This window comes from Paraburkholderia sp. LEh10 (assembly GCF_017814945.1).
Lineage (GTDB): Bacteria > Pseudomonadota > Gammaproteobacteria > Burkholderiales > Burkholderiaceae > Paraburkholderia.
This window is the reverse complement of sequence record NZ_JAGIPX010000026.1, coordinates 54616-109508: the sequence shown is the minus strand read 5'-3', so window position 1 is coordinate 109508 and position 54893 is coordinate 54616. Positions and strand designations below refer to the sequence as shown.

General features: G+C 64.0%; 57 protein-coding genes (1 of these 57 running past the window's edge). 22 read left to right on the top strand and 35 right to left on the bottom strand.

Annotation, left to right across the window (positions count from 1 at the left end):
• Nucleotides 1–254, bottom strand: partial view of a DUF429 domain-containing protein gene (locus J8I87_RS22220; RefSeq protein WP_209934044.1) — the start only. Its footprint begins 487 nt before the window's first position; 254 of the gene's 741 nt are visible here — the first part of the coding sequence; it begins with the start codon at nt 252–254; its stop codon lies beyond the left edge, outside the window.
• A gap of 194 nt (nt 255–448) precedes the next feature.
• Here J8I87_RS22220 and J8I87_RS22215 point away from each other — a divergent pair, with 194 nt between their 5' ends.
• A complete protein-coding gene (locus J8I87_RS22215) occupies nt 449–1405 on the top strand; it encodes a zinc-binding alcohol dehydrogenase family protein (RefSeq protein WP_209934042.1) in 957 nt (318 codons plus the stop codon).
• Nucleotides 1406–1436: 31 nt separating this feature from the next.
• Nucleotides 1437–1613 (top strand): DUF1427 family protein, encoded by a 177-nt coding sequence (locus J8I87_RS22210; RefSeq protein ID WP_209934041.1) that lies wholly within the window; start codon nt 1437–1439, stop codon nt 1611–1613.
• A gap of 18 nt (nt 1614–1631) precedes the next feature.
• Here the strand turns inward: J8I87_RS22210 and J8I87_RS22205 are convergent, their stop codons facing one another.
• The 4 genes from J8I87_RS22205 to J8I87_RS22190 all read right to left on the bottom strand — a co-directional run bounded on the left by J8I87_RS22205 (nt 1632) and on the right by J8I87_RS22190 (nt 4342).
• Nucleotides 1632–2924, bottom strand: a complete 1293-nt coding sequence (locus J8I87_RS22205; RefSeq protein WP_209934040.1) for an RNA polymerase sigma factor — start codon at nt 2922–2924, stop codon at nt 1632–1634.
• Nucleotides 2925–2932: 8 nt separating this feature from the next.
• A complete protein-coding gene (locus J8I87_RS22200) occupies nt 2933–3352 on the bottom strand; it encodes a VOC family protein (RefSeq protein WP_209934039.1) in 420 nt (139 codons plus the stop codon).
• A gap of 73 nt (nt 3353–3425) precedes the next feature.
• Nucleotides 3426–3839: a YciI family protein gene (locus J8I87_RS22195; protein ID WP_209934038.1), complete on the bottom strand. Its 414-nt coding sequence runs from the start codon at nt 3837–3839 to the stop codon at nt 3426–3428.
• A gap of 146 nt (nt 3840–3985) precedes the next feature.
• Entirely contained in the window at nt 3986–4342 is a 357-nt protein-coding gene (locus J8I87_RS22190; RefSeq protein ID WP_209934037.1) for a YciI family protein, read from the bottom strand.
• Nucleotides 4343–5176: 834 nt separating this feature from the next.
• Between J8I87_RS22190 and J8I87_RS22185 the strand changes: the two genes are divergently transcribed.
• Nucleotides 5177–6289, top strand: a complete 1113-nt coding sequence (locus J8I87_RS22185; protein WP_209934035.1) for a porin — start codon at nt 5177–5179, stop codon at nt 6287–6289.
• 157 nt (nt 6290–6446) lie between these two features.
• Here the strand turns inward: J8I87_RS22185 and J8I87_RS22180 are convergent, their stop codons facing one another.
• The 5 genes from J8I87_RS22180 to J8I87_RS22160 form a co-directional block, all read right to left on the bottom strand.
• A complete protein-coding gene (locus tag J8I87_RS22180) occupies nt 6447–6911 on the bottom strand; it encodes an SRPBCC family protein (RefSeq protein WP_209934034.1) in 465 nt (154 codons plus the stop codon).
• Between the two features lie 212 nt (nt 6912–7123).
• Nucleotides 7124–8248 (bottom strand): aromatic ring-hydroxylating oxygenase subunit alpha, encoded by a 1125-nt coding sequence (locus J8I87_RS22175; protein WP_209934033.1) that lies wholly within the window; start codon nt 8246–8248, stop codon nt 7124–7126.
• A 285-nt stretch (nt 8249–8533) separates the two neighbouring features.
• A complete protein-coding gene (locus J8I87_RS22170) occupies nt 8534–10078 on the bottom strand; it encodes a glycosyltransferase family 2 protein (RefSeq protein WP_409518786.1) in 1545 nt (514 codons plus the stop codon).
• The gene (locus J8I87_RS22165; RefSeq protein ID WP_245254077.1) at nt 10078–10650 is read right to left on the bottom strand and encodes a cytochrome b; all 573 of its coding nucleotides are present in this window, start codon (nt 10648–10650) and stop codon (nt 10078–10080) included. Before J8I87_RS22165 ends, J8I87_RS22170 begins: the two co-directional genes overlap by 1 nt.
• A gap of 276 nt (nt 10651–10926) precedes the next feature.
• Entirely contained in the window at nt 10927–11841 is a 915-nt protein-coding gene (locus tag J8I87_RS22160; RefSeq protein WP_209934031.1) for a LysR family transcriptional regulator, read from the bottom strand.
• 123 nt (nt 11842–11964) lie between these two features.
• Here J8I87_RS22160 and J8I87_RS22155 point away from each other — a divergent pair, with 123 nt between their 5' ends.
• The gene (locus J8I87_RS22155; protein WP_209934030.1) at nt 11965–12945 is read left to right on the top strand and encodes a glutathione S-transferase family protein; all 981 of its coding nucleotides are present in this window, start codon (nt 11965–11967) and stop codon (nt 12943–12945) included.
• A gap of 54 nt (nt 12946–12999) precedes the next feature.
• Complete coding sequence (locus J8I87_RS22150) at nt 13000–13284, top strand: hypothetical protein (RefSeq protein WP_209934029.1); 285 nt, start codon at nt 13000–13002, stop codon at nt 13282–13284.
• A gap of 11 nt (nt 13285–13295) precedes the next feature.
• Here the strand turns inward: J8I87_RS22150 and J8I87_RS22145 are convergent, their stop codons facing one another.
• From J8I87_RS22145 to J8I87_RS22125, 5 genes are all read right to left on the bottom strand, one after another.
• Complete coding sequence (locus J8I87_RS22145) at nt 13296–13619, bottom strand: thioredoxin family protein (RefSeq protein ID WP_209934027.1); 324 nt, start codon at nt 13617–13619, stop codon at nt 13296–13298.
• A gap of 148 nt (nt 13620–13767) precedes the next feature.
• Nucleotides 13768–14892 carry a 3-deoxy-7-phosphoheptulonate synthase gene (locus tag J8I87_RS22140; protein WP_313065424.1) on the bottom strand — a complete coding sequence of 375 codons (1125 nt, stop codon included), beginning with the start codon at nt 14890–14892 and terminating at the stop codon, nt 13768–13770.
• A 78-nt stretch (nt 14893–14970) separates the two neighbouring features.
• A complete protein-coding gene (locus J8I87_RS22135; RefSeq protein WP_209934026.1) occupies nt 14971–15510 on the bottom strand; it encodes an SRPBCC family protein in 540 nt (179 codons plus the stop codon).
• Nucleotides 15511–15545: 35 nt separating this feature from the next.
• Nucleotides 15546–15875: an ArsR/SmtB family transcription factor gene (locus tag J8I87_RS22130; protein WP_209934025.1), complete on the bottom strand. Its 330-nt coding sequence runs from the start codon at nt 15873–15875 to the stop codon at nt 15546–15548.
• Between the two features lie 51 nt (nt 15876–15926).
• Nucleotides 15927–17396 carry a PLP-dependent aminotransferase family protein gene (locus J8I87_RS22125; RefSeq protein WP_209934024.1) on the bottom strand — a complete coding sequence of 490 codons (1470 nt, stop codon included), beginning with the start codon at nt 17394–17396 and terminating at the stop codon, nt 15927–15929.
• A 59-nt stretch (nt 17397–17455) separates the two neighbouring features.
• Between J8I87_RS22125 and J8I87_RS22120 the strand changes: the two genes are divergently transcribed.
• Nucleotides 17456–17950, top strand: a complete 495-nt coding sequence (locus tag J8I87_RS22120; protein ID WP_209934023.1) for a GNAT family N-acetyltransferase — start codon at nt 17456–17458, stop codon at nt 17948–17950.
• Here the strand turns inward: J8I87_RS22120 and J8I87_RS22115 are convergent.
• The 3 genes from J8I87_RS22115 to J8I87_RS22105 all read right to left on the bottom strand — a co-directional run bounded on the left by J8I87_RS22115 (nt 17947) and on the right by J8I87_RS22105 (nt 20492).
• Nucleotides 17947–18528: a DUF3501 family protein gene (locus J8I87_RS22115; RefSeq protein ID WP_209934022.1), complete on the bottom strand. Its 582-nt coding sequence runs from the start codon at nt 18526–18528 to the stop codon at nt 17947–17949. The two genes, J8I87_RS22120 and J8I87_RS22115, sit on opposite strands and share 4 nt — an antisense overlap.
• A gap of 21 nt (nt 18529–18549) precedes the next feature.
• A complete protein-coding gene (locus J8I87_RS22110; protein WP_209934020.1) occupies nt 18550–19887 on the bottom strand; it encodes a heterodisulfide reductase-related iron-sulfur binding cluster in 1338 nt (445 codons plus the stop codon).
• A 182-nt stretch (nt 19888–20069) separates the two neighbouring features.
• Nucleotides 20070–20492 carry a rubrerythrin family protein gene (locus tag J8I87_RS22105; RefSeq protein WP_209934018.1) on the bottom strand — a complete coding sequence of 141 codons (423 nt, stop codon included), beginning with the start codon at nt 20490–20492 and terminating at the stop codon, nt 20070–20072.
• Between the two features lie 217 nt (nt 20493–20709).
• Between J8I87_RS22105 and J8I87_RS22100 the strand changes: the two genes are divergently transcribed.
• The 3 genes from J8I87_RS22100 (at nt 20710) to J8I87_RS22090 (ending at nt 22325) form a co-directional block, all read left to right on the top strand.
• Nucleotides 20710–21069 (top strand): DUF3564 domain-containing protein, encoded by a 360-nt coding sequence (locus J8I87_RS22100; RefSeq protein WP_209934017.1) that lies wholly within the window; start codon nt 20710–20712, stop codon nt 21067–21069.
• Between the two features lie 247 nt (nt 21070–21316).
• Nucleotides 21317–22075, top strand: a complete 759-nt coding sequence (locus tag J8I87_RS22095; RefSeq protein ID WP_209934016.1) for a DNA/RNA non-specific endonuclease — start codon at nt 21317–21319, stop codon at nt 22073–22075.
• A complete protein-coding gene (locus J8I87_RS22090; RefSeq protein ID WP_209934014.1) occupies nt 22068–22325 on the top strand; it encodes a hypothetical protein in 258 nt (85 codons plus the stop codon). The genes J8I87_RS22095 and J8I87_RS22090 overlap by 8 nt, the downstream gene beginning before the upstream one ends.
• A 43-nt stretch (nt 22326–22368) precedes the next feature.
• Here the strand turns inward: J8I87_RS22090 and J8I87_RS22085 are convergent, their stop codons facing one another.
• Nucleotides 22369–24090 carry a tetratricopeptide repeat protein gene (locus tag J8I87_RS22085; protein WP_209934013.1) on the bottom strand — a complete coding sequence of 574 codons (1722 nt, stop codon included), beginning with the start codon at nt 24088–24090 and terminating at the stop codon, nt 22369–22371.
• A gap of 294 nt (nt 24091–24384) precedes the next feature.
• Here J8I87_RS22085 and J8I87_RS22080 point away from each other — a divergent pair, with 294 nt between their 5' ends.
• The gene (locus J8I87_RS22080) at nt 24385–24930 is read left to right on the top strand and encodes a DUF962 domain-containing protein (protein ID WP_209934012.1); all 546 of its coding nucleotides are present in this window, start codon (nt 24385–24387) and stop codon (nt 24928–24930) included.
• Between the two features lie 31 nt (nt 24931–24961).
• On the opposite strand, the gene rarD is transcribed toward J8I87_RS22080, so the two are convergent.
• Nucleotides 24962–25852, bottom strand: coding sequence for an EamA family transporter RarD (rarD, locus tag J8I87_RS22075; protein ID WP_209934011.1), 891 nt, complete (start codon nt 25850–25852; stop codon nt 24962–24964).
• A 486-nt stretch (nt 25853–26338) separates the two neighbouring features.
• On the opposite strand from rarD, the gene egtD reads away from it, so the two are divergent.
• Nucleotides 26339–27319, top strand: a complete 981-nt coding sequence (gene egtD / locus J8I87_RS22070) for an L-histidine N(alpha)-methyltransferase (protein WP_209934010.1) — start codon at nt 26339–26341, stop codon at nt 27317–27319.
• 85 nt (nt 27320–27404) lie between these two features.
• Here egtD and J8I87_RS22065 read toward each other — a convergent pair whose 3' ends face one another.
• Nucleotides 27405–27701: an acylphosphatase gene (locus J8I87_RS22065; RefSeq protein WP_209934009.1), complete on the bottom strand. Its 297-nt coding sequence runs from the start codon at nt 27699–27701 to the stop codon at nt 27405–27407.
• 181 nt (nt 27702–27882) lie between these two features.
• On the opposite strand from J8I87_RS22065, the gene hpnA reads away from it, so the two are divergent.
• Together hpnA and J8I87_RS22055 are read left to right on the top strand one after the other, a co-directional pair.
• The gene (hpnA, locus tag J8I87_RS22060; protein WP_209934007.1) at nt 27883–28893 is read left to right on the top strand and encodes a hopanoid-associated sugar epimerase; all 1011 of its coding nucleotides are present in this window, start codon (nt 27883–27885) and stop codon (nt 28891–28893) included.
• Nucleotides 28894–29041: 148 nt separating this feature from the next.
• Nucleotides 29042–29569: a hypothetical protein gene (locus tag J8I87_RS22055; RefSeq protein WP_209934006.1), complete on the top strand. Its 528-nt coding sequence runs from the start codon at nt 29042–29044 to the stop codon at nt 29567–29569.
• Between the two features lie 54 nt (nt 29570–29623).
• Here J8I87_RS22055 and J8I87_RS22050 read toward each other — a convergent pair whose 3' ends face one another.
• Together J8I87_RS22050 and J8I87_RS22045 are read right to left on the bottom strand one after the other, a co-directional pair.
• Complete coding sequence (locus J8I87_RS22050) at nt 29624–30304, bottom strand: lytic transglycosylase domain-containing protein (protein WP_209934005.1); 681 nt, start codon at nt 30302–30304, stop codon at nt 29624–29626.
• Nucleotides 30301–31479 carry a glycosyltransferase gene (locus tag J8I87_RS22045; protein WP_209934004.1) on the bottom strand — a complete coding sequence of 393 codons (1179 nt, stop codon included), beginning with the start codon at nt 31477–31479 and terminating at the stop codon, nt 30301–30303. Before J8I87_RS22045 ends, J8I87_RS22050 begins: the two co-directional genes overlap by 4 nt.
• Before the next feature lie 461 nt (nt 31480–31940).
• Here J8I87_RS22045 and ispH point away from each other — a divergent pair, with 461 nt between their 5' ends.
• Together ispH and hpnH are read left to right on the top strand one after the other, a co-directional pair.
• Nucleotides 31941–32885, top strand: a complete 945-nt coding sequence (gene ispH / locus J8I87_RS22040) for a 4-hydroxy-3-methylbut-2-enyl diphosphate reductase (RefSeq protein WP_209934003.1) — start codon at nt 31941–31943, stop codon at nt 32883–32885.
• A gap of 10 nt (nt 32886–32895) precedes the next feature.
• Nucleotides 32896–34053, top strand: coding sequence for an adenosyl-hopene transferase HpnH (gene hpnH / locus J8I87_RS22035; RefSeq protein WP_209934002.1), 1158 nt, complete (start codon nt 32896–32898; stop codon nt 34051–34053).
• 121 nt (nt 34054–34174) lie between these two features.
• On the opposite strand, the gene J8I87_RS22030 is transcribed toward hpnH, so the two are convergent.
• A complete protein-coding gene (locus tag J8I87_RS22030) occupies nt 34175–34780 on the bottom strand; it encodes a phospholipid-binding protein MlaC (RefSeq protein ID WP_209934001.1) in 606 nt (201 codons plus the stop codon).
• 185 nt (nt 34781–34965) lie between these two features.
• On the opposite strand from J8I87_RS22030, the gene J8I87_RS22025 reads away from it, so the two are divergent.
• The gene (locus tag J8I87_RS22025) at nt 34966–37578 is read left to right on the top strand and encodes an MMPL family transporter (RefSeq protein ID WP_209934000.1); all 2613 of its coding nucleotides are present in this window, start codon (nt 34966–34968) and stop codon (nt 37576–37578) included.
• A gap of 10 nt (nt 37579–37588) precedes the next feature.
• The gene (locus J8I87_RS22020; protein ID WP_209933998.1) at nt 37589–38563 is read left to right on the top strand and encodes a VacJ family lipoprotein; all 975 of its coding nucleotides are present in this window, start codon (nt 37589–37591) and stop codon (nt 38561–38563) included.
• A gap of 127 nt (nt 38564–38690) precedes the next feature.
• Here the strand turns inward: J8I87_RS22020 and J8I87_RS22015 are convergent, their stop codons facing one another.
• From J8I87_RS22015 to hpnD, 5 genes are all read right to left on the bottom strand, one after another.
• Complete coding sequence (locus J8I87_RS22015; protein WP_209933997.1) at nt 38691–39161, bottom strand: acyl-CoA thioesterase; 471 nt, start codon at nt 39159–39161, stop codon at nt 38691–38693.
• A 146-nt stretch (nt 39162–39307) separates the two neighbouring features.
• Nucleotides 39308–40000 (bottom strand): phosphorylase, encoded by a 693-nt coding sequence (locus J8I87_RS22010; protein WP_245254070.1) that lies wholly within the window; start codon nt 39998–40000, stop codon nt 39308–39310.
• Between the two features lie 17 nt (nt 40001–40017).
• Nucleotides 40018–42051 carry a squalene--hopene cyclase gene (shc, locus tag J8I87_RS22005; protein ID WP_209933994.1) on the bottom strand — a complete coding sequence of 678 codons (2034 nt, stop codon included), beginning with the start codon at nt 42049–42051 and terminating at the stop codon, nt 40018–40020.
• Nucleotides 42048–43319: a hydroxysqualene dehydroxylase HpnE gene (gene hpnE, locus J8I87_RS22000; protein WP_209933993.1), complete on the bottom strand. Its 1272-nt coding sequence runs from the start codon at nt 43317–43319 to the stop codon at nt 42048–42050. Before hpnE ends, shc begins: the two co-directional genes overlap by 4 nt.
• A complete protein-coding gene (gene hpnD, locus J8I87_RS21995) occupies nt 43319–44167 on the bottom strand; it encodes a presqualene diphosphate synthase HpnD (protein ID WP_209933992.1) in 849 nt (282 codons plus the stop codon). The genes hpnE and hpnD overlap by 1 nt, the downstream gene beginning before the upstream one ends.
• A gap of 557 nt (nt 44168–44724) precedes the next feature.
• Here hpnD and J8I87_RS21990 point away from each other — a divergent pair.
• Nucleotides 44725–45150, top strand: coding sequence for a nuclear transport factor 2 family protein (locus J8I87_RS21990; RefSeq protein ID WP_245254069.1), 426 nt, complete (start codon nt 44725–44727; stop codon nt 45148–45150).
• Nucleotides 45151–45197: 47 nt separating this feature from the next.
• Here J8I87_RS21990 and J8I87_RS21985 read toward each other — a convergent pair whose 3' ends face one another.
• Genes J8I87_RS21985 through J8I87_RS21975 form a run of 3 tightly spaced genes read right to left on the bottom strand, consistent with a single transcriptional unit; the run spans nt 45198 to nt 47117 of the window.
• Complete coding sequence (locus J8I87_RS21985) at nt 45198–46136, bottom strand: diguanylate cyclase (protein WP_209933991.1); 939 nt, start codon at nt 46134–46136, stop codon at nt 45198–45200.
• A complete protein-coding gene (locus J8I87_RS21980) occupies nt 46133–46756 on the bottom strand; it encodes a chemotaxis protein CheC (protein ID WP_209933989.1) in 624 nt (207 codons plus the stop codon). Before J8I87_RS21980 ends, J8I87_RS21985 begins: the two co-directional genes overlap by 4 nt.
• Entirely contained in the window at nt 46749–47117 is a 369-nt protein-coding gene (locus J8I87_RS21975) for a response regulator (RefSeq protein ID WP_209933988.1), read from the bottom strand. The genes J8I87_RS21980 and J8I87_RS21975 overlap by 8 nt, the downstream gene beginning before the upstream one ends.
• A gap of 719 nt (nt 47118–47836) precedes the next feature.
• Here J8I87_RS21975 and J8I87_RS21970 point away from each other — a divergent pair.
• Nucleotides 47837–50116: a hybrid sensor histidine kinase/response regulator gene (locus tag J8I87_RS21970; protein ID WP_209933987.1), complete on the top strand. Its 2280-nt coding sequence runs from the start codon at nt 47837–47839 to the stop codon at nt 50114–50116.
• Between the two features lie 222 nt (nt 50117–50338).
• Nucleotides 50339–51463 (top strand): hypothetical protein, encoded by a 1125-nt coding sequence (locus J8I87_RS21965; RefSeq protein WP_209933986.1) that lies wholly within the window; start codon nt 50339–50341, stop codon nt 51461–51463.
• Nucleotides 51464–51528: 65 nt separating this feature from the next.
• Here the strand turns inward: J8I87_RS21965 and J8I87_RS21960 are convergent, their stop codons facing one another.
• On the bottom strand, nt 51529–52080 hold the full coding sequence (locus J8I87_RS21960) for an NADPH-dependent FMN reductase (protein ID WP_209933985.1): 552 nt from the start codon (nt 52078–52080) through the stop codon (nt 51529–51531).
• A gap of 378 nt (nt 52081–52458) precedes the next feature.
• Between J8I87_RS21960 and J8I87_RS21955 the strand changes: the two genes are divergently transcribed.
• On the top strand, nt 52459–52668 hold the full coding sequence (locus tag J8I87_RS21955; RefSeq protein WP_209934071.1) for a hypothetical protein: 210 nt from the start codon (nt 52459–52461) through the stop codon (nt 52666–52668).
• 148 nt (nt 52669–52816) lie between these two features.
• Here the strand turns inward: J8I87_RS21955 and J8I87_RS21950 are convergent, their stop codons facing one another.
• Nucleotides 52817–53107 (bottom strand): DUF1272 domain-containing protein, encoded by a 291-nt coding sequence (locus tag J8I87_RS21950; protein WP_209933984.1) that lies wholly within the window; start codon nt 53105–53107, stop codon nt 52817–52819.
• Nucleotides 53108–53349: 242 nt separating this feature from the next.
• Here J8I87_RS21950 and J8I87_RS21945 point away from each other — a divergent pair, with 242 nt between their 5' ends.
• Nucleotides 53350–54315: a sulfonate ABC transporter substrate-binding protein gene (locus J8I87_RS21945; protein ID WP_209933982.1), complete on the top strand. Its 966-nt coding sequence runs from the start codon at nt 53350–53352 to the stop codon at nt 54313–54315.
• 46 nt (nt 54316–54361) lie between these two features.
• On the opposite strand, the gene arsC is transcribed toward J8I87_RS21945, so the two are convergent.
• Nucleotides 54362–54733 (bottom strand): arsenate reductase (glutaredoxin), encoded by a 372-nt coding sequence (gene arsC / locus J8I87_RS21940; RefSeq protein WP_209933981.1) that lies wholly within the window; start codon nt 54731–54733, stop codon nt 54362–54364.
• Between the last annotated feature and the right edge of the window lie 160 nt (nt 54734–54893).

Genomic DNA, 54893 nt, shown 5'->3' with positions numbered 1-54893 from the left:
GACGCGCTACGCGGCCACCCCAGACGCTTGCGCGCTTGTGCATCACACGCGCGATACCCCGACGACGACAGCCCGATCGGCATATCGACACCCACGATGGCGGGCGCGGGCAGCCATGCGAGAAGATCGGCGAAGGTCGGACAGATGCGTGTCGTCAACGCGCCCGTGCGCCCATCCTGTCGGACCGCATACCAGCCGCCTTTGCAGCCGTCCACGCCTGCGAGGTCAGGCGTCGGGCTGATGTCGTCGCGCATCGTCGCTTCGAAGGAGAAAAAACACGACGATACAGCCTCGCCCCGCGCCTGTCCGATATTCGAAAGCACATGTCTGAACGGCGCTGCGCCCGTCACTTAGACTGCCTTCATGCGCTGCGACATCTGCTGTAATGCAACCGGTATGAAGCAGCACGCGAAACCCATCGAATCCCACAGATTCCGCAGGAGCAGCAATGAAAGCGATCCAGTTCAGCTCGTTCGGCGGTCCCGAGGTCCTCGACTTCGTCGACCTGCCGACGCCCGCCATCGACGCCGAAAGCGCCATCGTGCAGGTCAAGGCCGCGTCGGTGAATCCGAGCGATGTGAAAAACCTCTCGGGCCATTTCGGACATACCACGCTGCCGCGCATCCCCGGTCGCGATTTCAGCGGCGTCGTGGTGGAAGGCCCGGGCGAGTGGATCGGCGCGGACGTGTGGGGCACGGGCGGCGACATCGGCTTCACGCGCGACGGCACGCATGCGCAGTTCATCAAGATTCCCGTCGGCGCGCTGTCGCGCAAACCATGCGCGCTCACGCACGAACAGGCATCGGCGATCGGCGTGAACTTCGTGGTCGCGTGGCTCGGCGTGGTCGACTATGCGCAACTTCTCGCGGGCGAAACGGTGGCCGTGATCGGCGCGAGCGGCGGCGTCGGCGGCGCCGTCGTGCAGATCGCTAAGTCGCGCGGCTGCCAAGTGATCGCCATCGATCGCCGCGAGCCCGACGCGAATTCCCCCGCGGGCCGCCTGATCGACCATTACGTGCCGCTCGACGACAACGCGGTTGAGCGCGTGAAGGCGCTGGGCGGCGCCGATGTGGTGTACGACGCGGTCGGCGGCGTCGCGTTCGAAACAGCACTGAAGCTCGCCAGACGGCGTGGCCGCGTCGTCGAAATCAGCGCGACGGGCAAGCGGCGCGTCGAGTTCGACCTGATCGACTTCTATCACAACGAGACACAACTGTTCGGCACCGACAGCGCGAAGCTCGGCGTCGCCGACTCGGCGCGCCTGATGACGGAACTGGCGACCGTGTTCGACAGCGGCGCCTTGCAGGCGCCGTCGATTGCTCAGACGTTTGCGCTGCAACAGGCGCGCGATGCTTATGCTGCTGTCGCTGCCGGCACGCGCGGGCGCGTCGTGATCACGATGTAACACCCTCACCACCACCTATCCGAAGACTCGCATGAAGACGTATATCGTGTCGCTGGCGGCGGGTGTCGTCGTCGGCCTGCTCTACAACATCGTCGATGTGAGATCGCCCGCGCCGCCCATCGTCGCGCTGCTCGGCCTGCTCGGCATGGTCGCGGGCGAACATGCTATTCCGTTCATGCGCTCGCTGCTCGCTCATGGAACGAGCTGACGCGTCGCGCGAGCGCGCTTACTGCATGCGTCCGTGCGCGCCACTCATCTCGCGCGCGCGTTCGAGCAGCAGTTCGCGTTCGCGCACGTTGCGCGTCATCGACGCGGCGCGCTCGAACTCGGCGCGCGCTTCGTCATGACGGCCGAGCTTCGCGAGCAGATCGCCGCGCACGCTCGGCAGCCAGTGATAGTGCTGCAGCGAAGGCTCATCGGCGAGGGCTTCGACGAGTTCGAGCGCCGCCGTCGGTCCATAGGCCATGCCGACAGCGACGGCGCGATTCAGCGCGACCACGGGCGACGGCGCGACCTCGGCAAGCGCATCGTAGAGTGCGACGATCTGTGCCCAGTCGGTGTCGGCGGCAGTACGGGCGCGCGCATGGCACGCCGCGAGCGCCGCCTGCAACGCGTACGGCCCGCTCATCCCGCCGAGCGCTTCCGCGCGCTCCAGCGCGGCGAGGCCGCGCCGGATCAGCAACGGGTCCCAGCGGCTCCTGTCCTGATCGAGCAGCAGCACGGGCCGCCCTTCGCGATCGACGCGCGCATGCATGCGCGACACCTGGATCTCCATCAGCGCGACGAGGCCGAACACTTCACTTTCGTCGGGCATCAAACCAGCGAGCACGCGTCCGAGCCGCAGCGCTTCCTCGCATAGCGCCGGACGCATCCAGTCGTCGCCCGCCGTCGCCGAATAGCCTTCGTTGAAGATCAGATAGATCACTTCGAGCACCGACGTGAGCCGCACCGCGCGATCGTTCGCCTGCGGCACGTCGAACGGCACCTTTGCGGCTGCGAGCGTCTTCTTCGCCCGCACGATGCGTTGCGCGACGGTCGGCTCGGGCACGAGGAACGCACGTGCGATCTCATCCGTCGTCAGGCCGCCGAGCAGGCGCAACGTCAGCGCGACGCGCGCGTCCTTCGACAGCACGGGATGACAGGCGGTGAACACGAGCCGCAGCAGATCGTCGCCGATGTCGTCGGCGCGGGCGGCGTCGAGCGCATCGACGAAATCCGGCACGACATGCGCTTGCCTCGCGTCCATGTCCGCGCCGAGCTCCTCACGCTTGCGCGCATGCAGCGCGTCCTGACGCCAGCGGTCGAGCGCGCGGTTCTTCGCCGTCGCCATCAGCCATGCTCCAGGGTTATCGGGCACGCCGGCGTCCGGCCAGGTTTCGAGCGCGGCCACGAGCGCATCCTGCGCCAGTTCCTCCGCCACGCCCACGTCGCGCACGATCCGTGCGACGTGCGCGATGACCTTCGCGGATTCGATCCGCCAGACCGCCTCGATCGCACGATGGGTCGCAGCCGTCGTCACGGCCGGCCTCAGGATTCGTTCGCCGCGCGCATGTCGGCGTTCGGGTCCATGTACATCAGTTCCCAGATGTGCCCGTCGATGTCCTCGATGCTGCGCGCGTACATGAAGCCATGGTCCTGCGCCGGGCGTGGTGCGGCGCCGCCCGCCGCGAGTGCCTTCATCGCCAGCTCATCGACCTGTGCGCGGCTGTCGCATGAGATGCAGATCAGCGTTTCCGTGCTCTCTTTCGGATTGCACAGGGTCCTGTTCGTAAAGGTCTGGAAGAAGTCCTTCGCGAGCAGCATCGCGTAGATGTTTTCGCCGATCACCATGCAGGCCGCCTGCTCGTTGGTGAATCTGGGCTCGAACGTGAAGCCGAGTTGTGAAAAGAAGGCCTTCGATTTCCCGACGCTGCCCACGGCCAGGTTCACATAGATTTGCTTGTGCATATTGATGCCCCTGTGTGATTTGCCCGTGCGGCCCGCGCTGCACGCTGTTGCCATGCTGCGGGCACGCGCGATATCAGTGGTTCGCGCCTTCGATGTTGCGAAAGCGGTCCATCGACGAGCCCGGCTCGAAGTCGTCGAGGTCGTACATCTGGCGCACTTCGATTTCGCCGGCCGCCTGTTCGCCAAACGGCGCGGGGAAGCGCCGCGCCCACTCCATCGCCTCTTCGCGCGAGCGCACCTGAATCACCGTGTAGCCCGCCACCAGCTCCTTGGTTTCGGCGAACGGCCCGTCCGTGACGGTACGCTCGCCATTCGCGTAGCGAACGCGCCAGCCCTTCGAGCTGGGCTGCAGGCCGGATGCATCGAGCAGCACGCCCGCCTTCTGCAGCGCTTCGTGGTAGGTCGCCATCGACGCGATCAGTTCTTCTGCCGGCATCTTGCCGGCTTCGCTGTCCTTGGTCGCCTTCACCATGATCATGAATCGCATCGCCGTTACCCCTCGTGTCGTGAGTGAGGAAGCCCCGTGGCGGCCTCTTACTTCCATGACGAGCGACGCGCGGTAATATCGACACCCTTCGGCGCCAGGGAAAACCCTCGCTGCACGATGGCTGGACACGGACTGGACCCGCCGCGCTAGTAGTCGTAGCAGGGCGCGACCTTGCGGATTTCGATCGTGCACCATTCGGCGGCCGGGCATTGTTCGGCGAGCGCGAGGGCTTCTTCGTAGGTATCGACGTTCAGCAGAAAGAAGCCGCCAATCATTTCCTTCGCTTCGGCGAACGGGCCGTCGATCAGGCGGACCTGCCCGTCGCGTTTCTCGATACGCACACCCTTCTTGACCGTCGACAGCGATTCGGCGGCGATCAACTGGCCGCGCGACTGCAGGTCGGCGCGGTATTTCAGCATCCGGTCATAAACAGCGCGGCCCGCGACTTCGCCGCGTTCCTCGCGTTGTTCGGTGGGTTCGACGATGAGCAGCATGTAAGACATGAGGACTCCGTTTTCCGGTTGTCGGGACCGCTGCGTTCGAGAGCTGCCGTACTTCGTGGGACGGATGGCGCGGCGGACGGTGCAGCAATGTGGTTCTGCTGGCGAGGGCAGTCTAGCAAAGTGGCGGCGTGCCGGGGCAACGATCGCTGCGCGCGTCGGTATTCCGCTGAGGGAATGGCACAACGCTTGCTAAGCGACCGGCGGCAAATCGAGAAATGGTCAAAAGTTTTAAAAATGGTGAAATCAAAAATGCAGATGATGATTTGAATCGCCGACTCGCAAAAATTTGATTAATTTTTGTAAATGTCTTTCTCAACGGGCTCGCATTTCGAATACCAACCCAATCGAATCCAAGATGATTTTCGATTCGGAGATCGCACGGATGATTATCCAAACCTCAAAAAGTTCATCTCGATTTCTGATTTGTGTCACACTGCCGCGAAGCCTATCGATATCGGCTCTTCGCAAACACCCGGCGCGACTCGGAGCGCGACGCACACGCAGTTTCAGGCCGACTCATCTCAAATAATTCTTTATTGAAACAGCGTTGTCTGTTCACAACAGCCGGATTTATCCCAATATAATTGCCCGCTGTTATCCGGACAAAAAATTAAATCGAATCAATCTTCTGCGCGCAACCCGGGCTTTTCTTTCTTTTTCGGAAAGGGATCATTTCCCGTTCGGATATAAATCAATAGTTAGGATACCTTTCTATACTTGCGCTTCCCCAAAACCGGGCAAGTGAAGTGGTCTTGCTTCGTACAGGACGTGGCATGCATAGCTTGTCCGTTTGTATTCAAGCCTCGCATTGCCCCTTGATTGAAGGAAGCACACATGAAGAAGATTCTGATCGCGACGGCAGTTGCTGCATCGTTCGCCTCGGTCGCACACGCACAAAGCAGCGTCACGCTGTACGGCACGCTGGATGCGGGCATCACGTACACCAGCAATGTCGGTGGCAACTCGCAGTGGGCGGTCGGCAGCGGCTCCGTCGATGAAAACCGCTTCGGCCTGCGCGGCGTCGAAGATCTGGGCGGCGGCCTGAAGACCGTCTTCACGTTGGAGCAAGGCTTCAACCTGAACAACGGCTCGCAGGCAACGGCAGGCAAGATGTTCTCGCGCCAGGCATTCGTCGGTCTGTCGAGCCAGGCGGGCACGGTCACGCTGGGCCGTCAATTTGACGCGATGCAAGACTTCGTCGCACCGCTGACGGCAACGGGCAGCTGGGGTGGTACGAACTTCGCGCACTATCTCAACAACGACAATCTGAACGCGAACAGCGGTACCGCGAACAGCAACACGATCAAGTTCACGAGCGCGAACTACGCTGGCTTCTCGTTCGGCGGCACGTACGGCTTTTCGAACAGCCCGCAGTTCGCCAACAACCGCGAATACAGCTTCGGCGCTGGCTATGAAAACGCAGGCCTGCGCATCGGCGCTGGTTACGCACAACAAAACAGCCCCTTCGGCAACACGACGGGCGTCGTGACTGCGTCGCTCCCGAACGGTACGCCGCTCATCGCCGCAGCTCACCGTAGCCGCGAGTTCGGCGCAGGCGCAAGCTACGCGTTTGGCCCGGCTGTCGTGGGCCTGGCGTGGACGCAATCTCGGGAGGATAACTTCGCGGACGGCAGCGGTTCGGCCCATGTCAATAACTACGAAGTCAACGCGAAGTACAACCTGACGCCGGCATTGGGTCTGGGTGTGGCATACACGTACAGCAATGGCAACCTCGAAGACTTCCGGTTCCACGCGAACCAGATCGGCCTGCAAGGAGACTACGCACTGTCGAAGCGCACCGACATCTACGCACAGGGCGTGTACCAATTGACGAGCGCGCCGCACGGCGACGTGCTTGGGGCCGTCATCGACAACGGCAACGCGACGGGCGTCTCGTCGTCGCGCCGCCAGGCCGTCGCATCGGTCGGCCTGCGTCACCGCTTCTAATCGCACACGAAGCGCGGCGGGTCGAGGCGTACGATCGACCTGCCGTAAAGCGCTCGGGCTGTGAGGCGACCACGACGCCCTCACGTTCTTCGGAACGTGGGGGCGTTGTCTATTGCACGTATTGAGAACCCGTTTGGAAAAACAGACGAGCGAAGGCTCACACCATCCGCTTCAACTCCTTTTGCAGCCGGTCGAAGTTCTCTTCGTTGGCCTTGACGGCGAATGTCTTCACCTGTGCGCAGACAGCGGGTGTCTCGAACAGCATGCGAAACGTGATACGCGTCTGCTGGTTATCCAGCGCATCGAACGTAGCCGTTACGCGAAAGTACGGCCCGGACACGTGATCGAACACGATCCGCTCGGGCGCAGCGATCTCGACGAATACGCTGTGATTCTTATAGTCGACGCCATCCGGCCCATGCATCACGAAGCGCCAGTTGCCGCCCGGACGCAGATCGAACTCGTTGAAGGAGTTGGTGAAGCCCTTCGGTCCCCACCAATGAGCAAGGTGCGCCGCGTCCGTCCAGGCGCTGAATACGAGATCGCGCGGAAAATCGAACACACGAGTCGATACGATTTCCAGATCCGCGATCGGCGGAGTTGCGTCGCCATCCTCGGACATGAGACAGCCTCCTTCGAACATTACGCCGCATCCGACCTGAGCCGCGCGGATGAATCAAGCATAACGCATTGCCGAAGCATCGGACGCTCGCGCGGCGCCGCAAACGAGCGGAAATTCCCGGCAAATGCGAGGCGGCGAACGTTGGAGCCCCTAACGTCCGATCAATAGTCGAAACATCCGTCGCGAAGGTGGCCGCAATGATGAACGCAAAATCAGACGGCAACCGACTCCGCCGATGGCTCGATAGGAATCACCCGACGCGCCGCAGGCGCACCGCACTGCCGCAAAAGATCGCGCAGTTCGTTGATCACTGGGAAGACCTCCTGATTCCAGTCGGCGCCTTGCGCATCGTGCGCCTCCTGCTCGCGCTCGACGATCCAGCGATCCTCCGCGAAGATGCGCTCGGTGAACCACACCAGCAGCGGCCACGCGATATCGAGCAGCGCACCGACTTTCGGCCGCTTGACGCAGAGCAGGCCGAACGTGCGATTGGTGCGCTGCTCGCGGTCGAGCGGCACATAGCAGATCCACAGGTCCATCACGAGCGTGCCCTCGGACGTGCGGATCTGCAGCGTCTGATACGGGTACTGCGTGCGGATCGTCATCACGTCCTTGTGCTCGATCTTCGTATGCTGCCGGCTCTGCCCGAACACGAGCGCTTCGCCGATCGGCTGCTGGCCCGCTTCGCGCGAAAACGTGTAGTCCACTTCAACCCAGCCTTCGCCGCGCCGCCTGCCGAGCGAGCGCGCCCGCATCTTGCCCATCTGTTTGCGATGCAGGAACTGATGGTTCATGTCCATCAGGTTTTCGTGCATGAACGAGTAGTGGCACGCCACTTCGCGGCCGAAGCGCCGCGTCTTGTAAGCCTTGTCGGCCACCGAGCCGAGGGGTGGCAGCGGCGTCGTCTGCGCAAGCGCAGCCTCGCCCGGAAACACGAAAATCAGCCCTTCCGATTCGCGGCACGGATAGGCACGCACGCCATTCGGCAGACGGTCGCGGCCAAGATAGGGCACGTCGATGCATTTGCCCGTGCAGTCGTATGTCCAGCCGTGATAACAGCAGCGGATCGCCTCGCCGTCGACCACGCCGCCATGCAGCGGCACCTGTCGATGCGCGCAGCGGTCCTCGAGCGCGAACACGTTGCCGGACTCCGTGCGCACCAGCACGATAGGCTCGCCGGCGAAGCGCACGCCATGCGCCTTGCCACGCTTCACTTCGCGCGACCACGCAAGCGGGTACCAGTGATCGGGGTGGATATCGACGCGGCGCAGATCGCGGACCGCGGGCCTGGCTGAGTTATCGGCGGAATTGCTGTCCAACGGAGCGACTACATGCATGAACGAAGCCTCCTGGCACAACGGTCGACGGGCCGCCTGGGACCGAGCCGGTTTGATAGTTAGAAAACCGATGTCTTCGTCCAGTCTACTAGAAGTCGCCGAGGAGAATCATGCGGGCTGACGGCAGGTGCGCGCAACGCGCCCGCACGCCCGCGTCCCGGTACGCGCACGGCCGCCCCGGAAAAGCGAAAGGCGGTGCCGGAGCACCGCCTTTGCGGTCGTTGCATTTGCAACGCTCACGCCGTCTCGCGCCCGTGCCGGCCCCAAGGTGTGCACAATCGGCGCTCAGCGCGAACGCTGCATCGCCCCAATGAGGCCCGACCGATGCTGCTTGCCCCACGACCGGCCGCCGGCCAGGAATTGCAGCCAACCGAGCGCCGCACCCGTGTGGCGCAGCAGCTGGAACGTGAACGGCTCGGCGATCGCAGCGGCGACCGCCATCGTCAGACTCGAACCGCGCGTGATTCCCGTCCAGCGCCGGTAAAGGTGGATGCTCCACACGTAGAACGCGAGGTCGATCGCCGTCTTCAGGCCGATCACGCTGAAGATCGACAGCACGATCAACCCGTGCCCGCCGCACACAAAGCCGAGCAGCAGCGCGAACGCGGTCAGGCCGTAGACGGGCTGCATCGTATCGAACGCCTTGATGGGCAGCATCAGCCGGCCAAGCGTGCCATATCGCGCATTGCCCGTCATGTCGCGGTTCCAGTACTGCGTTTGCAGGAAGCCCGCAAACCAGCGGCGGCGCTGACGCAGGAAAGCGCCGAGCGTCGCGGGCGCTTCCGTGTGTGCGTGCGCATCGCCGACCACCCGTACGTCCCAGCCCAGTCCGCGATCGACGGAATAGCGCCGCAACCGGTGAATCAGCTCGTAATCTTCGACGAGACATTGCGCATCGAAGCCGCCGACGGCAACGAGCGCCTCACGCCGGAACGACGCGAACGCGCCCGACACCAGCAGCAGGCTGTCGGCCCGCATCCACGCGAAGCGCGCGATGAAATTGCGCATGTACTCGTAGGTCTGGAACCACTGGAACACGCGCCCGCTCGCCGTACGGTTGCAGACGGGCACGAGGATGCCCGTCGCTGCCACCAGCTTCGGTGATCGCGCGAAGGCCGCGCGCATCGCAAGCGTGGCGTCGTCGGCGAGCAACGTGTCGGCATCGACTGTCATCACGGTGTCCGTCGTCATGACCTCGATCGCCGCGTTCAATGCCAGCGCCTTGCCGCCATGCGGCACGCGCAGCCAGAACAGATTCGGATAATCGCGGCTCGGCGCGCTCAGTTCGCCCAGCGCCGGCTCGGTCAAGCCGAAGCGCTTCTCCAGCAGATCGCGGGTGCCGTCGGTCGAGCCGTCGTCGGCAATCACGATCTGCGCCGGGCCATGCGTCTGCCGCAGCAGCGCGGCGAGCGTGACGGGCAACACGGCCGCCTCGTTGTGCGCGGCGACGATCACGCCCATCTCCGGCATATTCGTGGCGTCAGCGCTTCGGTGCGCGGGCAACGAGCGCCGGATCAGCGGCAACGTCTTTACGGTGACGAACGCCAGCAACAGCGTGTCGTAGACCACGTAAGCGATCCCCGTCGACCACGCCAGCGCGCCATGCAGAAAGAACGCGCGCGCGAACAACAGCAGCCACAGCACGGTCACGCCGCCGTGAATGACGACGCCTTGCCATGTCGCGCTGCGCGGATTGATGCGCGGCGACGCGGCTGCGAGCGCCTCGCGCAGCGACGGCCTCAGGCGCTCATCGACGACGCCGGCGTGCGAGACGGCAATGCTGTAGTTCGTCAGCGTGGGATCGTCGATTTCGGTGACATCGGCATCCATCACGGCACCATCCGCTTGATGACGGAACGACGGTCGAGCAGCTCATGCTTCAGCGCGCCGCCGATATGCATCGCGAGCAGCGCATACAGCGCATAGCCGAGATATGTGTGCAGCGCGCCGAACTTGTCGTGCAACGGCTCTTTCACAGCGGGATCGAGATTCATGATGAAGCCGATGCGCGGAAACGGCACGACGCCGAACAGATGCATCGGGTGTGTCGCGGCCGCCTTCCATGCGGAGTCGTGCAACCAGCCCGACAGCGGCAGCGCGATCATCAGGAAGTACAGCACGAAATGCGCGACATGCGCGGCCATGCGCTCCCATGAAGGAAACTCGCGCGGCAACGGCGGGGGCCGGTGCGTCGCGCGCCACAGCACGCGCAGCAGCGCAAGACCGAGCACGGTAATGCCGAACGACTTGTGCGTATCGATGACAGGCCGGACCCAGTCGTCCGGCAGGGAATCGGCGGACAGGCCGAGCACGATGTTCACGATGATGAGCACGGCAATGAGCCAGTGCAAAATCATCGCCGTGCGCGTGTAGCGCGCCGCAGGCACCCGCGTCTGAAGCATCTCGGTGCCGTCGCGCCCGGCCGCGCGTGATGAAGTGGATGAGTTCATGAAGTGGTCGGTTGGATGTCGAGAGGAACGGCGAAAGGCGTATGCAAGCCATTGAGCTAGACGGCACTGCGTTTCGTCTTACCAACAGAACGCCCGATCGCGCCGCTTTATTCCTTTGACGTCCGGTGCGCGTGTTCCCGTCGTGTTTCCGTTTGTTTCGCGCGCAGCCGAATGGTTCAAGCAGATGACTCAAGCAGATGGCTCAAGCAGATGGTTCAGTCAGGCCATTCACGCGAACTGGTCGACTCCTTGCACCAGACGTTTGGCGAGGCGCGGCTCGCGCAACTGGTCGAGCCACCATTTCAGCGCGCGGCCTTCCTGATCGCCGCGCCACGCAACATACAGCACATTGGGCTCACGCGGATCGGCGGTGTCCTTTTCGACGAGCTCGCCGCGCTTGAGCAGCGACGCCACCCGATGGCGCGGCACCCAGCCGATCCCGAGCCCGTCGCGCTGCGCGAGGATTTTCGCGCGCATGCTGGGCACGGCAAGCGAAGCCTGGCCGCCGAGCAGACCATACGCGCGCCCGCTCGCCCGCGACGAGTCCGCGACGACGATGCCGCGCTGCTTCGCAATCTGTTCCCGTCGAAGCGGCTCCTTGATGCTCGCGAGCGGATGACGCGGCGACACCGCGAACACCCAGTCGACGACGCCCAGCTCGAACCACCGCAAGCCCGGGATCGCGGGCGGCTCGTTGGTCGCGCCCACGATCAGGTCCGCGCGGCCGTCGCGCAGCGCCTCCCACGTGCCGCTCAGCACTTCCGTCGTCAGACGCAGCTTGACGCCGGACTGCAGCGCGTCGAACGCGTGGACGACGGGCATGAAGGTTTCGAACTCCATCAGTTCGTCGGTGACGATCCACAGGCGGTCTTCCCAGCCGCTCGCAATCTGCCGCACGCGCTGCGTCATCCGCGACACATCCTGCATCAGCCGCGCGGCCTCTTCGGCGAGCAGCTGTCCGGCGGGCGTCAGTTGCAGCCGGTAGCGGCGGCGGTCGAACAGCAACGCGTCGAACCGCGTTTCGAGCTGGCGCGCCGCATGCGAGACCGTCGACGGCGCCTTGCCGAGCCGCGCGGCCGCGCGCGACAGGCTGCCGCTTTCGCGTATCGCTTCGAGCAACGCAAGCTCTTCATCCGTCAACATGTTCGATCCTGTCGAATGAGATCATCGGGAAAATCGTACGGCAAAACGCCTGGGACGGTCCACCATGGTAACAACCGGCGATATGCCGCCGCGCGGCGCGAATAGCACAGAAGGAGCAGCGAGATGGGACTGTTAGTCAACGGCCAATGGCAGGACAAGTGGTACGACACGGCATCGACGGGTGGCCGTTTCGTGCGCTCCGACGCGGTATTCCGCAACTGGGTCACGCCCGATGGCGAAGCCGGGCCGAGCGGCAGCGACGGTTTCGAGGCGGAAGCGGGACGTTACCATCTGTATGTGAGCCTCGCGTGTCCGTGGGCGCACCGCACGCTGATCGTGCGCGCGCTGAAGGGCCTCGAAGACATGATCGGCGTGTCGGTTGTGCACTGGCTGATGCTCAGCGACGGCTGGACCTTTGACGACGGCCCGGGCGTCGTGCCCGACCCGATCAATCACGCGCCCTATCTGCGCGATGTCTACCTCGCCGCCGACCGCCGTTACACCGGCCGCGTCACGGTGCCGATCCTGTGGGACAAGCATCAGCGCACGATCGTCAGCAACGAGTCGTCGGAGATCATCCGCATGCTGAACTCGGCGTTCGACGAGATCGGCGCGGAGCCGGGCGACTTCTATCCGCCGCCGCTGCGCGCGGAGATCGACGCGATCAACGCGCGCGTCTACGACACGATCAACAACGGCGTCTACAAGTCTGGCTTCGCGACGACGCAAGGCGCGTATGAAGAAGCCGTCGTGCCGCTCTTCGACACGCTCGACTGGCTCGAACACAAACTGTCGACGCAGCGTTTCGTGACGGGCAACCGGCTGACGGAAGCGGACATTCGCCTGTTCACGACGCTGATCCGCTTCGACGCCGTGTACTTCGGCCACTTCAAGTGCAATCTGCGGCGCATTGCGGACTATCCGAACCTGTCCGCCTACACGCGCGACATCTATCAACATCCGGGCATCGCCGATACCGTGAATTTCGAGCACATCAAGCGGCACTATTACGAGAGCCACCGCTCTGTGAATCCGACGGGCATCGTGCCGCTCGGCCCCGTGCAGGACTTCCACGCGCCGCATGACCGCGCGCGTTTTGCGTGAGGCCGTTGCGCTAGACTGTCCGCGACCCTTGGCCATCACTGCACGGAGACGCCCATGTTACGCAAGACACGCACCGCTTCCCAGCTTCAAGACGAGGTGAGCCGGCGCATACATCGCGCGCCGGAAGTCGTCGAAGACGGCGTGAAAATCCGTGTGCCGCGCCCCCAATTGCAGGAGCCCGACGCGAGCGGCTGCAACTGGACGATGAAGCACTTCGGCAATGCGATCGGCTTTGAGCGCACCGTCAACGACGCGCTCAAAGCCGTGCAAAAGGAATACAACCTGTCGGAAGAGACAAAGGATCGGGACAGCCTGTTCGGCGACTTTCCGAAAAGCTGACCCGCCGCCGCTCAGGCTGCGGCGGCGAATCCTTCGTCGATCTGCGTAGCCGCCGTCGGCCGCACCACACGCGCCACTTCGACGCCATCGCGGATGAACACCAGCGTCGGCCACAGCTTAACCTTGAACGACCGCCCGAGGGGCCGCCCCGGTCCGTCTTCTATCTTCAGATGGCGCGTGCCGGGATGCCGGCTGAACGCCTCGCCGATCGCGGGCTGCGCGCCCTGACAGTAGCCGCACCAGTCGGTGCCGAATTCGACGACGGTCACGCCCGCCAGGGCGTCGACGTCCGCGCGGCTCGGCGCGGTCTTCGAGTATTGGTTCGCGGTAGTCATAAGCCTCCAGGCATAGAACGACGACAGATGCGCGACGCGGCCCCGCCCGGCATCATGTGAGGCTTGGCCGCGTTGCGGCATACGCCATGTTGCCCGCTCCCGGCGAAACATGCTGACGGCCTGGCGGCGCCGGTGTTGCTTCGCGCCGTTACTTCGCGCCGCCGCGCCTTGCGCGGACCGCTTGTGCGAGCGTCTGCAGCACGGGTTCGGTTTGCGCCCAGCCGATGCACGCGTCGGTGATGGACACACCGCGAGCAAGCGGCACGCCCGCCTTCAGATCCTGACGGCCCGCTTCCAGATGGCTCTCGATCATCACGCCGATGATCCGCGTGTCGCCGCCCGACAGCTGGGTCGCGAGATCTTGTGCGACCTCGATCTGGCGCTCGTGCGACTTGCCGGAGTTCGCGTGCGAGCAATCGACCATCACCTGTTCACGCAGGCCGACCTTGCGCAACGCCGCGCACGCTTCCTCGACGCCCGCCGCATCGTAGTTCGGCCCTTTCTTGCCGCCGCGCAGGATCACGTGCGCATCGTCGTTGCCGCGCGTCTCGAAGATCGCGGCCATACCCATCTTCGTCATGCCCATGAACGCGTGGCTCGCGCGCGCAGCGACGATGGCGTCGGCCGCGATTTGCACGCCGCCATCGGTGCCGTTCTTGAAGCCGATCGGACACGACAGGCCCGACGCCAGCTGGCGATGGCTCTGGCTCTCCGTCGTGCGCGCGCCGATCGCGCCCCACGCGATCAGGTCGGCGATGTATTGCGGGCTCAGCAGGTCGAGAAACTCCGTGGCCGTCGGCAGGCCGAGGCCGCTGATTTCGAGCAGCAGTTCGCGCGCGCGGCGCAACCCTTCATTGATGCGGAAGCTGCCGTCCAGACGCGGATCGTTGATGTACCCCTTCCAGCCAACCGTCGTGCGCGGCTTTTCGAAGTAGACGCGCATCACGATCATCAGGTCATCGCGCAGCGCGTCGGCCGTCGCCTTCAGCTTGTGCGCGTACTCCATCGCCTGGCCGTGGTCGTGAATCGAGCACGGGCCCACGACGACCACCAGCCGGTCATCGCGGCCGTGCAGAATGTCCGCGATCGCCACGCGGCTCTGTTCCACGACCGTCTGCACGCCGGGCGGGCACGGCAGTTCGTCGAGCAGCAGCGCGGGGGAGATCAGCGGGCGCACTGCGCCGATGCGGGTGTCGTCGATGCGCGTGATGTCCTGGGTCGAATCGGCGACGCCTGCTTCCTGGTCACGTGTGGGGTTGTCGATGCGGCTCACTCTATTCTCCGGTTCGGCATTTTTCGGGGCGATCCGATTATCGCACTCGCCGCCGCCGGGACGCACGCAGCGACTGCGTCAGAGTGCGTCGTAACGCGCCTTGATCTGCTCGAACAGCGTCCAGAACGACGCGGGCGCGGTGCCGTCGAGGCGCTCACGCAACACGTCAAGATGGCTGTGCCAGCCTGGTCCGACATCCAGTTGCTCGTTGCGGCCCGACAGGTTGCGGTGAGTCAGCACGAGCTTCACCTGATCGCCGGCTTGCGACAGTTCGAAAGTCACTTCAGACAGATTGTCCTGAACGCTGCCCCACGTGAACGCGAGCACATGCGGCGGCTCGAAGCGCAGCAGCCGGTGAAACGAATCGTGGCCGCCTGCGTACTGGCGATACGGCTCGGGCGGAAGCTCGGGCGTCGCGGACAGCAGCGAGTGATCGAAGCGCATCATGAAGTCGCCGCCGGGCTGGGTCGGCATTGCGCCGGACGCGAGCCACTGGCGGCGCTTGTCCGACTCGGTCAGATACGCCCAGACGCGCTCGATCGGGCCGGGCAGCAGGCGTTCGAAGCGCACGATCCGCATGCCGTCGAAAGCGCCAAGTTGTTCGTTCTTCAGGTTCATGTGGTTTCTCCGAGTCGACAGGAGTTGGCGCCCATTCAGGCCGATTGCTTCGGATCGCGCAGCAGGTCTTCGAGCATGTCGAGACGGCTGCTCCAGAAGCGTTCGTAAAACCGCAGCCACGCATCAGCGGCAGCGAGGGGAGCCGGTTCGATCCGGCAGATATGCGAGCGCCCCTCGACGCGGCGCCGGATCAGTCCGGCCCCTTCGAGCACCTTCACGTGCTTGGACGCCGCCGCGAACGACATGGCAAACGGTGCAGCCAGCTCGCCGATATTGCGTTCGCCGCCGGCAAGCTGCGCGAGCATCGCGCGCCGGGTGGGATCGGACAGCGCATGGAACACGCCGTCGAGTGCGGACTCGTTCATGAGCCCAAGTATAGGCACGGCTCCCTTTCAATTCAACCATTTGGTTGAATATCAGCTGCTTGCGGCCAATGACCGGATCGCCGCAGCGAGTTCGGCGACCAGTCTGTCGGCCTTGTCGGGGCGCACCGCCGCGTAGCCGAGCAAGAAGCCGTTGAAGCGCTCCGCGTCCTCGCCCCGATGGCAATACGTGCTCAACGGCGAGACCGAAATGCCCTTTTCGCGCAACGCCGCACTCGCATCGCGGTCTCGAAGCGGCGCATCGAGCCGCATCGTCAGATGCATGCCGCTGCCGTCCGACGAAACCGTCACGAGATCGCGCATGTGCGCATCGATTGCGCCAACGACGGCTTCGCGCCGCTGCTGATATATACGGCGCATGCGCCGCAAATGACGCGCGTATTTGCCGCTTTCGATAAAGTCCGCGAGCGCGATCTGATCCGCGACGCGCCCTTGCCGCGACATTTCGCCGATCACGCCGCCGATCTCCGTCGCGAGGTTCGCGGGCACGATCATGAAGCCGATCCGCAGGGCCGGGAACATCGTCTTGCTGAACGTGCCGAGATAGACCACGGGCGTCGCGGGCCGCAAGCCCTGAACCGACGGCAACGGCGGGCCGCTGTGGCGCAGTTCGCTGTCGTAGTCGTCCTCGACGATCCACGCGCCGCGCTCCGCAATGTTGTCGATGATCGACCAGCGCCGCTCCAGGCTCAGCACGCAGCCGAGCGGATACTGATGTGACGGCGTGATGTAGACGAGTCGCGGCGGGGTGCGCTGCCAGTGAGCGTCAGTGGGCGCGATGCCGGCGGCATCGACGGGAATCGGCACGATGTTCAGTCCCGCCGACTGAAACGCGACGCGCGCGCCGTGATAGCCGGGGTTTTCCATCCATGCAATGTCGCCGGGATCGGCGAGCATCCGCGCGCACAGGTCGAGGCTCGCATGCGTGCCCGCCGTGATGAAGACCTGATCGGCCGTGCAGCGCACGCCGCGCGACACCCGCACATATTCGGCGACGGCGCGCCTGAGCGACGGATTCCCCGCATGGTGGCCGTAGCCGAGATCGCGCGCATCGACGGCGCGCCACGCGCGTTCCATCGATGCACGCCATTGCGCAACGGGAAATTCGTCGAGCGCGGGCACGCCGGCCTGGAACGGCGAGTGCAGACCGCGCGCGCCGCGATCGCGCGGCAACGCGGCGACGCGCTGCGACAGGCGGCCGACGGGCTGCGCGCCGGGAGCATCCGTATTCGCGGACTGCGGCGCGAAGCAGCTCACAATCGAGCCATGCCGGCTCGCCGCGATGAAGCCCTCTTCGGCAAGCCGTTCGTACGCGTAGAGCACCGAGTTGCGCGCAATGCCGAGTTGCTCGGCGAGCGCGCGCGTCGGCACGAGCTGGCTGCCGTGGCGAATGTCGCCGTTCAGGATCGCGTGACGCAGGCTTGCGTAAAGCAGTGTTTGCTGCGTGAGCTTGCGGCCGGCCGCCTCGCGCGCGAAGCGCGACATCAACACCCCGTAGTCCAATTGCGTGGCTCCAGATTTTGCTTTCGACGTGGAGCTAACAATGGTGCCACAGAAACCCTATGCTTCGACGATACCTGTCGATACCGGAAGGAGCGAAAGCCGTGAAGATCCGCCCTGTCGTCCCCGCAGACTACGAAGCCTGGCTGCCGCTGTGGGACGGTTATAACCGCTTCTACGGCCGCTTCGACGAAACTGCGCTGCCGCGTGAGATCACGCAACTCACATGGGCGCGCTTTTTCGACGGGCTCGAACCGATGCACGCGATGGTCGCCGAACGCGCCGACGGCACGCTGGCGGGCCTCGTCCATTATCTGTATCACCGCAGCACGCTGATGGCGGGCCCCACCTGCTATCTGCATGATCTGTTCACGCTCGAATCGGAGCGCGGCAAGGGTGTGGGGCGCGCGCTGATCGAAGCCGTCTACGCCGCTGCAAAGGCCGCGCGTGCCGAACGCGTGTACTGGCTCACCCACGAAACGAACCATACGGCCATGCAGCTTTACGACAAGGTCGCGGACCTGTCGGGCTTCGTCGTCTACCGCAAGCCGCTCTAGCTGAGGTCCTCGATCAGCGACTGGCGCACGTCATCGGGAATCGTCTGCACGCCGACCGGATAGTTCGGATGATCGCAACCGATCTGCAATCCGGCACCGTCGCGCAGACGTGTTTTCATCGACGGCGTCAGCTCGAAGCGCACGAAATGCACGGCGGAAGTCTTCTCGTTGTTCTCGCGCTCCATGTCTTCATCGGCGATCGCGTAGACGGGCTCTTCGCCGTCCACCTTCATGAACACGGCGTCCTCGATGCCGATCAGGCGCCCGAGCGCCGCGCGCCGCTCCACTTCGTTTTCATACTCGATCTGCATCGTCGCCTTGAAGTTGCTGCCGTTGGGCACGAGCGGCAGATATGCTTCGAGTTCGCCCTGAATGCCGTCCTCGTCGAAGATCTTCTCGATATGCAGCATCTCCTGGATCTGATAGCGGATCGTCAGTTCGTCCTCGAACAGGAAGGTCACGTGATTGCCTAGCCGGACCATGCGGTTCTTCTTGTGCTCGATGATCTGCTCGCGCATCGTCTTGCGCGCCTTCGCATAGTTTTCGAGCGACAACAGGGAGTTCCTCGCGATGCTCATCGGTATCCTCGCAGGTTGAAGTCAAAGGCCGTATGCCTTGCGCAGCAGTGTCAATGGATGCGCAAGCTGTGTCTTCGGCAGGCCGTTTTCGTCGAAGCCCTGCTCGATGTGATGGCCGGCAAGCTGGCAATCCGACGAGATGTAGTCGGGCTGCGGGTGCGCCATCGCCTTGAAGACGGGCTTGCCGATCTTCATCGCCATCGCGTGAAATTCCTTCTTCACGCCGAACGTGCCCGCGTGACCCGAACATCGCTCGACGACCGTGACCTGCGTGTCGGGCACCAGCGCAAAGGTCTCCGACGTCTTGCGGCCGATGTTCTGCACGCGCGCGTGACACGGCACGTGATACGACACCTTGCCGAGCGGCGTGTTGAAGTCGGTCTTCAAGAGGCCATCGCGATGACGCGACACGAAGTATTCGAACGGGTCCCAGAAAGCTTCGCTGACGGCGCGCACGTCGGGATCGTCGGGAAACATCAGCGGCAGTTCGTGCTTGTACATCAGCACGCAGCTCGGAATCGCGCCGATGATCGCGTAGCCGTCGCGTGCATAACGCGCGAGCACGGGCATGTTCTTCTCTTTCTTCGCCGCGACGCCTTCCAGATTGCCCTGCTCCAGCAACGGCATGCCGCAGCACGCTTCGCTCGACACGAGCTCATACGGGATGTCGTTATGCGCAAGCACCGCCAGCAGATCGTGACCGATGCCGGGCTCGTTGAAATTCACGTAGCAGGTTGCATAGATCGCGACCTTGCCAGGCGTGCGCTCGCCGTCCTTCGTCTGCACTTGCGGCGACTTGGTTGCGGCGCTGCGAAACTTGCGGGCGGCGAAGTCGGGCAGCCAGGCATTCTTGTCGACGCCGAGCGCCTTTTCCATCGCGCCGCGCACGACGCTGGTGTGATTCACCGCGTTCACGGTCTGCGTGACGATCGGAATGCCCGCAAAGGTGCCCAGCGCATCCGTGTTCGACAAGAACTTGTCGCGTAACGGGACTTCGCCGCGTTTATAGGCGGCCGCTTTCGCGCGCAGCATCAGATGCGGAAAATCGACGTTCCACGAATGCGGCGGCACATACGGGCATTTCGTCATGTAGCACAGGTCGCACAGATAGCATTGATCGACGACGGCGCCGAACTTCTGCTTATCGACCTCGTGCACTTCGCCTGTATCCGTTTCATCGACCAGGTCGAAAAGCGTCGGAAACGCACCGCACAACGACACGCAGCGGCGACATCCCGCGCAGATGTCGAACACGCGCGTCAATTCCTGATCGATCGCATCCTGATCGTAGAAAACGTCCGATTTCCAGTCGAGCGGATGGCGAATCGGCGCTTCGAGACTGCCTTCCTTGTGAGGCATGGCGTGAGTCTCCTGTGGGATCTTCTCCGCGCGTTTCTTTTAATCGATGCAATGCGCAACGGCGCACGCGAGAACGCGATCGTCTCGCTTCCTTTCCCGCTATGCGCCGCTACGTTCCTTGCGGCCCGGTTGCGCACGAACGGCACGCGCATGCGCCGGCTGCACGGCCGGCGCGCGCGACATCAATCGGTCAGCGCTTCCAACGCCTTCGTATACCGATTCGCGTGGCTGCGCTCCGCCTTTGCCAGCGTTTCGAACCAGTTCGCGATTTCGTCGAAGCCTTCGTCGCGCGCTGTCTTCGCCATGCCCGGATACATGTCGGTGTATTCGTGCGTTTCGCCTGCAATCGCCGCCTGCAGGTTCTGCCGCGACGTACCGAACGGTAGTCCTGTCGCCGGGTCGCCCACGACTTCCAGGTATTCGAGGTGGCCATGCGCGTGGCCCGTTTCGCCTTCGGCCGTCGAGCGGAATAGCGCGGCGACGTCGTTCTGTCCCTCGACGTCCGCCTTCGCTGCGAAATACAGATAGCGTCGATTGGCCTGCGATTCACCGGCAAATGCGGCCTTCAGATTTTCTTCGGTTTTCGAACCCTTCAGTTGCGACATCTGAGCCTCCATCCAAAGCCTGTATGTGGGAGCGCGCGATTGTCATGGGCAACCACGGCCAGGCGCGCGTACCCGAGCCGTGCCTTAAATCTAGGTGTTCGCGGATGCGTTCCCAATTGTGTTTTTCAATCCTCGCGATAGCTGTTTGTCTTGCATAACCTTTGGCCCGACGTAGACTGAGGAAGCGCACTGCCTATATTTCACGGGGGACTGTCTAATGCGGCTGACGATACTGATCAACGGTTCGGACCCCACCGTCAATCATGACTATGCCGTGCTATGGCTCGATACCGACGAACATCGCTGGTCGAGAGAAGCACACGATGGGATCGACTTGCCCCCATGGGGCGAACTCCATGACGAGAACGGCGTCACCAAGCTCTGCGCGCCCAGCGCGGACGCACCTTTATGCACGTTGAATGGCCTGCACGTGGACCGGCGGCAGCGGGTCAGTTCAGCACAAGGCATCGCGGCGTGGTCGTCGGACCGCACGCGTGCACCCATGAGTGGCTTCTGGCGCCTGCAGGCCGTCGACCGCTTACCCGTTCATGCCGAACATAGCGTGTTCGGACGCTGAGTCCAGCGTGACCCTCTGAGCCCGCCCCGCCGATCCCCTCGCGCGCGCGGGCTTTTCACTTCCCTTCGCTTCGCCTTCCTTGCTGCCTCTGCTCATCGGTGAGCGCGCAGAAATTGCCGCGCGCGGACGACGCGACGCGACGCTTTTTTCCGATTCGCGCTGCAATGCCGCGTGAGCACACGCGCCCCTTGCATGATGCATAGGTCGCGGAGCTATACTTGCGGCCCCTCATTCCCTTTTCAGATCCATGAAGAAGTGGTTAGTCAGCCTGCTTATCGTGGCCGCGAGTCACGCGGGCCATGTTTTGGCAGCAACGTCGTGCACGGATTTCACGCCCAACGCGCAATGGCCCGTGTTGACGAACGCGAAGATGGCGCCGAAGTCGCGCATGCTGTGCTACTCGGATTTCGCCGTCCTGCATTCCGGCATCACGCACGGCCCGCTATGGTCCGCCGAGCATCTGACGCGGGACCATATCGAAGCCGCCAAAGACATGGTGCGCACCAACAAGTTCTTCGAAGACGCGCGCCTGCCCGAAGGTGAAGGCGCGACGCTCGCCGATTACAAGCGCAGCGGCTTCGACCGCGGTCATATGAGCCCGGCCGGCAATCGCTGGAATGCGGAGGCGATGGCACAATCGTTCTCGCTCGCGAACGTGGTGCCGCAAAACCGCGAGAACAACCAGCGCCTGTGGTCGCGCATCGAAACGGCCGTGCGCAAGGTGGCGATCAAGTACGACGACACCTATGTCGTGACGGGCCCGATGTTCGCCGGCGCGCAGTTGCAGACCATCGGGCCGACGCGCGTGTTCGTGCCGACGCAGTTGTTCAAGGTCGTCTACGTGCCGTCGACGAAACTCGCGTTCGCGATCGTCACGGACAATGTGGCCACCGACCGCTATGAAGTGAAATCCGTGCACGAACTCGAAGCGTTGAGCGGCATCCGTTTTCCGGGCATTCCGGAAAATCTCAAAGACCAGCGTCCGGGAGGGCTGAAAGGTGTTTAACGCATATTCGAACGACGACGAAGTGCTCAACATCCAGGGCGACGCGCTGACGGTGTCGAACGGCATCACGCGCGTCGTCGTGAACGGCACACTCGACATCACGAAGGACAAGCGCGGCCTGAAAGCGGCGCTGGCGCTCAAGGAAGCGCTCGACAGCGTCGTTGCCGCGTTGCAGGCAGACGCGCATCTGCCGGAGCGGGTCAACGAAGAGCCCGACGCGAAGCCGGGCGTGATCGACAACCCGTTCTAGCGTGAACGGCGCGCGATGACATGCGATGGCCGCGCAGCCGGGGTCATTGCGGCGCGGCTGGCTTCGGCAGGCTCGCCAGCGCCTGCGCCGCGCGTGCGATCACGCTTTCCCAGTCGCCGGGCGCCGTCTGCCGGAACAGGCGCGCGCTCGGATACCACGGCGAGTCGTCGCGCTCGCGGAACCAGCGCCAGCACGCGTCGAAGCGCGACAGAATCCATACCGGCCGGTTCAGCGCACCGGCCAGGTGCGCCATCGACGTATCCACGGTAATCACCAGATCCAGGTTTTCGACGATCGCAGCCGTATCGGCGAAATCCTGCACATCGTCCATCGGGTCGAGCGGGCGAAGTCCGACGGGCAGGTCTTCGATCTGCGGACGCGTCACCGCGCCTTTCTGCAAGCTCACGAAAGTCACGCCGGGCACATGCAGCAACGGCGCGAAAGACTGCGCCGTCATCGAGCGCCGCTGATCAATCGCATTCGAGCTGGGATCGTGCGGACGTGGATCGCCAGCCCACACCAGGCCGACCTTGAAGCCGTCTTGTGGCAGTCTGCTGCGCCAGTGCTGCACGAGGGCGGCAGGCGCGCGCAGATAGGGCGTCGGCGCGGGAATCGTCTCCACCGTCGTGCCGAACCGTGCGGGCAGGCTCAGCATGAAACACCAGTAGTCGTGCCCGGGGACTACCGATTTGCCGTCGAGCGGACATACCGCATCCACGCCCTCGATACTTTCGAACAGCCGCTGCAAAGGCGGCTGGCACGCGACGCTCACCCTCGCCGCGCCGCGCCCCTTCAGCATCGACAAATACCGGCAGAATTGCAGGCCGTCGCCGAAGCCCTGCTCCGGCCACACGAGCAGTGACTTGCCGTGCAGCGGTTCGCCGTTCCACATCGGATACGGCACGGGCGGCGGCAACACGTTGCGCGTGCTGATCGCTTCGTCGTAGCGCGATTCGTACAGCGCCCAGCCCTGCTCGTATTCGCCGATGCACAGCAGCGGCAACGCGAGATTCGCCTTCGCGCCGACGTAATCCGGCCGCAGCGCCAGCGCCTGGCGGTACGCGTCGATGGCTTGCGCGATGCGTCCTTGCTGCCAGAGCACATTGCCGAGATTGTTGTGCGCTTCGGGAACGTCGGGATCGAGCGCGAGGGCCTGACGGCATGCGCTCTCCGCCTCCGGTAAACGGTTCAGCTCCAAAAGCAGCAGGCCGAGATTGTTGTGCGCGCTGACGTTGCCCGGTTGACGGCTGACGACGTCGCGATAAGCTGCTTCCGCCTCCGGCAATCGCTTTAGTTGCCAGAGCATCACGCCGAGGTTGTTGCGGGCCGTCACATAGTCCGGCGCGATGGCGAGCGCGCGCAGGAATGCGGCCTCCGCCTCGGGCTCGCGCTTGAGCTCGCGCAGCACGAGACCGAGGTTGTTCAGCGCCTTTGACAGATCCGGCTTGATCGAGAGCGCCTGGCGATACGCGTGTTCGGCCTGCGTCAACTGCTTGCGGCCATAGAACCAGCTGCCCAGATCGTTGTGCGCCTCTGCAAGATCGATTGGCGTCTCGCCGCGCGGCTTGCCGGCCTTCGCGTCCGCTTCGTCGTAGAGGCCGCTCAGGCAAACGGCGGCGAGCTGCATTGCTTCGACATGCGCGGGGTCGGCCTGCAACAGCTGATCGAGCACGGCAAGCGCCTCCGCGAGACGGCCCGACGAATAGAGCGAAACACACGACGGGTAGCGTTCGGCGGGTGACAGCACGGGATCTGACGGGTTCATCGCAAAGGTTTGGAATTCTGGATGGTTCAACGCGTGCAAGGCCGGAATTCGAGGCGCGAAATGAAGCGCCGCGCGTCGTGCGGCCTCGCGGGAAAACAAGGATGCCTTACTGCGAAAAACGGCGAAAAAATACAGGCGATCGTAACCTGGCCCGCCGGTAACCTATCTCTAAAGACCTTGAGTCGACGAAGCGAATGCGCGCATCGTTCCAGGCGCGCCTGGATTGTCGGCTAGCCGACAGTGTCGCGGCGCGCCGCCCGCGATCACGATGACTCTCGACGAGGAACGGCATTCATGAGAACGCTCACCGACCAGCTTGCGCAATACGCCGCCTATCATCGCGACAGGCGCAACATCGCGACGCACTTCATCGGCATTCCGATGATCGTGCTCGCGCTCGCCGTGCTGCTGAGCCGGCCAGCGTGGACGTTCGCGGCCCGGCCGTTCGCGTTGTCACCCGCGTGGGTGCTGCTCGGCCTCGTCGTGGTCTACTACTTCGTGCTCGACGTGCCGCTCGGCCTGATGATGACGGCCGTGTCGGCGCTGTGTATCGCGTGCGGCATGTGGCTCGCCGCGCAATCGACCGTTGCATGGCTTGCGTCGGGCATCGGCCTTTTCGTGGTCGGCTGGGTGTTCCAGTTCGTGGGACATGCCGCCTACGAGCACCGCAAGCCGGCATTCGTCGACGACCTGACGGGCCTCCTGATCGGGCCGCTCTTCGTGCTTGCGGAAGCGCTGTTCGCGTTCGGCTGGCGGCCTCGCTTGCGCGCGGCGATCGAAGCGAAAGCGGGCCCGACCCATCTGGATGCCGGGCGCGCGGCTACGCAACGTCGGTCTTGATGCGGCGGGTGCCTCTATGAATGACCGCCGTTCAACGCGGTGCGAGCAGCCGCGCGCTGTGCAACGCGGTCAGCCCGACTGCGATCCAGATCGGCACATAGGTGGCAAGCTGCTGCGCGGTCAGCGTCTCGCCCAGCAGCGTCACTGACACGATCACCAGCAACACCGGCTCCACGTAGCCAAGAATGCCGAACAGCGCCATCGGCAGCAGACGGCTCGCCTTCAGATACGACGCGAGCGCAATCGTGCTCAGCGCGCCGAGTCCGGGCAGCAACAGCAGCCACATGTCGACGCGGCCCGACAGCAGCGCAAGCGAGCCGCCGTGCAGCGCGATCGCGAGCGCGAACGGCAGCATCAGCGACATCTCGATCGCAAACGCCGTCAGCGAGTCGGCATTGATCTTGCGGCGCAACACGAAGTACGGCGGATAGCCGAGCACGACGAGCAGCGTCGGCCACGAAAACGCGCGCGTCACCCACAGTTCATGCGCGACGCCGAGCGCCGCGCAGGCGACCGCGAGCCACTGCAACGGCTCCAGCCGCTCGTGATAGTAGAAGCGGCCGAGCAGCACCATCGATAGCGGCAACAGGAAATAGCCCAGCGACACTTCCAGCATCCGTCCATGCAGCGGCGCCCACAGAAACACCCATAGCTGCGCGCCGAGCAACGCCGCGCTGACGGCCAGCAGGAGCGCCGTGCGCGGCTCGCGGACGGCGCGCTGCAACAGCGCTCGCAACATTGGCAGCCGCGAGCGCATCGCGACCAGCGTGATTGCGCCCGGCACGGTCCAGATCACGCGCCACGCGAAGATATCGAGCCCCGTCAGCGGCGCGAGCAGCTTCGCGTACACGGACATCAGCGCGAACAGCGTCGACGCGCTGACGGAAAACGCGATTCCGCGTCCCGGTTGATAGGCGTTCATCGGCAGACCCGCCGTGAAAGAAGAGGCGCGCGGTGCCGCGCGAAATCGCGAATGTTGTCGTCCATTGTTAAGTCTTGTTTTAACTGCGCGGCGCGAGCGCTACGGAAGACGCGGCGCCCTGGTTGCGTGAAGCGCGCATTCTAGACGGGTTGTGCATGGGACATCGCATTGCGCAGCCAAATCGTGTCCGTGCATCTTCGCGCGCGATGCACTATAAAACCTAACTCCATGTCCACGCCGCATGACGCCGGCGATTCATCGGCGGAAACACGAGCCTGTTTTTTGCTTACGTGTTCCGTTTCAAGGTCGCGCCTTCGGCTTTCAATCCGCTTCTACGCGATTGAAGGCGCGAGCGCAGACACGCGCCCGTCATCGAATGCGCTCACGCTAATCCGCCTGAACGCATGCCGGTCCACTCACCTCCAATGCATTTCGCTCTTCCGCAGTCCGCAAGTCATCACTGGAACGAGACAACACGGAGCCAACATGACTCAGCCAGCCGTATCGCATCATCTGTCGCACGACGTATCGCCGGAATTCGCCGCCGCCGTTCGCGCTGGCCTCACCAAGCAGCCCCAGAAGGAATTGCCGTCGAAGTATCTTTACGATGAAGTGGGTTCGGCGCTTTTCGAAGTGATCACTGCGCTGCCCGAATACGGCGTCACGCGCGCCGAAGAACGGCTGCTCGCGAAGCACGCGGGCGAGATCGTCGCGCAGTTGCCGCACGATGCGATCGTCGCGGAGCTTGGCAGCGGCAGCGGCCGCAAGACGCGCCGCATTCTCGAAGCACTATGTAAAAAGCGCCCCACTTCTTACTGCCCGATTGAAATTTCGCGCACCGCTTTGCAATTGTGCCGCCGCGAGCTCGGCGATATCGAGCGCATTTCGATCGTCGGTTATGAGCGCGACTATCTCGCGGGGCTCGCCGAGGTCAGCAAGCGCCGCGCGAAGGACGAGCCGTTGCTCGTGCTGTTTCTCGGCAGCACGATCGGCAATTTCGGACGACTCGCGGCCACGCGATTTCTGCGCGAGATCCGCAACATGCTCGCGCCCGGCGACGCGCTGCTGCTCGGCACGGACCTCGAAAAGCCGGTGCCCGTGCTGGTCGCCGCCTATGACGATCCCATCGGCGTGACGGCCGCGTTCAACCTGAACCTGCTCGCGCGGATCAATCGAGAACTGGACGGCGATTTTCCGCTCGACGCGTTCCAGCATGTCGCGCGCTTCAATCCCGACGTGCGCAGCATCGAAATGCATCTGCGCGCGAAGCGGCACGTGAGCGCGCAGGTGCGCGCGGCGAAGTTGACGGTCGAGCTGAACGAAGGCGAAACGATATGGACGGAAAGCAGCCACAAATATCGTCCGGAAGAATTGCACGCAATCGCCGACGATGCGGGCTTCACATGCAGCCATCAATGGATCGAGCGCGATTGGGGGTTTGCGGAAAGCCTGCTGGTGGCGCGCTGATTTGCAAGCTGTATCGCGCTGTCGTGTGACGTAAGCGTGGCGAGGCGCGCGGGCGGTGTCCGCGCGCTTCGCATGCAATGGCGCTTCAGTGCTGTTCGAAGCGCTCGTAACGCTTGTCGGTGGCGCGCTCTTCGCCTGTCACTTCCGTCACGCGCGCCGTCGGCGGCCCGTGACGCAGCCACGACAGCATCCGGTCGACCTGGTTCGCCGGACCTTGCAACATCGCTTCGACGGAACCGTCGTCCATGTTCGCCACCCATCCCCGGATACCCAGCGCATGCGCCTGGCGCACCGTCGCGTGACGAAAGCCGACGCCCTGCACCATGCCGCGCACCCGCACGTAATACGTTTCGATTCGCGAATCGAGATCCGTGCCGGACATGCTCACCTCCTCTTATGCGTTTACGCGGGCATTCTAGTCGCGCCGCGCGCGCTTTGCTTGCGTTGCGGCCGATGCACCGAAACGGCGAGCACGGCGCACGCCATCCACAGCACGTACAATCCGACCTCTGCAAACCATCAACCATGCGCCAGTCAGGCAGCAATCAGGAAAACGGCAAGCCATGAGCGATCAGACTCGCGATCTCGTACTCGTCACCGGCGCGTCCGGCTTCGTCGGCTCGGCGGTCGCGCGCATCGCGCAGCAAAAGGGCTTCGCAGTGCGCGTGCTCGTGCGACCGACCAGCCCGCGCCGCAACGTCGAAGCGCTCGACGCGGAAATCGCCGTCGGCGACATGCGCGACGAAGCGTCGATGCGCGCCGCGCTGCGTGGCGCGCGCTATCTGCTGCATGTGGCGGCGGACTATCGGCTGTGGGCGCCCGACCCGCACGAAATCGAACGCGCGAATCTGGAAGGCACGCAAGCCACGATGCGCGCCGCGCTGAAGGAAGGCGTCGAGCGCATCGTGTACACGAGCAGTGTCGCAACGTTGAAGGTAACGGGCTCGGGCCAGTCGGTCGATGAAACGTCGCCGATGACGCCGCAGCAGGCGATCGGCGTCTACAAGCGCAGCAAGGTGCTCGCGGAGCGCGCCGTCGAGCGGATGATCGCGAATGACGGCCTGCCCGCCGTGATCGTCAACCCGTCGACGCCCATCGGTCCGCGCGACGTGAAGCCGACGCCGACGGGCCGCATCATCGTCGAGGCGGCGCTCGGCAAGATTCCGGCTTTCGTCGACACGGGGCTGAATCTCGTGCACGTCGATGATGTCGCGATGGGTCATTTCCTCGCGCTCGAACGCGGCAAGATCGGCGAGCGCTACATTCTCGGCGGCGAGAACCTGCCGTTGCAGCAGATGCTCGCCGACATCGCCGGCATGGTCGGGCGCAAGCCGCCGACCATCGCATTGCCGCGCTGGCCGCTCTATCCACTCGCGATGGGCGCGGAAGCCGTCGCCAAGTTCACGAAGCGCGAGCCGTTCGTCACCGTCGACGGCCTGAAGATGTCGAAGAACAAGATGTACTTCACGTCGGCGAAAGCGGAGCGCGAGCTCGGTTATCGCGCGCGGCCTTATCGCGAAGGACTGCGCGACGCGCTCGACTGGTTCCGCGACGCGGGCTATCTGAAAGCGTGATGCGTCGCGCGTCTCTGGATGAATCGCTGAACGTGCACGCGTCGCGCATGCTTACGCTCGCACACGCTTTGTTACAACTCGGAGCCGACACAAAGGTTAACGTCGGCGCGCAGAAGGTAAAATCGCGGGTCTTACCAGAGAACTACGCATGAATCTTCAGGAACAGATTGGCGCGCTCGAAACGGGCGTCGATCAGCTCATTCAGGCTGTCACGGCTCCGCGAGACGTCGAGGATGCGAGCGATCAGCACGTGAACGGCACGACGGCCGCGCAAACCGAACAGCCCGTCGAAGCGGCAGTCGATGCAGTCGATGCCGCCGCCGGCGCGCACGTGGAACAGCAAGCCGATGAAAAACCGACGCTGCACATCGAACGCCCTGGCCAGAACGAAATCACCATGTCGATCGGCGGCAAGTCGGTGACGCTGCATCCGCTGCAGGTCGGTCAGCTGATTGAGGAACTGTCGAACGCGCGGGCGTCGATGGAGCCGGAAGTCCCGCCGGACTTGCCTGCCGGCTGGCGTTTCGTTTCGACCAGAAACCCGGTGATGGCGGTGCAGAAGCAGACCAACGGCGACCGTCTGCTCGTGATGCGTCATACGGGGCATGGCTGGGTGCCGTTCCAGTTTTCGCCGGACATGGTCATCCAGATGTACATGATGCTGACGCAGAAGTGACGCGCGCGGCGGCCCTTGCGGCCGCCGGCAGCGCGCTCGACGGCGTTGCGCTGTTCAGTGGGACAGCGGCAATAGCGAGTTCAGCAGTTGGGCGGCGCGTTGCGAGACGCTTGGACTCGACGCGGCATCGGCCACCGGGCTGACGTAGACGACGGGTCCAATGCACAGCGAGCTCCACCGCGCGTCGCAGCCGCCATCACGCGCAGGCATCGGCTGATCCACGCCCGAGGCCGCGCTGTCGCCTTCCACCACGGCCGCAAACGTCTTGACGCGGCCGTTGACCTTCTCCGCATACGCCAGCGACCCGCCGTAGCTCTTCAACGCGGCATTCAGATCGCCGCCCGCCGATTGCACATAGCCGTACAAGATCGCCGAGCCGACTTCGATATTGGTCTCGGGATCGGTCAGATCCTTCACGTCTTTCAGCAGGCGCCTGTGCGCGCCCGGCACGACCTGCATCAGACCCGTCGCGCCGTTACCGCCCTTGGCCTTTTCCTTGAAGCGCGATTCGATCGAGATGATCGCGAGAATCAGCGCGGGCGGCAGCGCGTATTTCTCTGAAGCCGCGCGCACTGCATTCGAGATCTGCTCGGCCTTTTCTTTCGCGAGGCCAAACTTCTGGCGCAGGTAATCTGACGTGTGGTCGTGGTTTGGCTGATCTTCGGCCAACGCGCCCTGCATCGAGCCAAGCGTCAAACCGAACGTCAGCGCGATCAGGCAGACGAGCCGCCTCATTGATTCGTCCCGGCGGGCGCCTGCACGCGCGCCTTCCATTGGCCACCCTTGCCGCGCCAGTAGCGCACCGCGGAGCCGAACGTCGCACTGACGTAGAACAGCGCGACGAGCGGCAGAAACGGCGCCCACAGCGGCGAGCGGTTGTAGTAGCGCAGCATCGGCGCATACGCGCAACACATCGCGGCCCACGCGAGCCACGCAGGCCAGCCCTTCGGCCCGAGCACGATCGCGACCACGGGCGGCGCGAGATAGATGATCGTCATGCCGAGCAGCGTGCCCGCGAGCAGCCATGCCGAATAGCGCAACTGCGTGAACGCCGTGCGCGCGATCATGTTCCAGATCTCGCGCCAGCTATCGTAAGGGCGCAGCGAAATGCTGCGCGCGGCGACATCCAGCCGGATCGGGTGGCGCCCTCCGCCGCGATGCTTGATACGCGCGGCAAGACTGCAATCGTCGATCAGCTCGGCGCGGATCGATTCGATGCCGCCCGCTTCTTCGAGCGCCGCCCGGCGCACCAGCATGCAGCCGCCCGCCGCGCCCGCCGTGCGGTTGCGCGGATTGTTGACCCACGAGAACGGATAGAGCTTCGCGAAGAAGAACACGAAGGCGGGAATCAGCGCCTTTTCCCAGAACGAATCGCAGCGCAGACGCACCATCAGCGAGACGAGATCACGCTGTTCCGCATCGGCGCGCATCACGAGTTGCGAGAGCGCGTCGGCGGGATGGCCGATGTCGGCATCCGTGAGCAGCAGATACTCGGGCGTGTAGCCCAGCGAGCGCGCCGCCTCGATGCCCTGCGACTGCGCCCAGACCTTGCCCGACCAGCCCGCGGGCAGCGGCTTCGCCGCGATCACGGTCAGCCGGTCCGGGCATTGCAGCGCGAGCGCGGCGGCGCGGGCGGCGTCGGCGGTGCCGTCCGTGCTGTGGTCGTCGACGACGATCACGTGAAACTCGCCCGCATAGTCCTGTGTCAGCAGCGACGTGACGGCACGCGCGATTACGTCCGCTTCGTTGCGCGCCGGAACAACGGCGGCGACGCCCGGCCACGCGCCACGCGTTTCGGGCGCGAGCGGCGCGGCGGGCTGCGCGCGCCAGAAGCCGCCGCGCGCAAACAGCAGCACACACCAGATCAACAGCGACAGACACGCCAACACAAACAGAACCGCCGCAATCATGCATTGCCCTCTATGGAAACCGCGCGCTGCCGGCGCGGCGGCAGGCGCAGCGCAACAACAACCGCGGCACCGCGCCAATCGTGGATATCGAGCACTGGCCGGTTATCGAATATGTGATAGTCCGCGTTTTCGATACGTTCAAGAATGCGCCGCCGGGGAAAGACGCCGCAGAAAATTCAAAGCGTGCGCGCCGGACTGCACATAGCGTGCGTCGGCGAACAAGGCCCGATAGTTTAAGCGTTCGCGACAGCGCGCGCAGCGAGTCATTTTTGCCGCCCGAAACCCCACACTGCAAGGCGCCTAAAAAGCAAATAGCGCGCGATAGCGTTAGAATGCGCGTTTGGTCTCGAGTATCGACTTTCGTCGGATTTAAGACATCAACTAAATATACAAGACGCGGCGAACAGGTCGTTTTTACCGATCTGCCCGCAACCCCGCGTCAGGTCGGAGTTCGCCAGCCTATGCGAGTCATCCTTGCTCAACCCCGGGGCTTTTGTGCGGGAGTCGTCAGGGCGATCGAGATCGTCGATCGCGCTTTGCAGCAACATGGCGCACCTGTGTATGTGCGTCATGAGATCGTCCACAACAGGCACGTAGTCGACAATCTTCGCCGTAAAGGCGCGCGCTTCGTCGAGGAACTCGATGAAGTGCCGCAGGGCGCAGTTGCCATTTTCAGTGCCCACGGTGTCGCGCAAAGCGTGGAGCGCGATGCGGAACAGCGCGGCCTCGACGTGCTCGATGCCACCTGCCCGCTCGTGACGAAGGTTCATGTGCAGGGCCGTCAGTACGTGGCCTCGGGCCGCACGCTGATCCTGATCGGCCATGCCGGCCACCCGGAAGTGGAAGGCACGATCGGCCAGATTCCGGGCACGGTGCTGCTCGTGCAAAGCGAGGCTGAAGTCGCGAAGCTGGAACTGCCCATCGACACGCCGCTCGCCTACATCACGCAGACCACGCTTTCGGTGGACGATACGCGCGGCATCATCGACGCGTTGAAGCGCCGTTTCCCCGACATCGTCGGGCCGGACACGCGCGACATCTGCTACGCGACGCAAAACCGCCAGGCGGCCGTGCGCGAGCTCAGTTCGCAGGTCGATGTGCTGCTGGTGGTGGGCGCAACCAACAGCTCGAACTCGAATCGTCTGCGCGAGATCGGCAGCGAGTCGGGCGTGCCGAGCTATCTCGTCGCGGACGGCTCCGAAGTCAAACGGGAGTGGTTCGCGGGTGTCGGCACGGTCGGCATCACGGCGGGCGCGTCGGCACCCGAAGAGATGGTCGAGAACGTAATCGATGCGCTACGCGCGCTGGGCCCCGTCGACGTCACGACGATGACGGGACGTGAAGAAAAAGTTGAATTCAAGTTGCCGTCGAAGCTGACGCAACCACTCGCTGCACGCGAAGTTTAAGGAGGACGATTTGTCTATTCCGATGCTACAAAAAGTCCGGGTCGGCGCATACATCATGCGTCAGCACCTCAAGGGCAACAAACGCTACCCGCTCGCGCTGATGCTCGAGCCGCTGTTCCGCTGCAACCTTGCATGCAATGGCTGCGGAAAGATCGACTACCCGGATCCCATCCTCAACCAGCGCCTGTCGCTGGCCGAGTGCCTCGAAGCCGTCGACGAGTGCGGCGCGCCCGTCGTCTCGATCGCTGGCGGCGAGCCGCTGCTGCACAAGGAAATGCCGCAGATCGTCAAGGGCATCATGGCGCGCAAGAAGTTCGTGTACCTGTGCACGAACGCGCTGCTGATGGAAAAGAAGATGGACGATTACGAGCCGAACCCGTACTTCGTCTGGTCGGTGCACCTCGACGGCGACCGCGAAATGCACGACCACTCGGTCTCGCAGGAAGGCACGTACGACAAGGCCGTCGCCGCGATCAAGGAAGCCAAGCGCCGCGGTTTCCGCGTGAACATCAACTGCACGCTGTTCAACGATGCGATTCCCGAGCGCGTCGCCGCGTTCTTCGATACCGTCGGCCCGATGGGCGTCGACGGTATCACGGTGTCGCCCGGCTATGCGTATGAGCGCGCACCGGACCAGCAGCACTTCCTGAACCGCGAAAAGACCAAGCAGCTGTTCCGCGAAATCTTCAAGCGCGGCGACAGCGGCAAGAAGTGGTCGTTCAGCCAGTCGAGCCTGTTCCTCGACTTCCTGGCCGGCAACCAGACCTACGAATGCACGCCTTGGGGCAACCCGGCGCGCACCGTGTTCGGCTGGCAGAAGCCGTGCTATCTGGTCGGCGAAGGTTACGTGAAGACCTTCAAGGAACTGATGGAAACCACGGATTGGGACAAGTACGGCACGGGCAACTATGAGAAGTGCGCGGACTGCATGGTCCACTGCGGCTTCGAAGCGACGGCGGTGATGGATACCGTCTCGCATCCGCTGAAGGCGTTGAAGGTCAGCCTGAGCGGCGCGAAGACGACGGGTGCGTTCGCGAGAGACATCCCGCTCGACAAGCAACGTCCGGCGGAATACGTGTTCTCGCGCCACGTCGAGATCAAGCTCGACGAGATCAAGCGTGCGGGCACGGGCAAGAAGGTGCAGACGTCGGCGGCCGCGTTGAACTGAAGCGCGAACCAACGCACGTCATCGCCGGATGAAAAGAGAGCGCAACGGTCAACCCGTTGCGCTCTCTTTCTTTGTGCCGCGCGATTCCCGCAGCGAGCGGGAAAGCGGGGTGCGCCAGCGATCAGCCGGCGCTGCGCGCGTTGTGCTCGGTGAGGAACTTGATCAGGCCATCGACACCGCCCTTGTTCAACTGATCCTGAAACTGCGTCTGATACACCTGGATCAGCCACGCGCCCATCATGTTGATGTCGTAAATCTTCCAGCCGTTCGCCGTTTTTTCCAGACGGTAGTCGATGGAATCGTCGCCGCCGTTGCTGAGCACATGCGACTGGACCACGGTATCTTTCGCGTCGGTGGAAGCGTTCGACGGAAGGAAGCGGAACTTCACGTCCTGATCGCGCAGTTGCGACAGCGATGCCGCATAGGTGCCGACGAGCAGCTTCTGGAATTGCTCATACAGTTGCTTTTGCTGCTCCGGCGTGGCCGTGCTCCACGCTTTGCCCACGGCGATGCGCGTCGTGCGCTGGAAGTTCGTGGCGGGCACGAAATGCGACTCGACCACTTGCGTGATCTTCTTCATGTCGCCGCCGCGTGCCTGCGGGTCGGCCTTCATCGCATTGACCGTGCCTTCGACCGCGCTCTTCACGATCGCATCAGGCGCGCTTTGTGCGAAAGCCGCGGTGGAAACCACGGCGGCTGCCAGAAAAGCAGAGAGGTAACGTTTCATACGCTCATCGGGACAGTTAAGAGTGAACCCGCGTTGGACAGGCCGCATCCAGCGCGGTTACGGGCCAGTATACCGACTTTGACGGGCTGCACCGCGAACGCTTGCTCTGACCTTGCGTCGGTTGCGTCGGTATACTTGTGCCCTCCACCAATAACCCTAATCGTGACAAGGCCCCGCTCGCGTACATGCTGAAGTCCACTATCGTTCGCCTCGTCGTCTGGTCGGTGCGCCGTCCGCTGCAGGTCATCGGGCTGTCGCTCGTGCTCGCCGTGCTGAGCGCGATCTACGTCGTTCATCACTTCAAGATCAATACCGACATCAGCCGCCTCGTCGAGAACGATGCACGATGGGCAGCGCTCGGCGAGCAGATCGACAAGGCTTTCCCCGATCGCGGGCAAACCCTGCTGGTCGTGGTCGAAGCAGGCGCGCCCGAATACGCGGACGCCGCCGCCAACGCGCTGGCCACGGCGCTGCAAAAAGAAACGAAGGAATTCGACTCGGTGACGCAGCCCGGCAGCGGACCGTTCTTCGAAAAGAACGGCTTGCTGTTTCCGTCCGTGAGCGAAGTGCAGTCGACGACTTCGCAACTGGTCAAGGCGCGTCCCCTCATCAATTCGCTCGCCCACGATCCGAGTCTGACGGGCCTCGCCGGCACGCTGAACACGACCCTGCTGCTGCCGTTGCAGATAGGCCAGGTGAAGCTCGCCGACATGAGCCACTTGCTGTCGCAAAGCGCGACCGTCATCGACCATGTGCTCGCCAACGAGCCGGCCGTTTTCTCGTGGCGCGCGCTCGTCGACAAGAGCGCGGCGAAGCTGCCCGCGCGCGCGTTCATCGTGGTGCAGCCGAAGGTGAATTACGCGGCGCTGCAGGCGGGCGCGCACGCGTCGGAGGAGATTCGCAAGACGGCTGAGTCGCTCGACCTCGATTCGCAATACGGCGCGCGCATTCGCCTGACGGGCGAGCAGCCGCTCGCCGACGAAGAGTTCGCATCGGTCCAGGACGGCGCGGAGATCAACGGCATCGTCACGTTCTTCGTCGTGCTCGGCATCTTGTGGCTCGCGCTGCGCTCGGGGCGGCTGATCGTCGCCGTGTTCATCACGCTGTTCGTCGGCCTCGTCATTACGGCGGCCCTCGGCCTGATGATGGTCGATGCGCTGAACATGATTTCCGTTGCGTTCATGGTGCTGTTCGTCGGGCTTGGCGTCGACTTCGGCGTGCAGTTCGCCGTCAAGTATCGCGAGGAACGCAATCGCGACGACCGGCTCGCTGCCGCGCTGATTCATACGGCGTACAGCATCGGCGTGCCGTTGACGCTCGCCGCCGTTGCCGTCGCCGAGAGCTTCTTCTCGTTCCTGCCCACTGCTTATCGCGGCGTCTCCGAACTGGGTGAGATCGCCGGCGTCGGCATGTTTGTCGCCTACCTGACCAACATGACGCTGCTGCCCGCGCTCATCAAGGTGCTCAACCCGCCGGGCGAAGCAGAATCGCCCGGCTTCACGATTCTCGCGCCTGTCGACGACTTTCTCGATCGCAACCGCACGCCAGTGTTGATTGCGACGGCCGTGCTGATCATCGGCGCGTCGCCGTTGCTGCTGCATCTGCGCTTCGACTTCAATCCGCTGCATCTGAAGGACCCGCATACGGAATCGATGGCGACGCTGATCTCGCTGAACGATGCGCCCGAAGCCGCCGTCAACAATGTGCGGGTGCTCACGCCGACGCTCGCGGACGCGGACAGGATCGCGGCGCGTCTGTCGAAGCTGCCGGAAGTCGGCCGCACCACGACGCTCTCGACGTTCATTCCCGCCGACCAGCCGCAAAAGCTCGCGCTGATTTCGGCCGCGGCGCAGCAACTGCTGCCCGCGCTCACGCAAACGCCCGCGCCGCCCGCCACCGATGCCGTTCGCGTCGCCGCATTGAAGCGCACCGCGAACCAGCTTGCGCTCGCCGCCGAAGACCATCCCGGCCCCGGCGCAGCCGAAGCGAAGCGCCTGTCCGGCACGCTGACGAAGCTCGCGAACGCGGACGTATCGACGCGTGACCGGGCCGAGCGCGCGATGTCGGAACCGCTGAAGATTTCGCTCAGGCAACTAACGAGCTTGCTGCAGCCGTCGGAGATCACGCGCGAGAACGTGCCGCGGGACATCGCGGACAGCTGGGTATCGAAGACGGGTCAGGCGCTCGTCGAGATCTCGCCGAAAGTGCCGCCCGGCACCGACCCCGGCGACGACGTGATGCTGCGCAACTTCGCCAAGGCCGTGAAGACGGCGGAGCCGGGCGCGATCGGCGGGCCGATTTCGATCCTTCACTCGGCCAACGTAATCATCAAGTCGTTCGTCCAGGCGGGCGCATGGGCGATCCTGTCGATCATGGCGCTGCTCTGGCTCACGCTGCGCCGTTTCGGCGATGTGCTGCGCACGCTCGTGCCGCTGCTCGTGTCGGCCGTCGTCACGTTGGAGCTATGCGTCGTCTTCGGCATGCCGCTCAATTTCGCGAATATCATCGCGTTGCCGCTGATGCTCGGCGTCGGCGTTGCGTTCAAGATCTACTTCGTGATGGCATGGCGCCGCGGACAGACGGGTCTGCTGCAATCCAGTCTCACGCATGCCGTGCTCTTCAGCGCGGCGACCACGGCTACGGCGTTCGGCAGCCTGTGGCTGTCGCATCATCCGGGCACATCGAGCATGGGACGGCTGCTGGCGCTGTCCCTCGTATGCACGTTGATCGGCGCTGTGGTATTCCAGCCAGTATTGATGGGCAAACCGCGCGTTCGCCGCGCATCGAAGAAACAATAAGGACATCCGCATGAAGATGCGAACAGCCGCGCTGGCATTGGCCGCCGCGAGTCTTGCGACGGGGTGTGCAACGGGACCGGACCGCAAGCCCGGGGACCCGCTCGAGCCGATGAACCGCGCAATTTTCAGTTTCAACGACGCACTCGACCGGACGGTCGCGGTGCCGATTGCGAAGGGTTATCAAAAGGTCACGCCGCAGCCGCTGCGCCAGGCGATCAGCAACTTCTTTTCGAACCTCGGGGATCTCGACAACTTCGCGAACAGCCTGCTCCAGTTGCATATCAAGGACGCAACGGAAAGCCTGATGCGTTTCGCGATGAACTCGACATTCGGTATCGGCGGTCTGATCGACTTCGCCACGCCCGCCGGACTGCCGAAGCATAAGCAGGACTTCGGCCTGACGCTCGGCCGCTGGGGCGTGCCGTCGGGACCCTATCTGGTGCTGCCGCTGTTCGGCCCGAGTTCGTTCCGCGACGGTCTTGGTTACCTCGTGGATTTCCGCGCGAGTCCGATCACGTATCTGGACGCCGAATACAAGTATCCGCTGTACTTCCTGCAGTTCGTCAGCGTGCGCTCGGACCTGCTCGGCGCGACGACGCTGCTGGAGCAGGCCGCGCTCGACAAGTACTCGTTCGTGCGCGACGCCTATACGCAGCAGCGCAAATCCCTGCTGCGGGGCGTCAACGCGCCGCCTTCGAGCTTGCCGGACTACGGCGAACCCGATGAGGATTCGGGTGCGCAAGCGCCTTCGGGCGCATCGGGCACGGCGCCGTCGACGGTGCCTGGCGCCGCGCCGCTCGGCTTGCCGAACTACTCGGAGCCGGACAAAGCCGCGCCGCCGCAAGGCGCGTCGGGCGCAGGCGGCGCCAAGCGCCCGCCCGCCAACGACAGCGATGTGCCCCATTACGAGGACCCGGGCGAAGGCGCTGCGCCATCCCCGGGCGCGACGCCCGCTCCGTCGCCGGATAAGCCGGCTTCGCAATAAGCGGGTTCACCGGCGTATAACGAAAAACCCGGCTGATCATCTGGATCAGCCGGGTTTTTTGTCGTGACGTTCGGGGTGCGCCCCGCCAACGGCGTTCGCGCTCACCGCACCCGACGCGCGGCGCGTGTCAGTGCGCTGCGTCCGTTTCCTGATCCGCGTCGGCAACCGCCATCGCCGGTTGCTGCTGCATCGCGCGCAGTTTCTCGCTGTAGCGCTCGAACGCTTCGTCTGCGTAACGGATCTTCGTGCGGCCGTGCGGCGCCGGTTCGCCGTTTGCGCCGAGATTCACGAACACCATTTTTTCGATCGTCAGAATGCTCTTGCGGGTGATCTTGTTGCGCACTTCACAGCGCAACGTGATCGACGTCGTTCCAAAATGAGTGGCCGTCATGCCGAGTTCGATGATGTCGCCCTGGCGCGCGGAACTGACGAAGTTGATCTCGGATATGAACTTCGTAACGACTCGCTGGTTGTCGAGTTGGCAGATCGCGTAAATGGCCGCTTCTTCATCGATCCAGCGCAGCAGGCTGCCGCCGAATAGCGTGCCGTTGGGGTTCAGATCTTCGGGCTTGACCCATTTGCGTGTGTGGAAATTCATTGCGTCCCTCTTCGGAAATAGCGCGGTCACGCGGCATAGGCACGACCTAGGGTTAACACCTAGCACTATATCAAAAATAAGGGTTTTCCCTAGGTGTCACCAAGACCAACACACTATTTCGTTTTTCGGGCAAATGGCGCGCGGCCTCAAACCGGCCGAAGCGCGCCCGAGTGCTCCAGCGCCTCGCGCGCGGCAACGAGGGAGCTTCGGGCGGCGCGGGCATCGGCGGCGACCTGCAGCAATCCGCCCAGCTGCCAAGGCTGGCGCGCCAGCTCACGCAGGATCGGGCCGACGGCCGTGGTGCCGTCGTCGCGCAGGCCGGCCGTCGCGGCGGACGGCAACGTGCGCCACGCCGGATCGACGATGGCTCTGCACACGGCAAACGGCAAGCGGTTCGCTTCGGCGATCGCGCCTGCGAGGTGGGATTCCATATCGACGGCGAGCGCACCCGTCGATGCATGCAGCGCCGCCTTGTCCGCGGCGCCGACGAGCGGCGCGAGCACGCCTGCAATCGTCCCTCGCCGGAGCTTCGGCGCGAGCGGCGTCGCGGCGAGCGCCGTCGCGATCCGGCCCGACCAGTGCGGATCGGTTGGCACGTGGCCAAGCGGGCTGCACACGCTGCTCGCGACGACTAGTGCGCCCGGAGCCAGATCCGGCGCCAGTCCGCCCGCCGTACCGAAGCTGACGATGCCCGCGCAGCCGCGCGCGATGGCCTCGTTCAACGTCCGTTCGAGCAGATCGGCGCGCGCCGCGAACACGGCTTCGACGCCCTTGCCGCGCGCGATGCGCGCCTCGAACGCCATGCCGGTCACAGCGATAACCGGCAGGTTTGCGTTCATGAGATCCGGCCGGGCCATCACATGCCGACGGTGACGCGCTTTTCGCCCGCGCGCGTCATGTTGCGGTAGCGCGCGAGCGCCCACAGCGGGAAGAACTTGCGATAACCGTGGTAGCGCAAATAGAACACGCGCGGGAAGCCCGTCGCCGAGAAGCGCTCTTCGTCCCACAAGCCGTGATCGCGCTGCTCCCGTTGCAGGTAGCCGACGCCGCGCGCGACGGCGGGATGATCGACGCAACCCGCCGCCATCAGCCCGAGCAACGCCCAGGCCGTCTGCGACGGAATGCTCGGCGCCTTTTCGTAGCCGTCGTAATCGAGCTTGTAGCTGGCGCCGTCTTCGCCCCAGCCGCCGTCCGCGTTCTGGATCGACACGAGCCACTGCACGGCGCGCTTGATGCGGGAGTCTTCGTGCGACATGCCCGCCGCGTTGAGCGCACACAGCGCCGTCCACGTGCCGTAGATGTAGTTCATGCCCCAACGGCCGTACCAGCTGCCGTCGTCTTCCTGCTCTTTCAGCAGGTAGTCGTACGCGCGGCGCGCCGGCTCGCTGGTCGCGGGCATTTCGCCGAGTTGCGCGAGCATCGACAGGCAGCGGCCGGAGACATCGGCCGTGGGCGGATCGAGCAGCGCGCCGTGATCGGAGAACGGGATGTTGTTCAAGTAGTACTGCGTGTTTTCCGGCTCGAACGCGCCCCAGCCGCCGTCGCTGCTCTGCATGCCGACCACCCATTCGCGGGCGCGGGCGATCGCGTTGCTGTCGACATCCGACTTCGTCAGCGCCGCGGCGCGCTGCATCGCCATCACGACCACGGCGGTATCGTCGACGTCGGGGTAGTGCGCGTTGTTGTACTGGAACGCCCAGCCGCCGGGACGCGTATCGGGACGGCGCGAAATCCAGTCGCCGCGCACGTCGAGGATCTGCAGCGGACGCAGCCATTCCAGGCCGCGCAGCACGGCTTCCTCGGCGCGCCTGTCGCCCGTTTCGAGCAGCGCATGCGACGCAAGCGACGTGTCCCACACGGGCGACAGGCATGGCTGGCAATACGCTTCGTCGTCGTGGATGACGAGCAGCTTTTCGATCGACTTGCGGGCGATCGCGCGACTCGGGTGATCGGCGGGATAGCCGAGCACGTCGTACATCATCACGGAGTTCGCCATCGCCGGGAAAATCGCGCCGAGGCCGTCCTCGCCATTCAGACGCTCATCGACGAAGGCGACGGCTGCCTTGATCGCGCGCTCGCGCGACGCCTTCGGGAACACGCCGTCCGTCATGCGCAGCACGCCGTCGACGGCGCGAAAGAAGCCGAACCAGCCCTTGCTCTGATGCCCCGAGCGCGGCAGCAGGCCCGTCGTAACGGGCGCGCCGCGGAACAGTTCGTCGATGCGCACGCCACGCGGATTGCGCGCGACAGGCCGCTTCGCGTTCAGCACGAGCAGCGGCACGATCACGGTGCGCGCCCAGTACGACACCTTCGACAGATGGAACGGGAACCACTTGGGCAGCAGCATGATCTCGACGGGCATCATCGGCACTGCGTACCACGTCACGACGCCGAACAGCGCGAGCAGAATGCGCGTGAACACGTTCGACGCTTCCGCGCCGCCGTTCGCGAGAATCGCGTCGCGTGCGCGGACCATGTGCTCGGCGTCTTCGGGATCGCCGATCATCTTCAGCGCGAAGTAGGCCTTCACGCTCGCGCTGATGTCGAGCGCGCCATCCGTGAAGAGCGGCCAGCCGCCGCCTGGCAGCTGGATGCGGCGCAGGTAGCGTGCGATCTTCTGCTCGAGTTCGACATTCGGCGTTTCGCCGAGGTAATGAACGAGCAGCACGTATTCGGCGGGGATCGTCGCGTCGGCTTCGAGTTCGTAGACCCAGTGACCGTCGTCTTTCTGGGCGGCGAGGATCGCGTCCGTGGCGCGGGTGACGGCGGCGTCGAGCGCATCGACGGGCGCGGCGCCCGCGGCGAGGGCGGCGGCAACGGGGGCGTGATCGTCGATCAGCGTTTGAGTCAGTGCTTCGCCCAGCCTATGGGTCATGGATAAATCGTTCATCGGCGTTCCATCGGTTCGTTCAATAGCGTGTCCGCGGCCTTCTGGCCGGAGCGGATCGCGCCTTCGATGCCCGGCGGCAGACCGGTTGCCGTCCAGTCGCCCGCGAGCATCAGGTTGTTCCAGCGAGTGCGCGTGGCCGGGCGGCGCATCTCGTCCTCGGGCTGCGCGGCAAAGGTCGCGTTCGGCTCTACCGTCAGCTGCCATCTGAGCGGCAGATCCGTCGACAAACCCGTCGCCCTCGCGACGTCAGCCCACAGTTTGCGCGCCAGTTCGTCGCGCGGCACATCGGCCACGCTGCCGGCGTCGTAGGCTGTCGCCGACAGCCGGCCGTCGGCGGCGAACAGCCAGCTCGCCGTCGCGTTGACGAGGCCCATCAGCGGCGGATGGCCGAGAGGCGGCTCGACGGCGAAGTGCGCGGTCGCGATGGCCGAAAAGCGGCGCGGCGCCGGCAAGCCGGGCACGAGCGACAGCGCAACTTCCGGCGTCACGGCCAGCACCAAGGCTTCGCCCGCGCCGATCGCGATGCGCTCGCCGTTCACCTGCAGCGCGCTTGCGCGAGCTTCGGACGCTTGCGCGAACTCGATCGCATCGAGCCGCGCGCCCAGCCGGATCGACGCGCCGCCGTGCTGCAGCAGGCGCAGCGCCGGTTCGACAAACGCCGATCCCAGCCCGTTGCGCGCCGTCAGTGGCCGGCTGGCCGGGCCGCCCGCGGCGAGCGTATCGCGCAGCGCCGCGCCCGCAAGCTCCGCCGTCGCGCGACGCGGCTCGGTATTCGTCATCGCCAGCAGCAGCGGGCGCAGCATGCGTTCCCACAGCACGCCGTCGCTGCGCATCGTCTGCGCGACCGTGCGGCCGGGCTTCGCGAACAGCAGCGGGACGACGGACAGGTAGTCCGACCATTGCGTGTCCGGGACCCGCGCGCCGGACTCGAAAATCCATGCCGGAAAACGTCCCCTCGACATCCGGACGTCCCAGCGCCGGTTCACCGCAAGATCGATGAACGGGTATTCCGGCCGCGTCGGCCCAACGAGTTCATCGACGGAACCGATTGCGCGCACGTAATTCAGCGTCGCCTGCTGCCCCGACAGCATCAAATGATTGCCGTTGTCGACCGTCGCCGCGAGCGTGCGGTCGTAATACGAGCGGCAACGGCCGCCCGCCTGTTCGCCCGCCTCGTACAACACGACCTGCGCGCCGCGCCGCTGCAACTGCACGGAGGCGGCCAGACCGGCCAGCCCCGCGCCGATCACGTGGACCAGCTTTCGCATCAAAAGAATGCGTACCGCGCGACGATCGCCAGCATGCGCAGTTTCGGCTTGCTGATCTTCGTGCGCGGAATGTCGAAGCCGCGGTCCAGCGTGCGTTCGAGCAGGATGCGGTAGACGCCCGACATGATGCGCGGCGCCCGGACCTGCGCGCGCGGCTGCGCATCCATGATCGCGTCGGCGGCGGCGAAATGGTGCTTTGCCCGCTCGGCGAGCGTCGCGCATACACGCGGCAGTGAAGGATCGTCGGCGATCACGTGCGGATTCGACGTCGCAATGCCTTCACGCGCCAACAGCTCGTGCGGCAGATAGCAGCGGTTGATCTGGGCGTCTTCGTCGATGTCACGCAAGATGTTCGTCAACTGCAGCGCGCGGCCGAGATGGTGCGACAGGTCGATGCCGGGCTGTTCCTGCATCCCGAAAATTCTCACCGATAGCCGGCCCGCTGCGCTGGCGACGCGGTCGCAATAGAGATCGAGCGTGGCCTCGTCGGGCGCGCAGATGTCCGCGGCGGCGTCCATCGCCATGCCGTCGATCATCGCGTGGAAGTCCTCGCGCTGCAGGTGAAACGTGTGGATGTGCCGGGTCAGTTCGAGCAGCGACGCACGCGGCGTGCCTGCATAGCACGCGTCGATGTCCGCTCGCCAGCGCTCGAGACCGGCGGCGCGTTCGGCGCGCGGCAGGTCGCTGTCGGCGATGTCGTCGACGGCGCGGCAGAAAGCGTAGACCTGGTACATCGCGTCGCGCTGCGCAGGCGGCAGAATGCGCATCGCGAGGTAAAACGAGCTGCCCGAACTTGCGGCGGCTGCGTCGGTTTGTGTGTCGTCCACGACGAGATTGGAAACGGCCAAGACGATCTCCGCTGAGACACCCACGACGGGGCGATCAAGAAGTCATGCCTACCCGCAGGGCAAGCCGCCCGCGCGCGCGGACACGCGCGAAACACCGGCCCGAAGACCGGAAAACGGGCAAAAGTATACCAACGTTTCACAGGCGACGCAGAAACGACGCGAGGCCTCACGCCGCGCGCAGCGGCAATTCGGCCGGCCAAAAACCAGACGGTCCCGCGATCGGGGAACGCGCTGGCCGCATTCGATCCGGCGACAAACAAAAATCATAAATTAGCCGGTTGATCTTTCACAAGAAATCTACGGCGTTATCTCAAATTAAGAATTCTCTGAGATACGTCGACACACATTAGGATTACATTTAATCCCCCAATCAAGCTCAGCGCGATGCAGGACCGCCCAGAACGGCGTTTGCAGCGGTTTTCCGGCGAATTCGCGTAAATCGCGCAAGATGAACGCCCGCTTTTTATTCGATTATTTTCAGCCGCGGATTTATTTAAAATTCAGCGTCCTTAATAATCGATGAATACGATTGTCAATTCAATTCGTTTTAAGGAAACATGATGAAACTGTATATGCTCGTTGCCGCTCCCCTTCTGTCTGCTTTTGCGCTCTCGACGCCGACTTATGCGTCGCAGAACGACGAATCCGTGATCCGCCAGATGGAGGAAACGTGGCTTCAGGCGAGCATGCATCACGACCGCGATACGCTGCAATTGCTGCTCGACGACTCGTACCGCGAAATCACGCCGTCGGGCACCGCGCGTTCGAAGAGCGATGTGTTGAGCGCACCGCCGGCGCCCGCTGGCTCGATGCAGACGCTGCAGAATGTGCAAGTGCATGTCGACGGCGACCGGGCCGTCGCGGTCGGCGAGAATCACTTCATGGCGCCGAACGGTCAGCAAGCTATTTTCGCATTCAAGGACGACTTCGCACGCCATGACGGCCAATGGCGCGTCGTCGGCTCGTGGATGAGCCGCAAGTAAATCAGCCCGTCCAGGCGGGCCAGCGCCCGCCCGTCGACACGTTCCCTTCAGATAAACGCAACCGACCGGTTGCGTCCCTGGCGCTTCGCGGAATACAACGCCGCGTCAGCCTCGTTGATGAGCGCCTCGTACGCGGGCACCCCCGCCCGCGCGGCCGCCCCACCGACGCTCGCCGTCACGGGCACGTCCACGCCCTGTACATCGACGGGCGTATCACCGATCGTGTTACGGATCTTCTCGGCGACCAGCATCGCGTCTTCAAGCGGCGTGCAAGGCAGCAGCAGCGCGAATTCCTCGCCGCCGAAACGCCCAAACGTATCCTGCCCGCGCACGACATGCGACACGCGCTGCGCCATCTCGCGCAGCACGGTATCGCCGACGACGTGGCCGAACTGGTCATTGATCTTCTTGAAGTGGTCGAGATCGAACAGCAGGACCGACAGCTCGCCGCCGTATCGCTGCCAGCGTGTGTACTCGTCGCGCAGCCGCGCTTCGAAGAAGCGCCGGTTCGCGATGCCCGTCAGACCGTCGCGGTCCGCGTACTCCTGTAGCTTCGCGACGGCCTCTTCGCGCTCGCGCTGCATGATGCTCACGTGCGTCACGTCTGAGATCGTCACGCAGACGGCTTCCACCTCGCGCTCGCGCATGAGCGGCATGAACGTGCAGTCCTGCTGCATGTAATCGACGCCGCCCGTGATCGGCCGATCGTGATCGAACCTGAACAGATACGGCCGCTGCTCCCACGAACTGAACGCGAAGCTGCCGAGTTGAAACACGCTTTCGAGCTTGCGAGTGAGCCACACGCGCGGCAACTCAGGAAAGCTCGCGAAGATCGACTTGCCGACCACCTGCTGCGCCGAGTGGCCGCTGTGGTCCTGCATAAAGCGGTTCCACATCAGCACGTTCATCTGACGGTCGAGCACGAAAATGCCGAAGCCGACCCGTTCGACGACCAGGTCGCTCAAGGTGGGAAGCGGCGCGTTCATATGCTGGAAAGCAGCGCGTCCAGCGCCGTGCTCAAATGACGGATCGAGTCTTCCGCCATCAGCATCACGAGATGGGCGCGGAAGCTCTGATCCTCTAACGCGAAATTCACTTCGACGAGCAGCGCGATCTCCCAGGCGAGCAGGTTCGGCTGGAACACGTCGTCGAGCGACATCGCAGAGCCGAGCAGGCCCGGCTGCGAAAACACCGGCGTGCGGCCGAGTTGCTCGAGAATGCACGACACGCACGCGCCCGTCAGGATGTTCGCGACGTCGAATACGACTTCTTCCTGCGTGGTCGCCTCGTATGCGGACTTCGCGTACGGATCGCTCACGAGCGCGCACAACTGCTCGATGCTGCCGCTGCGGCAGATCACGAGCGCCTCGCCCTTGATGTCGGAGCGAAATCCCTGCCGCACGGCGCTCACCGCCTCGCTGATACCCGTCATGTCGCGCAGCGCCTGCGCGGCCTCGCACACGGCCACCACGCGCACGCGCGGCACCGACAGTTCGATGAACGCATCCAGCAGGACGGCAAGTCGCGTCGCGGCCTGGCCCATCGCCAGATTGGCGACCTCCTGCAGCGCGTCGCGCTGGTCTTCGTTGAGGACTGGCTCAGACATACAACCCGTACTCCTTGAGGATGGGAAGCACCGCCTCCGTTGTCACGGGCTTGGCGATGAACGCAATGGCGCCAAGCGTGCGCACGCGTTCCCTCGCCATCGGCTGGACATCGGCGGACACGACGATCACGAATGTGTTCAGGTCCTCGTGCTGCAGGGCCTCCAGAACCTGATAACCCGTCATGTCGGGCATCGTCAGGTCGAGAAACATCACCGATGCGCGGCCGTTGCGATAATGGTCGAGCGCTTCGCGCCCGTTGGACGCGTAGGTGATGTCGACGTCCCAGTCCTGCGGCAATGCCTTGGTGAGCACCTTGCGGGCAAGCAGCGAATCATCGGCGATCACAATGGGCAAAGACATGGCGGCGGACTGGAAACGGAGTGGGCTCTTACGTGTTTACGGCGGCGCGCGACCGATCTTTAGAGCCCGCTCGCGTGGCCGCGCAACGCGTGCTCGCGGTCGATGGGAAAGCGGGAAGCGCTCGGCATGAGCGATGCTGCCGGCGTGTAGCGCCGCGGCGGGCGCGCCGGACGGCGTGTGCTGCATGCGCGGCGCGAGGCCGCTGCTGTGAGCGCGCAATGGACGACGTCAATGACCGGCATTTTCGAAGCCTACCCCGTAGATAATGCTGCGGCAGCAAGACGGCGTTCATGGCTCCGTGGTGCTCCGCTGGTCTGCCCGAGGGTCTGGCCTGGCTTGCATGGCGTGCAATGCCCGGCTCCTCGCGCGGATTTCGCCCGATCATGACGGGCTGTTTATTTATGTGGCGCAATTTTCGAAGCAAATCCGCGAAAAGGCAACTCGTCAGAATGCTTTAGACGAACGAAATTAACTCATATACGTCACAAACGAGTGCAAATACCAAGGCCGCTTGAAAAAAATGATTGTCTTTATACTTTTGTGTACGTTTGCGCTTCTGAATTCGTCGCTGAATAGCTCACTTGTCAGACTAAACGCCTCGTGCCCGCCGGGTTCGGGCTGGCCTATACATGTTGTTGCATTGCGCGCGATCAAATCCCGCACTGAACCTATGATGAAAGCTTCCCTGCCCTTCACTGGCCGCCCGCGCGGCTCGCGCCATGAGTCCTGACCGGCCTGATTCCGCCGACTCCGCCCCGGGCAGCCGCCTGGTCGACGCTCGGCCAGACGAAGCGCTCTTCCCCGCCGTGCCCGAGCACAACTTCGCCGTGCGCCGCATCACGTTGATCGCGCTGCTGGCCGCGGCCATCGTGCTGCCATGCGTGTTCGTCGCGGCGATGGCGTTCAGCGACCTGCGCGCGCGCGAAGCAGACGCGACGGAGGCGACGCTGCGCACGGTGCGTGTCGCCGAAGAGCACGCGCTGAAGGTGTTCGACATGAACGAGGCACTCAATGCGCGCGTCGTCGATCTCGTGCAAGGCCTCGACGACGACGGAATCCGTCAGCGCGAAGCCGCGATCCACGAAAAGCTTCAGACGATGGGGGGCGGCTATCCGCAGGTCGCGGCCGTCGCGATTTTTGGACACGACGGCACCTTGCTCGCGAGCAGCCGCACCTATCCGGTTCCGCCCGTGTCGATCAACGCGCGCGAAGATTTCATCGGCATTCGCGACGGGCAGGTGCTAGAGCACATATCGAAGGTGATGGTCGGGCACGTCGCGGGAGAAATCGTGTTCAACACGGGCGTCGCGCGGCGTGGCGAGGATGGCTCGTTCGCCGGCATCGTGTCGGTGGCGCTGCGGCCCAGCTATTTCAACGCGTTCTATCGCGAGGTGCTGGGCGGCACCGACGCGACGATGACGATGTCCCTGACACGCTCCGATGCGTCGCTGCTCGCGCGTTACCCCGCGAGCCCGGCCGCGAAGGCGGGCAACCCGGTGCGCCGCAACGCCTATACCGATGCGCTCGCCGAAGGCCGGCGCGCGGGCGTCGTGCGGGTGCGTTCGAACATCGACGGCGAGCATCTGATCGTCGCGTTTCGCCGCGTCGGCTCGTACCCCGTGTATGTCGCATGCGGCTATCGCTCGTCGGCGATCTGGGCCGCGTGGTATCGCCATCTGAGCGTGCTGATTCTGTCGACATTCGTGCCGTCGATCGTGCTGTGGTGCGTGATCTGGCTGTCGCTCAAACGCCTCGGCGCGGAAGAGGAAGCGTGGGAGCGCTGGCAGGCTGAAGCGTCGATGCGGCGCTCGATCGAATCCGCGTACCGGCAGTCGCGCAAGATGGAAGCGCTCGGCAACCTCGTCGGCAGCGTCGCGCACGACTTCAACAACCTGCTGATGATCGTCTCGGCCAATGTGCAGATCGTGCGGCGGCGCGGCGCGGCCGCGTTCGACCGCGAGCTTTCCGCCGTCGAGCGCGCGTTGAAGAGCGGCCAGTCGCTCACGCGGCAACTGCTCGGCGTGGCGCGCAAGCAGCCGCTGAGCAACGAGACGCTCGACGTCGAGCGCTGGCTGCCGGGCTGCCGCGATCTGCTGCGGGCGTCGCTCGGTGCCAAGGTCTCGCTGGTGATGGATATCGGCGCCGGCGTGTGGCCGATGCAGGTCGATGTCGCCGAACTCGAACTCGCGCTCATCAACGTCGCCGTCAATGCCCGCGATGCGATGCCGAACGGCGGCCGCTACACGGTCCGCGCGGGCAATGTAAGTTTCCGCCACGAAGACGGCTTTCCGATCACGGGCGATTTCGTGCAGCTATCGCTGGAGGACACGGGCGTCGGCATGCCGCCCGACGTGCTTTCGCGCGCGTTCGAACCGCTGTTCACGACGAAGCCCAAAGGCATGGGTACGGGTCTGGGCCTGCCGCAAGTGTTCGCGTTCTGCGAGCGCTCCGGCGGGTTGGCGGCCATCGATAGCGCGATCGGCGCCGGCACGTCGGTGCGGCTCTATCTGCCGCGCGCGACCGACGCGCCGCGAGTCGCGCGCCCCGCCGAACCCGTCGCCGAAGAAACGGGCACGCCGCACGGCTTGCGCATTCTGCTCGTCGAAGACAACGATGAAGTCGCGGCCGGCACCGAGGCGCTACTGCAGATGATGGGTCACGAGGTCACATGCGCATTCAACGCCGACGCGGCGATGGAGTTGCTCGAGGCAGCGCGTACGCGGCAAAAGCAGGCGGGCGAGCCACTGCCGTTCGATCTCGTGATCTCCGATATCCACATGCCTGGCACACTGAACGGCATCGACCTCGCGGAACGCGTGCGGGGGTTCGAAACGAAGCTGCCTGTGATTCTCGTCACGGGTTATGCGGAAGAACTGGAGCGCGCACGTCATGTGGAAGTGCGCGTGCTGTCGAAGCCGTTCGATATTGCGCTGCTCGATAAATTCCTGCAGACGTTGCAGCGCGATCTCGCCCATCCGCCGACGCACCCCGCAGGCTGAACGCCCGATGGCCGGGATTACCGGCGGGTTGTAAAAGCGCGCCGTCGGGCGGGCGCGCTTCTCCGCCCGACGCCGCGCGCAACGTCGCGTGTCATTTGGCAACGATCGACCGCGCTAGCGCTGGCCGCCGCAACCCGGCATGAAGGTTGCGCAATTCCCGTCACCGGGACGCATGACGCGGTTTCGCGCCACGCGTTCGCCCGAAAGCCGACGGAGACAGACATGCGACACACCATAATTGGTCTATTCGACACCTACGCGCAGGCTGAAAGCGCGCGCAACATGCTCGTGCAGACCGGCTTCTCGTCAACCGACATCGAGTTGCAGGCGAACCCCGAAACGCCCGCCGGCGCAGCCGCCGCTCACCGGCCTGGCGTGATCGCCAATATCGAGCGATTCCTGTCCAGCCTGTTCGAGACATCCGGCACGAACGCGCCCGAAGCCGAGCGTTACACGGCAGCCGTGCGGCGCGGCGCGGTTCTCGTCGCCGTGAACGCCGAGAGCGAGCCGCATGCGGAGCTTGCGCGCAATTCGCTCGTCAAGCTCGGGGCGATTGAAGTAAGCGAGCGCATGCCAGAAGGCGAATTGCCCGCCGACGACACACGCATGAGTCACGCGCGCGCGGATGTCGAGCAGGCGCGCCGTGAGCACTCCGTCGCCGATGAACTCGGCCTACGCACGCCGCGCGCCGCGGTGCCGACGGCCGCGCAGCCGTCGAGCGATGCGCTGCGCGCCGAGGAAGAAGCGCGCAGGCGTGCGCGCCCGGACGCGCTGCATGGCATCCCGCCCGGCGACGATGCGTCGGCGCATGCGCTTGCAGCCGCGAGCGCACCAGGCGCCGGCGCGGTGATGCAGCCGCGACCGCCAATGCCGGAACGCGAGGCCGCACCAGCGGATAGCGAGCCGCTCCCGGGCGAGTATCGCGACGATGCGCCGCCCACCGGCACGCGGCCCGTGACGCCCCCGGGCGACACGCCGGCGGCAGCGGCGATCGCGTCGGCTGGCATCGCTGGATCAGGTGCCGTGATGACGCCCGACACGGGCGCCCCGGCACGCGCGATGCCGCAACAGGTGCCTGATGAATTTCTCGAGTACGAGGAGGACTTCCGCACTCACTACGACGCGGAGTACTCGCACGAAGGGTTGCGATTCGACGAGTACGTGCCTGCGTATCACTACGGCGCGTCGATGGCGCGCGAGATCCGCTATCGGGACCGGCCATGGGACGAGGTCGAGCCGCAGGCGCGGGAGGATTGGGAACGCGACAGGCCCGTGGGTAGCTGGGAGCGGTTCAAGGCCGCCGTGCGGCATGGCTGGGACCGGGTGACGGGACATCATCACTCGTAGGCCGTCCTTGTACTGAGCGCGGCGCCCGGGTCGGGGTGCCGCGCTCGTGCGTATCGAAGCATGTCTTAGGCGACGTGCTTCTTTACCCAATCGGCATAGCGATCGACGAACTTCTGCAGAAATTTGCGGGTGTCGTCATTCGCAATCTTGCCGTTCTCGTCGATCTGGCCGGCCGCATGTTTGATGAACATCTCCGGCTGACCGAGCGTCGGCACGTCGAGATAGGCCAACACGTTGCGCAAGTGCTGTTGCGACAGCGCAGTGCCCGTCGCGCCCGGCGACGTGCCGATCACCGCGCCCGGTTTGCCGCTCCATGCGTTGTGCCCCCAAGGGCGTGAGCCCCAGTCGAGCGCGTTTTTCAACACGCCGGGCATCGACCGGTTGTACTCGGGTGTGACGAACAGCAACGCGTTGGCAGCCTGGATCCGCTGCTTGAAGGTGCGCGCGACTTCCGGAAAGTCGTCGTCGTAGTCCTGGCTATAAAGCGGCAGTGCGCCGATGTCGGGGAACTCGAACGTGAAATCGGCAGGCGCGAGTGAGATCAACGCCTTTGCCAGTTGGCGGTTGGTCGAGTCGCGGCGCAAGCTGCCGACGATCACTGCGATGTGATAGGCCATGTCTTCCTTCTGTGGTTAGCGCGGGACGCGCGAAAAAGGGGATGCGGCCTGTCCATCATAGCGGCCGATGCGAGGTCCGCGCTCGCGGCTTTCACACCTTTGATATGGCATTTTCGTTACAGCCGGTGGATAAATCGACAGATGCCAAAGTTATCCACAGATTTTCTGGATAACCCTGTGGACAGGTGGAATCTTTGCCTTATCAATCAAGCGCGCTATCGGGAGACCATCACGCGCGACAAATGAGAAGCGCCGCGATCGATGTCGCCGGTGCGTTTCGAACCTTGTGGAAAAGCAATTCTTCAGACCATTGAGGGCCGCCCGGGCGCGCCGTGTGCGCGGAAAATATTTTTAGAGACTCCAGCAGGGGATCAGATCATGAGCTTGGACCATTCCGGCAAGTCGCACGATGAGGCGTTCGCGGCACGCAAGCAGCACAAGCCACGCTCGCTGGAACAGCCTGGGGGTGAAATGGCCGTCGAAGGCACGCAGGCCGACGAAGCACACAGCAGCGGCGAACTCTCCGAACGGGGAAAGCAGGTTTGGCGGACGGGCAGCGGTATCGATGGCGGCGGAAAATGTAGATGACCCTGGAGCGGGTATGAGCGCGGTGAATGGCTGCTTTTTGTCCGCGCTCGCCGCCCGCAGAATCGAACGCGTTGCCGCGCGCTGGCAGTAATGCCACCGCAGTCGACAACCGATGAGCTGGTCAAGTGATCCGCGCGCAAGCGGCGGTTTAACGCTGTGATGGTGGCGTGTCTCGATATCGAGCGAAGAATGCGTCGTGCGCAGCTTCGTCCACCCGTACGGGATGCCGATCGGGCGTTGCTGGATGTTTCGCCAACATGGCCGCCGGACGAATCGGGCGATGCTGAAAATTGCCGCCACAATTCGGACACACGTTGCGCAGCGTGGTCAGTGCGCACACCTCGCAAAACGTGCATTCGAAGCTGCAGATCATTGCATCGTTCGCGTTAGGCGGCAAAGTTTTGCCGCACCCCTCACATGACGGTCTGAGTTCCAGCATGTCGAATCTCCTGTGATCGATTGGGTTTAGCTTTATGCCCGACACGGGCCATCGATGTCTGAGAGTGTAGGAGGTCGGGAATCGGCAAAAGCGTCAGTGATGCGTCAATTGCTGCCGCGCGCCGATCACTGCGACACGCTGATTTGCTTATGCAAATTTATCGGTTCGCACAAGGTCCCCCGCGGCTTATCGTTGAGCGCAGTTGGCCCACTTGCGGCCGTATTGCCACAGCGAATCCCGACATGCCTCGACACTCGACGTTCACACGACGCGCTTTTCTCACCGGAGCCGGCGCACTCCTCGCATCAACCGCGTTTCCCTCTGTCGCGGACAATCGCGCGAAGGAAATTCGCATTGGCTATCAGAAAGCCGCCAGCACACTTGTGCTGCTCAAAGCGCATGGGACGCTGGAGAAACGCTTCGCACCGCTAGGTGTCGGCGTGAAATGGACGGAATTCCCCGCCGGCCCACAACTGCTCGAAGGCCTCAACGTCGGTTCAATCGATTTCGGCTACGTCGGTGAAGCGCCACCCGTGATTGCCCAAGCCGCTGGAGCCAGCTTCGTGTACACCGCTTACGAGATTCCCACGCCGCATGCCGAGGGCATCCTCGTCCACCGGGACGGACCGATCCGTTCGGTGACCGACCTGAAAGGCAAACGGGTGGCGTTCAACAAGGGCTCGGATGTCCACTGGTTTATGGTGGCAGCGCTTCAGAAAGCGGGCGTGAAGTACACCGACATTCAGCCTGTTTTTCTGCCGCCCGCAGACGCGCGCGCGGCATTCGAGCGCGGCGCAATTGATGCATGGGCAATATGGGACCCGTTTCTCGAGGCCGCCAAGCGCCAACCGAACGCAAGACTCTTGATTGACGGTGCCGGCATCGTCAGCCATCACCAGTTCTTTCTTAGCGCACGCACATTTGCGCAGCAAAATGCTGAGCTGATCGATGCCGTCGTCGAAGAGGTGGGAAAGGAAGGCGCCTGGGTGCGCGCTAACTACGCCGACGCAGCAACCCAACTTGCGCCGATCCAGGGGCTCGACGCTAGCGTGATCGAAGCAGGCCTGCGGCACTATGCGCACACCTATAAGCCTATCGATGCGGAAGTGCTTGCGGAACAGCAGAAGATCGCCGACATCTTCTCCGAGCTTCACATCATTCCAACGAAGATCGTCCCAAAGGAAGCTGTTCTCGGCACGAAGGTGTAGTCGAGCGTGGTATACCCGAGCGCGACTGGACGCCGTCCGTCGCGTGCTACTTTGCCATTTCGGAAAACAGGGATTTGACGTTCTCTGGAGGTCGGCCGATGACAGCACGTCCGTTGCGCACGACGATCGGACGTTGGAGCAAGACCGGATGCGCGGCCATTGCTTCGTATAACTGATCGTCAGTCAGGGACATGTCAGCAAGCCCCAATTCCGCGTACATGTGCTCCGAATCTCGCATCATGTCGCGTACGGGACAGCCGAGCATCCGGTTCAGTTCCTTCAACTGATCGACAGACAACGGCGTACGAAGATACTCAATGACCTCGACGGGCTCGCACGATTGGTTGTAGACGTCGTTGATAAGTTCGCAGGTGCCGCGTGATTTTGAGCAGCGTGGGTTGTGATAGATCGTGATCATGGCAGGTTTAGCATGCGCGACAGTAGGGTAGTGGATTTTAACGGTTGCTCGCCGCTTCTTCTTGCATGTCCCTCCCAGTTTATGCGCATAACGTTCGTACGGTTTCCGTCGACGAAGCGTTGCTAAGCGCTGGCCGACGTGCCAAGCGCTTTGGGATCTT

Coding starts and splice junctions, on each gene's coding strand:
- J8I87_RS22215 (WP_209934042.1), top strand. CDS start 449: ATGAAAGCGATCCAGTTCAGCTCGTTCGGCGGTCCCGAGGTCCTCGAC.
- J8I87_RS22210 (WP_209934041.1), top strand. CDS start 1,437: ATGAAGACGTATATCGTGTCGCTGGCGGCGGGTGTCGTCGTCGGCCTG.
- J8I87_RS22200 (WP_209934039.1), bottom strand. CDS start 3,352: ATGCACAAGCAAATCTATGTGAACCTGGCCGTGGGCAGCGTCGGGAAA.
- J8I87_RS22195 (WP_209934038.1), bottom strand. CDS start 3,839: ATGCGATTCATGATCATGGTGAAGGCGACCAAGGACAGCGAAGCCGGC.
- J8I87_RS22190 (WP_209934037.1), bottom strand. CDS start 4,342: ATGTCTTACATGCTGCTCATCGTCGAACCCACCGAACAACGCGAGGAA.
- J8I87_RS22185 (WP_209934035.1), top strand. CDS start 5,177: ATGAAGAAGATTCTGATCGCGACGGCAGTTGCTGCATCGTTCGCCTCG.
- J8I87_RS22180 (WP_209934034.1), bottom strand. CDS start 6,911: ATGTCCGAGGATGGCGACGCAACTCCGCCGATCGCGGATCTGGAAATC.
- J8I87_RS22175 (WP_209934033.1), bottom strand. CDS start 8,248: ATGCATGTAGTCGCTCCGTTGGACAGCAATTCCGCCGATAACTCAGCC.
- J8I87_RS22170 (WP_409518786.1), bottom strand. CDS start 10,078: ATGGATGCCGATGTCACCGAAATCGACGATCCCACGCTGACGAACTAC.
- J8I87_RS22165 (WP_245254077.1), bottom strand. CDS start 10,650: ATGCTTCAGACGCGGGTGCCTGCGGCGCGCTACACGCGCACGGCGATG.
- J8I87_RS22160 (WP_209934031.1), bottom strand. CDS start 11,841: ATGTTGACGGATGAAGAGCTTGCGTTGCTCGAAGCGATACGCGAAAGC.
- J8I87_RS22155 (WP_209934030.1), top strand. CDS start 11,965: ATGGGACTGTTAGTCAACGGCCAATGGCAGGACAAGTGGTACGACACG.
- J8I87_RS22150 (WP_209934029.1), top strand. CDS start 13,000: ATGTTACGCAAGACACGCACCGCTTCCCAGCTTCAAGACGAGGTGAGC.
- J8I87_RS22145 (WP_209934027.1), bottom strand. CDS start 13,619: ATGACTACCGCGAACCAATACTCGAAGACCGCGCCGAGCCGCGCGGAC.
- J8I87_RS22135 (WP_209934026.1), bottom strand. CDS start 15,510: ATGAACCTGAAGAACGAACAACTTGGCGCTTTCGACGGCATGCGGATC.
- J8I87_RS22130 (WP_209934025.1), bottom strand. CDS start 15,875: ATGAACGAGTCCGCACTCGACGGCGTGTTCCATGCGCTGTCCGATCCC.
- J8I87_RS22120 (WP_209934023.1), top strand. CDS start 17,456: ATGCTTCGACGATACCTGTCGATACCGGAAGGAGCGAAAGCCGTGAAG.
- J8I87_RS22115 (WP_209934022.1), bottom strand. CDS start 18,528: ATGAGCATCGCGAGGAACTCCCTGTTGTCGCTCGAAAACTATGCGAAG.
- J8I87_RS22110 (WP_209934020.1), bottom strand. CDS start 19,887: ATGCCTCACAAGGAAGGCAGTCTCGAAGCGCCGATTCGCCATCCGCTC.
- J8I87_RS22105 (WP_209934018.1), bottom strand. CDS start 20,492: ATGTCGCAACTGAAGGGTTCGAAAACCGAAGAAAATCTGAAGGCCGCA.
- J8I87_RS22100 (WP_209934017.1), top strand. CDS start 20,710: ATGCGGCTGACGATACTGATCAACGGTTCGGACCCCACCGTCAATCAT.
- J8I87_RS22095 (WP_209934016.1), top strand. CDS start 21,317: ATGAAGAAGTGGTTAGTCAGCCTGCTTATCGTGGCCGCGAGTCACGCG.
- J8I87_RS22085 (WP_209934013.1), bottom strand. CDS start 24,090: ATGAACCCGTCAGATCCCGTGCTGTCACCCGCCGAACGCTACCCGTCG.
- J8I87_RS22080 (WP_209934012.1), top strand. CDS start 24,385: ATGAGAACGCTCACCGACCAGCTTGCGCAATACGCCGCCTATCATCGC.
- rarD (WP_209934011.1), bottom strand. CDS start 25,852: ATGAACGCCTATCAACCGGGACGCGGAATCGCGTTTTCCGTCAGCGCG.
- egtD (WP_209934010.1), top strand. CDS start 26,339: ATGACTCAGCCAGCCGTATCGCATCATCTGTCGCACGACGTATCGCCG.
- J8I87_RS22065 (WP_209934009.1), bottom strand. CDS start 27,701: ATGTCCGGCACGGATCTCGATTCGCGAATCGAAACGTATTACGTGCGG.
- hpnA (WP_209934007.1), top strand. CDS start 27,883: ATGAGCGATCAGACTCGCGATCTCGTACTCGTCACCGGCGCGTCCGGC.
- J8I87_RS22055 (WP_209934006.1), top strand. CDS start 29,042: ATGAATCTTCAGGAACAGATTGGCGCGCTCGAAACGGGCGTCGATCAG.
- J8I87_RS22050 (WP_209934005.1), bottom strand. CDS start 30,304: ATGAGGCGGCTCGTCTGCCTGATCGCGCTGACGTTCGGTTTGACGCTT.
- J8I87_RS22045 (WP_209934004.1), bottom strand. CDS start 31,479: ATGATTGCGGCGGTTCTGTTTGTGTTGGCGTGTCTGTCGCTGTTGATC.
- ispH (WP_209934003.1), top strand. CDS start 31,941: ATGCGAGTCATCCTTGCTCAACCCCGGGGCTTTTGTGCGGGAGTCGTC.
- J8I87_RS22030 (WP_209934001.1), bottom strand. CDS start 34,780: ATGAAACGTTACCTCTCTGCTTTTCTGGCAGCCGCCGTGGTTTCCACC.
- J8I87_RS22025 (WP_209934000.1), top strand. CDS start 34,966: ATGCTGAAGTCCACTATCGTTCGCCTCGTCGTCTGGTCGGTGCGCCGT.
- J8I87_RS22020 (WP_209933998.1), top strand. CDS start 37,589: ATGAAGATGCGAACAGCCGCGCTGGCATTGGCCGCCGCGAGTCTTGCG.
- J8I87_RS22015 (WP_209933997.1), bottom strand. CDS start 39,161: ATGAATTTCCACACACGCAAATGGGTCAAGCCCGAAGATCTGAACCCC.
- J8I87_RS22010 (WP_245254070.1), bottom strand. CDS start 40,000: ATGAACGCAAACCTGCCGGTTATCGCTGTGACCGGCATGGCGTTCGAG.
- shc (WP_209933994.1), bottom strand. CDS start 42,051: ATGAACGATTTATCCATGACCCATAGGCTGGGCGAAGCACTGACTCAA.
- hpnE (WP_209933993.1), bottom strand. CDS start 43,319: ATGCGAAAGCTGGTCCACGTGATCGGCGCGGGGCTGGCCGGTCTGGCC.
- J8I87_RS21990 (WP_245254069.1), top strand. CDS start 44,725: ATGATGAAACTGTATATGCTCGTTGCCGCTCCCCTTCTGTCTGCTTTT.
- J8I87_RS21985 (WP_209933991.1), bottom strand. CDS start 46,136: ATGAACGCGCCGCTTCCCACCTTGAGCGACCTGGTCGTCGAACGGGTC.
- J8I87_RS21980 (WP_209933989.1), bottom strand. CDS start 46,756: ATGTCTGAGCCAGTCCTCAACGAAGACCAGCGCGACGCGCTGCAGGAG.
- J8I87_RS21975 (WP_209933988.1), bottom strand. CDS start 47,117: ATGTCTTTGCCCATTGTGATCGCCGATGATTCGCTGCTTGCCCGCAAG.
- J8I87_RS21970 (WP_209933987.1), top strand. CDS start 47,837: ATGAGTCCTGACCGGCCTGATTCCGCCGACTCCGCCCCGGGCAGCCGC.
- J8I87_RS21965 (WP_209933986.1), top strand. CDS start 50,339: ATGCGACACACCATAATTGGTCTATTCGACACCTACGCGCAGGCTGAA.
- J8I87_RS21960 (WP_209933985.1), bottom strand. CDS start 52,080: ATGGCCTATCACATCGCAGTGATCGTCGGCAGCTTGCGCCGCGACTCG.
- J8I87_RS21955 (WP_209934071.1), top strand. CDS start 52,459: ATGAGCTTGGACCATTCCGGCAAGTCGCACGATGAGGCGTTCGCGGCA.
- J8I87_RS21950 (WP_209933984.1), bottom strand. CDS start 53,107: ATGCTGGAACTCAGACCGTCATGTGAGGGGTGCGGCAAAACTTTGCCG.
- J8I87_RS21945 (WP_209933982.1), top strand. CDS start 53,350: ATGCCTCGACACTCGACGTTCACACGACGCGCTTTTCTCACCGGAGCC.
- arsC (WP_209933981.1), bottom strand. CDS start 54,733: ATGATCACGATCTATCACAACCCACGCTGCTCAAAATCACGCGGCACC.